The 57,671-nt window shown below is 65.4% G+C and carries 42 protein-coding genes and 1 pseudogene (2 of these 43 cut by a window edge); 22 read left to right on the forward strand and 21 right to left on the reverse strand.

Features of this window, described 5'->3' with window-relative positions; translation table 11 throughout:
* The 6 genes from G5C50_RS18850 to G5C50_RS18875 form a co-directional block, all read left to right on the forward strand.
* Positions 1-1,540: the 3' portion of a hypothetical protein gene (locus G5C50_RS18850; RefSeq protein ID WP_165071824.1), read on the forward strand. Its footprint begins 17 nt before the window's first position; only the last 1,540 of its 1,557 coding nucleotides appear in the window; its start codon lies off the left edge, out of view; the stop codon is at positions 1,538-1,540.
* Between the two features lie 9 nt (positions 1,541-1,549).
* A complete protein-coding gene (locus G5C50_RS18855; RefSeq protein WP_165071825.1) occupies positions 1,550-3,856 on the forward strand; it encodes a hypothetical protein in 2,307 nt (768 codons plus the stop codon).
* A gap of 70 nt (positions 3,857-3,926) precedes the next feature.
* Complete coding sequence (locus G5C50_RS18860; protein ID WP_165071827.1) at positions 3,927-4,328, forward strand: hypothetical protein; 402 nt, start codon at positions 3,927-3,929, stop codon at positions 4,326-4,328.
* Positions 4,328-4,657: a hypothetical protein gene (locus G5C50_RS18865; protein WP_165071829.1), complete on the forward strand. Its 330-nt coding sequence runs from the start codon at positions 4,328-4,330 to the stop codon at positions 4,655-4,657. Before G5C50_RS18860 ends, G5C50_RS18865 begins: the two co-directional genes overlap by 1 nt.
* Before the next feature lie 740 nt (positions 4,658-5,397).
* Positions 5,398-12,420, forward strand: a complete 7,023-nt coding sequence (locus tag G5C50_RS18870) for a fibronectin type III domain-containing protein (RefSeq protein WP_165071831.1) — start codon at positions 5,398-5,400, stop codon at positions 12,418-12,420.
* The gene (locus tag G5C50_RS18875; protein WP_165071833.1) at positions 12,417-12,827 is read left to right on the forward strand and encodes a hypothetical protein; all 411 of its coding nucleotides are present in this window, start codon (positions 12,417-12,419) and stop codon (positions 12,825-12,827) included. Before G5C50_RS18870 ends, G5C50_RS18875 begins: the two co-directional genes overlap by 4 nt.
* Before the next feature lie 122 nt (positions 12,828-12,949).
* Here G5C50_RS18875 and G5C50_RS33280 read toward each other — a convergent pair whose 3' ends face one another.
* The 11 genes and pseudogenes from G5C50_RS33280 to G5C50_RS18925 all read right to left on the reverse strand — a co-directional run bounded on the left by G5C50_RS33280 (position 12,950) and on the right by G5C50_RS18925 (position 24,146).
* Positions 12,950-13,339 carry an IS1 family transposase gene (locus G5C50_RS33280; RefSeq protein ID WP_407673565.1) on the reverse strand — a complete coding sequence of 130 codons (390 nt, stop codon included), beginning with the start codon at positions 13,337-13,339 and terminating at the stop codon, positions 12,950-12,952.
* A 256-nt stretch (positions 13,340-13,595) separates the two neighbouring features.
* Positions 13,596-13,688, reverse strand: a pseudogene (locus tag G5C50_RS33360) (hypothetical protein); the annotation flags it as partial.
* Positions 13,689-13,707: 19 nt separating this feature from the next.
* Positions 13,708-14,892: an ISL3 family transposase gene (locus tag G5C50_RS18885; RefSeq protein WP_165071835.1), complete on the reverse strand. Its 1,185-nt coding sequence runs from the start codon at positions 14,890-14,892 to the stop codon at positions 13,708-13,710.
* Between the two features lie 177 nt (positions 14,893-15,069).
* Entirely contained in the window at positions 15,070-16,623 is a 1,554-nt protein-coding gene (locus tag G5C50_RS18890) for an SAM-dependent DNA methyltransferase (RefSeq protein WP_165071836.1), read from the reverse strand.
* Positions 16,620-17,438: a hypothetical protein gene (locus G5C50_RS18895; RefSeq protein ID WP_165071838.1), complete on the reverse strand. Its 819-nt coding sequence runs from the start codon at positions 17,436-17,438 to the stop codon at positions 16,620-16,622. The genes G5C50_RS18890 and G5C50_RS18895 overlap by 4 nt, the downstream gene beginning before the upstream one ends.
* A 1-nt stretch (position 17,439) precedes the next feature.
* Positions 17,440-18,600 carry a hypothetical protein gene (locus G5C50_RS18900; RefSeq protein WP_165071840.1) on the reverse strand — a complete coding sequence of 387 codons (1,161 nt, stop codon included), beginning with the start codon at positions 18,598-18,600 and terminating at the stop codon, positions 17,440-17,442.
* A complete protein-coding gene (locus G5C50_RS18905) occupies positions 18,597-20,924 on the reverse strand; it encodes a sensor histidine kinase (RefSeq protein ID WP_165071841.1) in 2,328 nt (775 codons plus the stop codon). Before G5C50_RS18905 ends, G5C50_RS18900 begins: the two co-directional genes overlap by 4 nt.
* 601 nt (positions 20,925-21,525) lie before the next feature.
* Positions 21,526-21,699, reverse strand: coding sequence for a hypothetical protein (locus tag G5C50_RS18910; protein ID WP_165071843.1), 174 nt, complete (start codon positions 21,697-21,699; stop codon positions 21,526-21,528).
* Between the two features lie 177 nt (positions 21,700-21,876).
* Positions 21,877-22,959: a hypothetical protein gene (locus tag G5C50_RS18915; RefSeq protein WP_206107765.1), complete on the reverse strand. Its 1,083-nt coding sequence runs from the start codon at positions 22,957-22,959 to the stop codon at positions 21,877-21,879.
* A 588-nt stretch (positions 22,960-23,547) separates the two neighbouring features.
* On the reverse strand, positions 23,548-23,919 hold the full coding sequence (locus G5C50_RS18920) for a hypothetical protein (RefSeq protein WP_165071846.1): 372 nt from the start codon (positions 23,917-23,919) through the stop codon (positions 23,548-23,550).
* Positions 23,916-24,146 (reverse strand): hypothetical protein, encoded by a 231-nt coding sequence (locus G5C50_RS18925; RefSeq protein WP_165071848.1) that lies wholly within the window; start codon positions 24,144-24,146, stop codon positions 23,916-23,918. The genes G5C50_RS18920 and G5C50_RS18925 overlap by 4 nt, the downstream gene beginning before the upstream one ends.
* A gap of 238 nt (positions 24,147-24,384) precedes the next feature.
* Here G5C50_RS18925 and G5C50_RS18930 point away from each other — a divergent pair, with 238 nt between their 5' ends.
* The 7 genes from G5C50_RS18930 (at position 24,385) to G5C50_RS18960 (ending at position 32,908) form a co-directional block, all read left to right on the forward strand.
* Positions 24,385-24,897 carry a hypothetical protein gene (locus G5C50_RS18930; protein ID WP_165071849.1) on the forward strand — a complete coding sequence of 171 codons (513 nt, stop codon included), beginning with the start codon at positions 24,385-24,387 and terminating at the stop codon, positions 24,895-24,897.
* A 73-nt stretch (positions 24,898-24,970) separates the two neighbouring features.
* The gene (locus G5C50_RS18935) at positions 24,971-25,591 is read left to right on the forward strand and encodes a sigma-70 family RNA polymerase sigma factor (protein WP_165071851.1); all 621 of its coding nucleotides are present in this window, start codon (positions 24,971-24,973) and stop codon (positions 25,589-25,591) included.
* An 82-nt stretch (positions 25,592-25,673) separates the two neighbouring features.
* Positions 25,674-26,660, forward strand: coding sequence for a hypothetical protein (locus G5C50_RS18940; RefSeq protein ID WP_165071853.1), 987 nt, complete (start codon positions 25,674-25,676; stop codon positions 26,658-26,660).
* A gap of 1,113 nt (positions 26,661-27,773) precedes the next feature.
* Positions 27,774-27,977 (forward strand): helix-turn-helix transcriptional regulator, encoded by a 204-nt coding sequence (locus tag G5C50_RS18945; RefSeq protein ID WP_165071854.1) that lies wholly within the window; start codon positions 27,774-27,776, stop codon positions 27,975-27,977.
* Between the two features lie 332 nt (positions 27,978-28,309).
* Complete coding sequence (locus G5C50_RS18950; RefSeq protein ID WP_165071856.1) at positions 28,310-29,851, forward strand: DUF3987 domain-containing protein; 1,542 nt, start codon at positions 28,310-28,312, stop codon at positions 29,849-29,851.
* A 191-nt stretch (positions 29,852-30,042) separates the two neighbouring features.
* Positions 30,043-31,155 carry a CHC2 zinc finger domain-containing protein gene (locus G5C50_RS18955; RefSeq protein WP_165071858.1) on the forward strand — a complete coding sequence of 371 codons (1,113 nt, stop codon included), beginning with the start codon at positions 30,043-30,045 and terminating at the stop codon, positions 31,153-31,155.
* Between the two features lie 280 nt (positions 31,156-31,435).
* Complete coding sequence (locus G5C50_RS18960; RefSeq protein WP_165071860.1) at positions 31,436-32,908, forward strand: tyrosine-type recombinase/integrase; 1,473 nt, start codon at positions 31,436-31,438, stop codon at positions 32,906-32,908.
* A 350-nt stretch (positions 32,909-33,258) separates the two neighbouring features.
* Here G5C50_RS18960 and G5C50_RS18965 read toward each other — a convergent pair whose 3' ends face one another.
* The 3 genes from G5C50_RS18965 to G5C50_RS18975 all read right to left on the reverse strand — a co-directional run bounded on the left by G5C50_RS18965 (position 33,259) and on the right by G5C50_RS18975 (position 38,510).
* Entirely contained in the window at positions 33,259-34,704 is a 1,446-nt protein-coding gene (locus tag G5C50_RS18965; RefSeq protein WP_165071862.1) for an RsmB/NOP family class I SAM-dependent RNA methyltransferase, read from the reverse strand.
* Positions 34,705-35,048: 344 nt separating this feature from the next.
* Positions 35,049-36,140, reverse strand: coding sequence for a hypothetical protein (locus tag G5C50_RS18970; RefSeq protein ID WP_165071864.1), 1,092 nt, complete (start codon positions 36,138-36,140; stop codon positions 35,049-35,051).
* A gap of 285 nt (positions 36,141-36,425) precedes the next feature.
* Complete coding sequence (locus tag G5C50_RS18975; protein ID WP_407673570.1) at positions 36,426-38,510, reverse strand: YgiQ family radical SAM protein; 2,085 nt, start codon at positions 38,508-38,510, stop codon at positions 36,426-36,428.
* A gap of 758 nt (positions 38,511-39,268) precedes the next feature.
* Between G5C50_RS18975 and G5C50_RS18980 the strand changes: the two genes are divergently transcribed.
* Together G5C50_RS18980 and G5C50_RS18985 are read left to right on the forward strand one after the other, a co-directional pair.
* Positions 39,269-40,816 (forward strand): ABC transporter substrate-binding protein, encoded by a 1,548-nt coding sequence (locus tag G5C50_RS18980; protein ID WP_240907234.1) that lies wholly within the window; start codon positions 39,269-39,271, stop codon positions 40,814-40,816.
* Between the two features lie 43 nt (positions 40,817-40,859).
* A complete protein-coding gene (locus G5C50_RS18985) occupies positions 40,860-41,444 on the forward strand; it encodes a hypothetical protein (RefSeq protein ID WP_165071866.1) in 585 nt (194 codons plus the stop codon).
* A 34-nt stretch (positions 41,445-41,478) separates the two neighbouring features.
* On the opposite strand, the gene G5C50_RS18990 is transcribed toward G5C50_RS18985, so the two are convergent.
* Positions 41,479-41,904 (reverse strand): VanZ family protein, encoded by a 426-nt coding sequence (locus G5C50_RS18990; RefSeq protein WP_165071867.1) that lies wholly within the window; start codon positions 41,902-41,904, stop codon positions 41,479-41,481.
* A 144-nt stretch (positions 41,905-42,048) separates the two neighbouring features.
* Between G5C50_RS18990 and G5C50_RS18995 the strand changes: the two genes are divergently transcribed.
* Complete coding sequence (locus G5C50_RS18995) at positions 42,049-42,945, forward strand: hypothetical protein (protein ID WP_240907236.1); 897 nt, start codon at positions 42,049-42,051, stop codon at positions 42,943-42,945.
* 17 nt (positions 42,946-42,962) lie between these two features.
* Complete coding sequence (locus tag G5C50_RS19000; protein ID WP_165071869.1) at positions 42,963-44,189, forward strand: FG-GAP repeat domain-containing protein; 1,227 nt, start codon at positions 42,963-42,965, stop codon at positions 44,187-44,189.
* Positions 44,190-44,247: 58 nt separating this feature from the next.
* Here G5C50_RS19000 and G5C50_RS19005 read toward each other — a convergent pair whose 3' ends face one another.
* The 4 genes from G5C50_RS19005 to G5C50_RS19020 form a co-directional block, all read right to left on the reverse strand.
* Positions 44,248-44,703 carry a hypothetical protein gene (locus G5C50_RS19005; RefSeq protein ID WP_165071870.1) on the reverse strand — a complete coding sequence of 152 codons (456 nt, stop codon included), beginning with the start codon at positions 44,701-44,703 and terminating at the stop codon, positions 44,248-44,250.
* Between the two features lie 63 nt (positions 44,704-44,766).
* Positions 44,767-45,951: a hypothetical protein gene (locus G5C50_RS19010; protein ID WP_165071872.1), complete on the reverse strand. Its 1,185-nt coding sequence runs from the start codon at positions 45,949-45,951 to the stop codon at positions 44,767-44,769.
* A 5-nt stretch (positions 45,952-45,956) separates the two neighbouring features.
* A complete protein-coding gene (locus tag G5C50_RS19015) occupies positions 45,957-47,729 on the reverse strand; it encodes a c-type cytochrome domain-containing protein (protein ID WP_165071873.1) in 1,773 nt (590 codons plus the stop codon).
* Positions 47,730-47,763: 34 nt separating this feature from the next.
* Positions 47,764-49,845 (reverse strand): hypothetical protein, encoded by a 2,082-nt coding sequence (locus G5C50_RS19020; protein WP_165071874.1) that lies wholly within the window; start codon positions 49,843-49,845, stop codon positions 47,764-47,766.
* Between the two features lie 332 nt (positions 49,846-50,177).
* On the opposite strand from G5C50_RS19020, the gene G5C50_RS19025 reads away from it, so the two are divergent.
* Both G5C50_RS19025 and G5C50_RS19030 read left to right on the forward strand, forming a co-directional pair.
* On the forward strand, positions 50,178-51,533 hold the full coding sequence (locus G5C50_RS19025) for a tetratricopeptide repeat protein (RefSeq protein ID WP_165071876.1): 1,356 nt from the start codon (positions 50,178-50,180) through the stop codon (positions 51,531-51,533).
* 79 nt (positions 51,534-51,612) lie between these two features.
* Positions 51,613-53,106 carry an EF-hand domain-containing protein gene (locus tag G5C50_RS19030; protein ID WP_165071877.1) on the forward strand — a complete coding sequence of 498 codons (1,494 nt, stop codon included), beginning with the start codon at positions 51,613-51,615 and terminating at the stop codon, positions 53,104-53,106.
* Between the two features lie 9 nt (positions 53,107-53,115).
* Here G5C50_RS19030 and G5C50_RS19035 read toward each other — a convergent pair whose 3' ends face one another.
* Positions 53,116-54,171, reverse strand: coding sequence for a bile acid:sodium symporter family protein (locus G5C50_RS19035; protein ID WP_206107766.1), 1,056 nt, complete (start codon positions 54,169-54,171; stop codon positions 53,116-53,118).
* 242 nt (positions 54,172-54,413) lie between these two features.
* Here G5C50_RS19035 and G5C50_RS19040 point away from each other — a divergent pair, with 242 nt between their 5' ends.
* The 3 genes from G5C50_RS19040 (at position 54,414) to G5C50_RS19050 (ending at position 57,251) form a co-directional block, all read left to right on the forward strand.
* Complete coding sequence (locus G5C50_RS19040; RefSeq protein ID WP_165071879.1) at positions 54,414-54,983, forward strand: PepSY-like domain-containing protein; 570 nt, start codon at positions 54,414-54,416, stop codon at positions 54,981-54,983.
* An 85-nt stretch (positions 54,984-55,068) separates the two neighbouring features.
* Positions 55,069-55,764, forward strand: a complete 696-nt coding sequence (locus G5C50_RS19045; protein ID WP_165071880.1) for a response regulator transcription factor — start codon at positions 55,069-55,071, stop codon at positions 55,762-55,764.
* Positions 55,761-57,251, forward strand: coding sequence for a sensor histidine kinase (locus tag G5C50_RS19050; protein WP_165071882.1), 1,491 nt, complete (start codon positions 55,761-55,763; stop codon positions 57,249-57,251). The genes G5C50_RS19045 and G5C50_RS19050 overlap by 4 nt, the downstream gene beginning before the upstream one ends.
* Here the strand turns inward: G5C50_RS19050 and G5C50_RS19055 are convergent.
* On the reverse strand, positions 57,190-57,671 hold the end of the coding sequence (locus G5C50_RS19055; RefSeq protein WP_165071883.1) for a potassium-transporting ATPase subunit C. The gene runs 580 nt beyond the window's last position; the window shows 482 of its 1,062 coding nt (coding positions 581-1,062); its start codon lies beyond the right edge, outside the window — the gene reads right to left on this strand; its stop codon occupies positions 57,190-57,192. The two genes, G5C50_RS19050 and G5C50_RS19055, sit on opposite strands and share 62 nt — an antisense overlap.

Consider the following 57,671-nt stretch of genomic DNA (forward strand, 5'->3'; position numbering starts at 1 on the left):
CACGACCCAGGTCGACAAGCTGGTGATGCAAGTCGAGGGGCAATCCGCCCTGCGAGAAGCCAACGCCCTGCTGGAGAGGCAGAAGAAGGCCGTCCAGGACGTCATCGAATTCCACAAGATGGGATGGACGTCCTCCCAGCAGTACGCCCAGCAAATCCGCCAGGAGGTGGCGGCCCTCAAGGCGATGCAGGGCCAGGTCGACGCGCTGAATCGATCGTTCGGCGGAGGCACCTCCGCCGCGGCCAAGGCCCAGGGGGTCAATCAGCTCGCGTACGCGGTCCAGGACTTCACGTCCGTGTCCGGCGGCCTCGCCCAGAAGATGAACAGCGTCACGAACAATCTCCAGGTCTTCGCTGCATCGATGGGCGTCGGCGGGGTCTGGTTCCTGGCCATCTCGGCGGCCATGGGGGCCATCCAGGCGGTCGCCAACAACTGGAACGAAATCGAGTCGTGGCTGACCGGCATGCCCAGCATCGACCCCAAGAAGATCGCGGAGCAGGCGAAGGAGCTGGCGAAGAAACAGAAGGAGATGGCGGACGCCATCCAGGCGATCCGCGACGAAGAGGACCAGGCCGACGATTCGACGAAGGTCGCCGAGAGGGTCAAGCAGGCCTCGATCGCGGTCGGCGGCTTCGACCGCGTGCGAAACTCGGTCGCCGCCCAGATGGCCGGCCAGTCGCCGGAGATCCGGGCGGCCGACGAAGCGGTGAGGAGGGCCCAAGCCGAGCAGGCGGCGGCGCAAAAGGCGCTCGCCGGCTCAGCCCCGGGCGCCGAATCCCGGATCGACTTGGAAGCTCGCCTTGGCGGTGCGAATTCGGCGTTGAAGCGGGCCCAGGACGCCGCGACGGCGGCGCGGCAGGGAGTCGACGGTAGGGCCCTGGAGTTGATCCAGAAGGCCCGAGCCGGCGACCCGGCCGCGGCCAGGGAGCTGGCCAGCCGGTTTCCGAATTCGCCGTTCGCCTTCGCCACCCCCGAGCAGGTGGCGACCGACGAGGCGCGGGCGGCCAAGACGAAGGAAGTCAACAAACTCGTCGACGAATACGCCCGGGACAACGAGGGCGTCGACGCCTCGATTGAGCGGGGCCGCAATCGCAAGAACGCCGAGGTGAAACGGCTTGAGGAGGCATACGCGGCCGGAAACGACGCGATCGACGCGGCGGACGCCAGGCCCGCGGCGAGGGTGAGGGTCGGCCAGCCGGCGCGGGGAGCGGCGGTGGCCGCCGTCCAGGACATGAGGGCCGATCAGCAGGCGATGTTCGCCCAGGTCATCAATCAGGAGACCGGGGGCCAGTTCGGGGCCGACGCCGTCGCCCAGGCCGCTGAGCAGATGGCCGGAATGGTCAATCGCGGCGTCGCCCCGATGGAGGCGGCCGCGGCGGCGATGCAGAATCTGGTCCAGGTTCAGGCGGCGGCGAACCAGCGGATGTTCCAACTCCAGTCGATGTTCGCGGGCATGGGCCAGCAGGCGGCCATGATGCAGCAGCAGATGATGCAGCAGCCGGCCATGGGCGGATTCAGCGGCATGCCGCGACAGTGGTGAGGGCCGACGATGCCGGGCGTATTGACGATCGACGGGACCAATTACGACGTCGACGAGCGGAAAGCCAACAGCCTCATCGTCGACGCCTATTGCGCGTGGGAGTTGGAGCGGGGCGGAGACTCCTGGCTGGAGTTCCACGAGTATGCGGGAGGCCCCCAGCCCCGATTCCCGAGTCAGAAGCCGGTCGAATACCGCGACGGCGGGGGCGTTCTGCGGTTCAAGGGCGTCACGACGCTCGCACAGCCCGGCTACGACGAGGGCCGCACCTGGGGCTATCGCTGCGTCGGCCTCAAATACCTGATGAATCAGCGCCAGTTCACGTCGTCGGACTTCAGCGGCTCGATCGTGTTCAACGAGCCTTACGGCGACGGCGACGCCATCCCGTCGCGTCAGGGGAAGTCCATAGGGGAGATCGTCCAGGCCGTGATCGACATGAACGCCGCGTCCCTGGCGGCGATCGGCGTGTCCTCGGACTCGACGACCGAGGCCCAGCTCGCCCAGCTGACCCGCGTGCCGGTCGACGCCGTGGTGATCTCGGGCCAGCTCGCGGACGCGATGGAGCGGGTGCTCTTCACTTACTGCGGCAACGTCAGGATGGTGATCCTGCCGACCGGTCTGATCCGGTTCGTCGACGCGGCCGCCTTGGGCGAGGTCGGCGCGACCGCGGAGGCCCACACGCTGACGCTGGGGGATGACCCGATCGACGTCCCGCTGCTCCGACGCGACTGGTCGGGCTGCGCCCCGCGCGTCGTCGCCAGGGGCCAGGGCGACATCCGGCCGTTCAACGGCCGCCAGACGTCGGACGAGCTCCAGCCGGCTTGGACCGACCCTCAGCGGCTGTCCTGGAATGACGCAGCCTTCACGCACCCCGGGGACGCGTCCGACGTCGGGACCGTCACGACGACGGGCGGCCCCACGTCGGTCACGATCCAGTCGAGCGACGGCTCGCGGACGTGGCCGGCGAACTTCTGGAACAAGCGCCAGGCCTGGATCCACCTCAAGAAGGCCACCGGGATCGGATTGAACTATTCGGTCAGCGTCCCGGTGACGGCCTGCGACGCGATGACGGCCGGCGGGACGGCGACGGTGACGCTCGGCGTCGAGCTGGAGAACTCGGCGTCCGACGCCTGGGATTCCTACGAGCTGATCGGCACGGCGGCGCCCCTGGAGGACGACGACGGGGATACCGGCCTGAACAACGTCTGGCGGCTGTTCAACGTCGTCACCCCGGGCGGGTTCGTGGAACAGCACCTGGTGACGTCGTCCCCCACCCCGTTCCCGTTCTACGGGCTCAACAACGCCAGCGTGCAGCTCCTGAACGCTCCGGCCGCCCTGCTGGTGGGGAGCGACGGCGGAGCGATCCCCGCGACGTTCAAGATCATCCCCGAGAAGGGCCAGATCCTGTTCGACGAGCCGATCGTGCGCGGGTTCACCAGCCGGGAGGACCTCGCGATCGGCGGAGCGGCCGTGACGCCGCCGGCCGACGTCCTGGTCCTGCTGCTCTACTCTCGCGGGGCCCTGGAGACGGCCTACCCTCCCGACGTCTCCGGAGTGCCGCAGTATGAGGGGACATCCCACACCGTCGCCGGGATGACCAACACTCGCGTCGAGGAAGTGCCGTCGTGGGGTTACATCGGGAACAAGGCGCAGATGCAGGCCCTCGCCCGGATGGTCCACAGGTCCATCAAGGACGTGCAGATCGAGGGCGGAGTTGCCTACCTGGACCTGTACGACGACGTCCTGGATCCGGGCGACGGGCACACGCTGAGCTTCGCGGGGAGTTGCTACACGACCGGCGACGAGTCGATCGCGCTCTCCGTCCGCTCGGTCGTCGTGCGATTCGGCCACCAGGCCGGAGGCCCCCCGACGGTCACGGAGATGACGCTCAGCAACCGCGTCGATTGGATGACCGACCCGGGGATGTACACGCACTCCATGACCAGGCTGGGCGGCGGCCCGATGATGTTCTCCCAGCTCGACGGCGTCTTCGGCGTCGCGGCCCCCAACATCGACGCGGGCGGGTTCGGCGGCCCGTTCGGCTGGCAGGGCGACCCCATGGCGTTCACGGGCGGCGGTCCCGACGCCTCGGAGATCAACTGGCAAACCGGCAAGGACATGCGATCGTCCCAGCCCGAAAAGTATGTCCGGGAGAAGTATCAGCCGGATACGACCCCCTCCGGGGGGCGAGGGTTTGCGGCTCGCGAGGCGAGGAAGGCCACCGAACGCGAGGCCGCTCGGGCCCGCAGCAGGCTGTCGGAAGCCAGTCGGCGGAGTTCGCTCAGGGCCCTACGCAGGCACATTGACGATGAGGATTGAGCCGACGGACGCCGACTCGCGTATAGGCCGGTGCATAGTTCGTGCGCTATATGACAGGGGAGTTGCGTCGATGAAGGCCGTTCGGAGGTACGAACCTGAACTCGACCCCGTCGAGGAACCGGCCGTAGACATCAAGGCGGTTGTCTATGCCTTGCACATGCACGGGAAGACGAACCAGGAGATCGTCCAGGCCTTGGACCTCAAGCCGAGCACGGTGAGCCGGTGGATCAACACCGCGTACGCGAAGGGGTTGATGGACAAGCTGGAGCGGCCGCGCGAGTTCGGCACGCGGTTGGAATGCACCTGCCGCGAGGATCCGCTCGACCCGGACGGCCCGCCGATCGTCTGCGTCAACTGTTGCGCGTCCTCGAGAGACCACAATCCCAGGCTCCACGCCCCGCCCCTGCCGCGCGACAAGAAGCCGCCCGAGGACGACGGCCTGAAGGGCGGGACCGACAAGGGAGAAGCCTGATGGAGATCGAAGCGGAGATCGAGCGGCTGAAGCGGCTCGTCGAGGCCACGGCCGAGACTCTGGGCGGGGCGTCGCCCCGCACGCTGAAGGAGTCCCCGTTCCGGCGATTCGGCCGCCAGTACAACAAGCTCCGCGACGAGACGGCGCGGCTGCTGCCGAACCTGTTGGGCCTCATGCCGTCGCGGGTGCCGGTCGGCCGGAAGGCGGAGTCGGGCGACACTTACATCGACGCCCGATACCTCGAGATGCATTGCTACCTCGTGCAGCTCGGCGAGCTCCTGACGCCGGCCCCAGGCCTCTGTAGCCCAAAGGAAAGAGATTCAAGTTGAGGAAGCGCGCGACGAGAGGTGGGGCTTGGCGCATCGGTCAATCAGAGACAACTTGACGTCGGCTCTAAAAGTTTTCTGGCCTGAACTTTAGGGTCGCGAGCCGTCGCCGTCCGCCGCATTCAGATCGACGGGATCCAACCGTCATTCCGCGACCTGAGGAGGCTCGGGATGGATCACGGCCTCGATGAGCCGCGTTGGAATCGAGCCTACGGCCGACTCCGGATCGAATGCCAGCGTTCATCGAATCCAGGCATCGGCAGCCGACATCGTTGGGAAAAATTAATCATGACAAACGCCTAATAGCTGGCCACGACGAATTTCTAAAGGATTCATGGATTTGCGTCGCCCGTCGGCGAGCGCGTCAGGGAGTGGTTTAACGCATCCGCGCCTCGACGTAGGTACTGGGGGCTTGTACGTGAATATGGCTTGAGCGTATCAGTGGGTTCGGTCGTGACGATGGTATGGCCTTGCAACGCGATGTTCGCGAGCAAGGCGGTCGACGACCCAACCTCCCCCGCGTCCTCGGACGCCTGAGGATCGAGACGATCGCGATCGAACGGCCCGCGGGACGCTTGCGTCCCTGCCCCGTTCGACGTGCGCGCCGATCCGAATGCCCGCATTCGAGAAGCCCGCCATGAGCCGCAATCCCGCCGAACGTCGTCGTACCCTCCAGGCCCGTCGCGCTCGCACGATGAGGGGGTTCGTCCCGTCGTTCCAGCCTCTTGGAGATGCGGCAACTCATGGCCGGCCAGGTGTCCACGGGCTGGGCGCCGTCGGCCTCGGGTATCGGTTCGGTGCAGGTGTATTCGGCCAGCAGCTTGGAGGGGACGTCGGCGTCGTTCGTGAGAACGGACGCGACGACCCAGGGGGACTGGCTCGGGGTCTACGGCGGCGACGGCTACAAGTTGGCGGGCGACGACACGGACGATCCGGACTACGCGACGGTCTCCATCGACGATGGGGTTGAGCACACGTGGGACCCCAATCCGGGCTCGTCGACGACGCGGGCGTTGCAGCGGGCCGACGGCTCCGGACGGGTGGCGGCGACCTGGTTCAACACCTCGGAATTCGCGGTGGTCGTCGACGTGACGCCGACAGACGAGGCGACCCACCGGATCAGCCTCTACCTGCTGGACTGGGACGCCGGCGGGCGTACGGAGCGGATCGACGTGGTGAGCCTGGCGACCGGCGACGTGCTGGACAGCCGGAACGCGTCGGATTTCGCCGGCGGGGCGTACCTGACCTGGGACGTGCGCGGTGCGGTGCGGTTCCGGGTGGTCCACGACGGCGGGTCGAACGCGGTCGTCAGCGGCGTCTTCTTCGACCAGGTCCCCAACTCGGCGTCGGCGTCGTTCGTGAGGTCCGACGCGACGACGCAGGGCGACTGGATCGGTGCCTACGGCGACGACGGCTACGTGCTGGCCGGCGACGCGGAATCCGAGCCGAACTATGCGACCGTCAGCTTCGACAACAAGCTCGACCACGTGTGGGACGGGGACGTCGACGCAGGGGAGACGCGGGCGTTGCAGAAGCCCGACGGGTCGGGACGCGTCGCCTCGGCCTGGTTCAATTCATCGCCGTTCGAGGTGATCGTCGACGTGACGCCGACGGACGACGCGACCCACCGGATCAGTCTGTACATGGTGGATTGGGACGGCGACAGTCGGATTGTCCGGATCGAGGTCGTCGATCCCGTGACGAGCGTGGTGTTGGATTCCCGAGAGGCGTCGCAATTTCACGACGGCCTCTACCAGACGTGGGACGTCCGCGGCTCGGTGCAGTTCCGCATCACCCGGGTGGGCGGCTCCAACGCCGTGGTCAGCGGGATCTTCTTCGACCCGGTCCCCGGAACGTCGACGGCCCCCGCCACACCCACGGGCGTCGCCGCATCGGCAGTGTCGGATTCGGCGGTGCAGGTGACGTGGACCGCCTCGGCGGGCGCCGACGGCTACACGATCGAACGGAGCGTCAACGGCACGAACTGGCTCCCGCTCGACACGACGGTCGGGACGAACGCCACGAGTTACACGGACTCGAATTTGTCCGAAGGGACTCGCTTTTACTACCGCGTCGCGGCGACTAATGCATCGGGGACGTCCACGTTCAGTGATCCGGAGTCCGCGTGGACGCGCTTGAAGGCTCCGACCGGATTGGCGGCCGCCCTCATCTCGGCCTCGAGAGTCGGACTGGCCTGGGTCGACGTCTCGGGCCTGGAGACGGGCTACCTCGTGGAGCGGTCGTCGGACGGGACGAACTGGGGCGACCCGATCACGACGCCGGCGAATGCGACCAATGTGACGTTGACGGGCGCCTTCAGTTCGACGACCTACTTCCGAATTCAAGCCGTCGGGCCGGACGGCCGGATCTCCGAATGGTCTGCCCCCGTGACGTCGGCACCGGTTTTAGCCGCCCCGACGAATCTTTCGGCAACTCGGGCCTCCGCCACTCAGGTCAACCTGACCTGGATCGACAATTCCAGCGACGAGCAGAGCTTCGAGGTGGAGCGGTCGTCGAACAACGGATCGACGTGGGATGTCGCGACCGTAGGACCCGGTCAGACCACATACTCAACCACGGGATTGACCTCGGGAGTCACGTACTTGTTCCGGGTTCGCGCCCGTGCCGCGTCGGACTCCTCGGCCTATTCGAACATTGTTTCGCTTAGTGTGTATGTCCCCGTCGGTGGAGCGCCGGCCAATCTGGCGGCGACCCCTTTAGACAAGGATCGGATCGGTCTCTCCTGGACCGATTCGAGCGGTGAGCTCGGCTACGAGATCGAGCGGCTTGTGTCCGGCGTCTGGACCCCGATCGCGTCCCCCCCGGCGGATGCGACGACGTGGCTCGATGATAACCTGAACGAGCTATGGCAGTATAATTATCGGATCCGGTCGTACGACGCGGCTGGCTATTCGAGTTACAGTTATGCTCCGGGGACGTGGACGCTGCTGGCGGCGCCGTCCGACTTCGTCGTTACGTTCGTCTCGCCGACTCGAGTTGATGCGACGTGGACGGATCGATCCAGCATGGAGAACGTCGGATTCCTGGTCGAGCAATCGTTCGATGGCATCGGCGGCTGGAACATCGTAGCTGGTCCGCCGGTGGACGCTGTCAGCACGTCGATCCCCGGGTCGTATTCCTCCAACGGGACGTACTCGGGCGAGTTCACGTCCGGCGCGACTTACCACTTCCGCATTCGAGCGGTGCGATGGTCGTCAGGGGTTTACACCTACTCGGACTATGCGACGGCGGTGCTGACGATTCCCGCGTTTCCGGCGAAGCCGGCCGGAGTGACGGCGACGAACACCGGATCGTCGATCGATGTCGCATGGTCCGACGTATCGAACGAGACGGGGTATCGAGTCGAACGCCTCGCCGCGGGATCGAGCGTTTGGATGTACCTCGATTCCGTCGGAGCCGACGTAACATCCTACAAGGACTCTCGGAACCTGGCCGACAACACGCAGTACTCCTACCGCGTGACGGCCTATAACGCCGGCGGTTTTTCCATCACCAGCAACGACAGCGCATGGGAGTGGTCCTCGCCGACGGCTCCCGAAGGCCTGAGAGCTACGCTTGTCTCCGCCGACCGAATCGACATGGCTTGGATCGACCGATCCGCCGCCGAAACGGGTTATCGTCTGGATTGGTCGCGGGATGGATCGACTTGGACGTCGATCGATCTGGATCGGAACGTCGTCGCCTATTCGCTCAAGGGCTCGTTCGCGGCCGGCGAGAAGTACTACTTCCGTCTCATTGCCTCGACCGGATCAAGGGCGTCGACTCCCGTCGTATCCTCGATCACGATCCCCGCATTTCCAAGCCCTCCGACCGGATTGACCGTGACGTCGCAGTCGTCGTCCTCGATCAGCATCGCTTGGACGCCAAAGCCCGGGGCCGTCGCGTACCGCGTCAGTCGGCGGACGGCGGATGGGCCTTGGATCGAGATCGGCAGCGCGGCTAACGACTTCACTTCGTTCACCGATTCCACAGTCGTCGCCGGCGTCGTCTACACTTACGGCGTGGCGGCCGAGACCTTCACCCAGAACTTCACGGTCAGATCCGGCAGGGCCGTGAGCAACTTCGCGATCGCCGAGGAGGGCACAGCCGATCACGACGACGACGGCCTGTCCAACGTCGACGAGGCCAACCTTGGGACCGACCCCACCTACTTCGACACCGACGGCGACCTGCTGCCCGACGGTTGGGAGGCCCGCTACGAGGGCTTCGACCCGAAGAGCCCCACGCCGGCCCAGGGGGACGCGGACGGCGACGGCCTGACGAATATCGCCGAATACACCCACGACACCGACCCGACCAAAGAGGACACCGACGGCGACGGCGTCTCCGACTCCGCCGAGGTCGCCTCGGGCTCCGACCCCAAGGACCCGTCCGACGGCGGCGTCGCGCCCGCCGACGACATGAAGGGGAAATTCCAGTTGACCACTGGGGATCCGAGCGGCAGCAAATCCGAACGATGGGAATTGCAAGTCGGCAACGTCAAGTATCAATCGCCCGGCTACGGCCAGGTCGGCTCCGGCGACTACTTTTTCGATGCCGGCGAGAGTTACGAGATCCGGATGCGTCACATCGGAACTCGGCCGGATTTCCTCGCTATGAATGGAGGTGCTAACTACGATTGGACGGCCTCCATCGCCCAAGTCGGGGCCAACTCGGTGCCGTTTTGGATCGACGACCAAGGGGAATTGCTTCGAACGTACATTTCGAGCACGATCGGGCCGCCCAACCTGACCGAAGGTAAGGTGTCCTACCTCCACATTCCCCAACTCGACGTCGACGTCGACAGCGACAACAACGGCGCGGTGGACCATTCGAAGCAGGAAGATCGGCTGGAACGAGACGCGAACAAGGGCAAGGTCGTCTGGGCGAACCTCGGCGATCTGGACGATGACGGCGTGCCCGACTTCGCCGACTTCGACGGGATCGCTGGGGGGCATTTCGTCCCCGTGACGGTGACGCTCTCGGACAATATCCGGTTCGCCGATCCCACGTCGATCCGCCTCAGCTTCAACTACGACGCGTCGAATCCCGCCGATCCCAACCTTCGAAAGGGCGCCGGCACCCCCGAGGATCCCTACGTCTACACCGCCGCCCCAGGCAAGCTTCGGCTCTGGAAGCCGAACAAGGACGCCGGCGACACGCGGGACGTCAACGTCGATTACATCGGCTCCGGCGTTTCCATCTCGGCCGCGGATCTAGGCCTGCAGCCCGGAGGAACGATCACGCTCTTCGTGGAAGCCGTCGCGACGGCCGCCTCGCCGTTGGCGATCAGCGTGACAGCCAACGTCGCCGGAGGAAAGTGGAGCGGAAATCTGACGGACGTGATCCACGTAAGTACGGCCGCAATCGATCTGGTAAAGGCAAATGTGGGGACCGAGACGACGTACTCCGACGTCGAGACTGTTCCGCTCTATCGCGCGCAGCCAATCGTAACGATCGATTCACCGAGTGGATCTGTGGCGGTGATTCCTGGATCATCTCCATATCAAGGATATATCAACGTATCCGGTCAAGTTGAGGATTTAATCGCCCTCTCCGTCGACGACCCGTCCTCCTTCCGGCCTGTAGTGACCGTCAACGGGCAACTAGCCTCGCTTTCTTACCTCGGCCGAGGCCGCTATTCCTATCAAACGACCATTGAGGTACAGGCCGGCAAAAACTTCATTTCCGTCGAGGCTGAGAATGCTCTGGGGAATCTCGGAGCCAACGCGTTCTACTTCGATGCGGCGGCCGTCGAAGGCCAAGCTTCGCTCGTCGGTCAAGTGACCCAAGCACGCAGTTCGTCTGACGAAAGGACGTTCGTCGGAAAAGTCGAGATCACCGACACCGGTTTCGTCGGCGCGGTCATGCCGGCGACGGTTACGAGCTATGCGAGCGACGGCCAGGAGTTGAAGTCGGTCCAAGTCGATTTGACCAAGGACTCCGATGGGATCTGGCGATCCCCCACGCTGATCGTGGCGGAGAAATGGGACGACCTCGGCGACGATTCGTTGAACATTCCGCGGTTCTTCGAGATCCCGGTCGGAGGCCGATTGGAGGTCAAGCGCGGCGCAGACGTCGGCTCGCGTCATGCAAAGCCGATCTCAGGCCTGGCCTTCGGGGCCGGAGTGACCGAATCGCTCCAGACGACCGGAACGCCGAACCTGACCCTCGACTATTCTCACGCGAAAACAAGCTCGCTGTCGGTGAAGGTCCAGAAGCCCGACGGCGGCCTCGAGGACTGGAGCGGCGATTTCAACAAGGCCGACACCCAAGCGATTTACGTCGGCGGCGGCGGCATCGCCTATGGCTCCAACGACGTCCTGGTCGAGCTTTCCGATCGCGACGGCAACCTGTTCCGCAGGCAGACCTCGCTGTTCCGCTACGACCCTTCCCCCACGCTGGATCTGCTGCAAAGCCCGAGTCGGAAATTGAAGGCGACCCTTCCCGTCGTGATCGGCCAGGAGAACGGGTTCGCTCCCCACCTGCAAGACGCGACCGTACTCCAATTCCCCACAGGCTATTCGGACGCCCAGAAGAGCGCCTTCCTCACCGATGCCAGGCTCGAAGTCCTGGCCTTCAGCCCCGATCGGGACGTGGCGTACGTCCGCTCCCGGGAGGGGAGGTCGGCCATGAGCACGTCGCTCCGGATGGAACAGTCCTTCGGCGCGAAGGTCATGGGGAGCATCGGTTCGGGCCTGGAGTATGCGGGAGCCGTCTCCTGGGGCTTCGTGGAAGGCGGCCTCCAGGGCGCCAAGGGGCTGGCGACGGGGGTCTATCAGGGCGCGAAGACGATCGTCATGGAGCCCTTGTACGTCGCCGCGGACGACCTCGCCACGGGCTACATCCTGGCGTTCCAGCCCGAATGGGCCGACTACTACGAGCCGATGAGCGGGATCCGCAAGGCGGTCGAGGCCGGTTACGAACCGGGCGAGATCGTCCACGAGGCCGTCGTCGGCGTGGCGCAGACGCCCGGCCGGTTCGTCCAGGCGCTGGTCGACGGCGACTCGGACAAGATCGGCCAGGAGTACGTCAACCTCGCGGCCCTGGTGCTCCCGTTCAAGGGGTCCAACCTCAGCTTCCCCTCGGGGTCGATCGGCCTGATCCCCGTAGGACAGAGGATGACGGCCGGCGGCGCGCTCGCCATGGAGTACGCCCAGGTCACGATCCGGACTGTGACTATTGATGGCGTCGAGATCGCACAGGGCACGCTGTTGGCCATGTCCGAGGTCACAGGCAACGTCGGCGGGGGCGGCGGCGTCGGCGGCGGAGACCCGACGCAGCCGTCGCAGACGAACCCGAACGCCGCCGGGTCGACCAATCTGCCGCCGGATAGGGAGGCGAAGATCCTGGAGGGGGAATGGGTCGACGGTGCCCCCGGCTCGGCGGGCGATTTCATCGGCGGTCATGCCGCCAGGATGAAGACAAATCCCAACGTGGAAATTCTGGAGGTCTACGACAATAATGCCTTCGGGCAAGGGGTGGTATCCGCCAAGATCCGGGTCACGCGGCCGGGCATGGGGACGAAGGTCAAAGGGCAGCCCAGCAGACCGCACGCATTTTTCCCGGATAGCTGGACGGATGAAATGATCACCGCGGCTCTCAAGGAAGTGTGCGGCGACCCAGCCAATTTCGTCAAAGTGAACGCGTCGGACGGGTCGTGCCAGTTTCGGAAAATTGTTGATGGGATCCTGATCGAAGGATACGTTCGGGACGGCCAGATCATCGGAGGTTATCCCAAAATTCAGAAGGTGCCGAACTCATGACGCCCGACGAAGCAATTGCCGTTCTGCTGGATGCTGTTCAAGACGATTGCCAGGACCAATGGATTGATATCCATGGACAAGGATGTTTAAAATTACTGCGAGAAATGGGGCAGCGGGCTCCGAGAGCTATCACGGCCGTTGCCAATCTAATGGCAACACATTCAGAGAACTATGTAAAGCTCAATTGCGTGGAGTTGTTGACGCACGCCCACATGCCGGAGGCGGGTGAAGCGCTCGTTGAGGCTCTAGATCTACCGCTCGATGATGAGGTTCTCGAGCAAATTTTCGAGGACGCAAAAGATTCCCTCCAGATGCGTACCCATGCACAGTTCATCGCTAAGGCTCGGGCCCTCTACACTCGATGGCCGAACTCGTCGCTCCAAGACTTCTTGAAGTCTGTGAAATAAAAAAGGTTCATCGGGTTGAGGCGTGCGCGGGGCCGCATTGGCGACAATGCAATTATCCAATCAATTCGTATCGTGTTTCGTGGAGCGACAGGATTTTCAGCTTGAAGAACTCGGTGGTGGCCCTAAAGCAGTGACGCGTTGTAATGGCGGATGAAGTACCAGAGGGCCCCGGTGTGGTTCAGGTCGCACCGCGAGAACGAGAGCGTCTTGCGGACGAACCGCGAGCACCGCTGCCGCACCGTGCACCAGAACCGCTCGACGTGGCAAGTCAGCCCGTCGCCCTTGTCGCACGGGACGTGCTGGGATTCCGGGATCACGGCCGCGTAGGCCGCCCAGGAGTCGCTGTAGACCGTCGCCCCGGCCCGGTATTCGTCCGGCAGCGCGTCCCAGAGGCACCGGGCCGTGAACTCGGAGCGGTCGCCGGCGACCATTGCCACGACCTGCCGGGTCTCGGCGTCCAGCGCGGCCCAGATCCACCAGGCGTCGGCCTTGCTGCCGACGTAGCTCCACATCTCGTCGACCTCGACGATCAGCCGCCCCGACTTTTTTGAGCGGCCCCGGCTCCCAGGGCGTCTCCTCGCGGTACAGCGAGTTGACGAAGCCCTGCAGCCAGCTCCGCGAGACGCCCGTGGCCCGGGCGATTCCGCGGAGGCTCACGCGCTCCAGGAGCAGGCGGCGGATGAGGTCCTTGCGTTCCTCGCTCACCGGACCCCTCTTGGGGTCGGCCACGAAGCGGCGGCCGCATCCCCGGCAGAGGAGTTGTTGCGAACCAGACCGGAGCGTCCCGTTGCGGACGACGTGGGTCGCGCGACAGTCCGGGCACGGCGGGATCGGGTCAGGGGCGGGCGTCGTGGATTCCATCCCCGCAGTCTACGGAATATCACCGCGGCCGGGCCACTACCAAGAACTCCTTGTCGCGGAATCCGTAGGCCGTGCGTTTCAAGGTCTTGATCTTGTTGTTGGTCCCTTCCAGCTGGGCGCTGGTGATCCAGGCGTCGTAATAGGCCAGCAGGCCGCTGCGGTACAGGGCCAACGTCCTGGCCATCTCCTGAGGCATCTTGATCCCCGAGGCCCAGGCCCGCTTCAGCCAGCCGTCGAGGAAGAGGGTCGCGAACGTCTTGCCCGGCTGTTCCCAGAATCGTCGCAGGTCCTCCTTCATGTAGTAGGCCGCGGCCAGCGGCTTGTTCCACGCCAGCGCTTCTTCCAGGCGTCGCTTCTCGTCCTTCTCCTCGTCGAGGTTGGCGGGGTCCTTCAGGAGCAGCCATCGCACCCCCTTGAGGACTCGTTTTCGCAGGCCGTCGGTCAGCTCCCGGTGCAGCTCCCTCCTCAGGTCGGAGAGCTTGTCGTTGAAGAGCTTGGAGATATGGAAATGGTCGAAGACGATCGCGGCTCTGGGGAGGTTCTCGCGGACCGCCTTGCGGTAGGCCGCCGACATGTCCATGGCCACCGCCTTGATTTTCGCCCCGCTGGGCCGCAGCCGCTTCCAGAAGGGCTTCAAGGCGTCCCCGGCCTTGCCGTCGCCGACGAAGACGACCGCCCCGGAATCGAGGTCCAGGACCGTGGTCATGTAGCGATGGCCCTTGGAGACGGCGAACTCGTCGATCGCGATGTCCACCAGACGCTTGAGCTTGGGCCGGGCGAACCGCCGCGACAGATCGCGTTTGATGATCTCCTTGACCATGTCCCAACCGACCCCCAGGAGCTTGGCGACGTCGCGGATGGTCATGCGGCGGCCCAACTCCAGGACGTATCGCTCGAAGGCCCGAGTATAGCTGCGTCGCGGATCGGCGAAGCCGACCTCGGCCTGGCGGACGCCCCCGCAACGGCGACACTCAAGCCGCGGGATTCGCAAGGCGACGAAGGTCGACTTGCGACCGATCGGCAGCGAACGAAAGAGCCGCGAGACCACGCCGCGATGAATCACCTCCGCCGACCCGCAGGCCGAGCATCGACACGTCGAGTCGTCGCGGACGATGTGAAAGATGACGCGGCCGTCGCCGAAATCCGCCCGAGTATATTGGTAGCCGCGAACGCCGAACGCATGATACAACAAGCTCGTGGACATGCTGACCTCCCGCATTGGAGTCTTGTAACGCAACTCCAAGTGGAATCAGCATGTCCACCCCTTTCAAGCCCCCGCGCACGCTTCAGCCGGATGAACCCCAATTACTTCAAGATGGCGAGGAAGCAAGGGGAGCACAGCGGCTGACCCGGGCATTCGTACTGCGGGCGCTCGTGAGGATCATGAAGGCGAAGAAGAAGCGGCAGGTTCGCAAGGCAGGCACTGATTTGATTTCCGCCGGGTGGACGGCATGGCCCCGCTGGTTACGAATTCCTCGGCCAGTCTTCGAGCCGTCGCCGCATCCCCCAAGAGCAACTCCGGAACGATGATATCGTACGCCCTCAGGGCGGAATTGGAAGTATCAACCGGAATGGGGACCCTCAGGTCCATGACGTCTTGCGGTTCAAACTTCAGCAAACCTTTAGAGTAGAAACGTCCGTTGGCGGCATGTTGCGACGCAGTGGTCGAGCTTATCAACGCCAACGCCCATGCTGCCTTCTCCCGCAATTTCAGCCGCTTGCGGAAGTGGATCGTGTAGAGCGTATTGGTCGCGGTCAGATCCCTAGCCCGATTGAGGCAAAGCCACGGGCCGATCGACGACATGCCGCTCATAAATCCATCAGCGGGAGGGTTAATCTCCGTCCTGAACCAGTACTCCCTTTCCCTCGCCTTCTGGCCTTTGTCAACCCCCCGCTCCAGCCCGATGGCGAGATACTCCGTGATGACTTCCGGGAAGCTTTCGCAACGGGCCGGCGGTAGGAAGAGCCAGACTCTTTCCCCGCGCTCCCGCAGATCTCGCCAAGCAGCCGAGTTGATGGCCGCGCCTTCGAGGTGTCGCGCCTTCGTGATGACTCGCGTTAGGTATTGGAGATCTATTCGAAGCTCGATCCGTTTGGCCTCACTCATGAGGAAGTAGTCGGCGGCACCGGTCACCGCCCCGATGCGTACCCTGGCGACATCGCCGAATCGCCTAGTCTCCGGGCCGCAGGGATGCGGCGACGGGGACGTCACGGCTCCCGTCGTCGGTCCAATTCCATCCCGGCCGCCTATGAGGTGTTGGATGACTTCCGGCAGGGTGCGGAACTGCGAACGATTGCAAATCACGCTGGGCTCGCCATAGCCCTCCGCGATCAGGACGACGCAGCCGTCCAGGATACCCTGGAAGAACGACCTGGCCCCGCGGACGACCTCGACGCGCGCGAAGCATCTCGGCAAGTGTTGCCGCAAATCCCTGGCATAGTCGGCATATTCCCACCCGGCCGGAAGTATCAGGCAGAGGCCACCCCCGGGCTTCAACAGCCTGAGACAGGCGCATAAAAACGCGTACCAGCAATTCGCGCGAAGGGGCACGGTGCCGCCGCCCGGGCGCTCGATTCGCAGCGCGGCCTGCACCACGTTCGAGTGGGCCTTGTGGAGTTTGAGGAACGGGGGGTTGCCAATAATCCGATCGAATCGGGCCCCCGTATTGAGTGACCAGTCCAGGAACTCCGTTCCGGGGTGATACTCGCCGCAATGCCGGTGGAGATCGTGCCGATCCAACTCGATGGCCGTAATCCTCGACCTGTCGACCCCCGCTTCCGCCAACGCGTCCAGGAAGACGCCTTTGCCCACGCACGGTTCGAGCCATAGAAACCCCGGATCGTCGCGCAGCACCCGCGCCATGGCCCTCGCCAGTTCGGGCGGTGTGAAAACCTTGCATTCGTCGGGAGCTGTGATGTTGGGGGCGGCGTTCATTCGCAAAACAACCCGACATGGGGACGGGCCGACTTGAGGGCGGTCCACGGGGGGGCGCTGTTGTCGCGGATCATCTGCTGCTGCCACCCGAGCAGCCGCTCCAGCCTGCTGCGCTGGATCCCGCGCCAGGTCTCGACGCTCGAAGTGTTCGCACGCGTGTGGCCTTCCCACAAATCCTGGAAGAGTTCCCCGAGCACGAACTCGAGCACCGCCATCGGCGTGAAGGCGATGCAAGGGAGCCTAGGGACCGGCACCGAATGCGGGAAGGGTCGTTCCTTCCGCCCATCCTCGCCCTGGATCTGTGCGTGGAAATAGCAGCCCGGCGACGCCCCGTCCGCCAACTCCATTCGCCACATGCCGAGCGGTTCGATGAGCTGTTGCTCGAGGGTTTCGTGCCACTCGACCTTCACGCTTGCCTTGCCGGCGACATGGAACGATTCGGATTCCTTGGATTTCTTCGCCCTCGGTGCCGGGCGTATCTGCCAGATCGCCGTGACCTTCGCACTGATTTCGACTCCCCCGGAACGCCTTCCTCGCTCGTAATTTGTGCTAGGTCGGGTGATGATCGCGTCTTCATCGAATATCGCCCATTTATATATGGACCCGGGCCGACCGCCGAGGCTCCCCTGCAATGGGGCCGACCGCCGGATTTGTTCGAGGTGCCCGTAGAATTGATCCAGGACTCGCTCGGCCCCCGGCGCGAGGAAGTCCCCGGACAGCGCGATGTGAGAAAACTCCTTGATCTCCCTGAGCATTTCGGCGAAGGAGAATTGCAGTTCGTTTGGGGGCTCATCGCGACCGCTATGCATCGCCATCTCACCCTTCCGGCGTCGTCATCAAACGATCCGAATCGGCCTCGGCCACGATCGCCGCCATTCGGGGAAATCGGCGGGCGAGGGCCACGGTGGTCCATGCCTGGCCGGCATACGACGGCCAATCGTCGGGCACGATCCTGACGACATCGCCGCCCCCGCACGGCTCGTCCATTGTGGCATAGTCCTGGTCGATACAGACGACCGGATCGACGAGGTCCAGCGGCCGCAGGGGCAAGCCCGCGTTCGCTGGGAGCTGAGCGAGGAGCCTCTTCGCCGTCGTACTTCCCCCGAGTTCCCAGAGCAGGGATTCGATTCCGGCCCGCCACCATCTCTTGCCGAGGAAACCGCGAAGAACGCCCTGATAAGCGGCCGGCTCGAAAAACTGGCCGAGGTCGCCCTTCATGGCCGCCACCAGGGAGGCGTGGGTCACCCTGAGCCGGACCGCCAGGTGGTGTGTATCAAACAGGAAGCAGGGATAGGGCAATATGCGATGCAAAACCCAGCGGACGAAGAGAAGCCCGTGGTTGCGGTGCGCCACTTCGGAGACAGGCGGGCGGCACTGTGCGACGTCGCGAATCGCGGCATTGATCCAGCCGGGCGTATCATCGCTTTCCGGGTCGGGCAATGCCAGCAGCTTCCTGACTTCTATCTCGATGGCCCCTCGGTCTTCGTACGGCCAGGACTCGGGAAGCGACCGGATGGCGTTCGCCAAAGACGCTACTTGGGGGCCGACGGCTGAGGGATTTCCCTTGATGAAGACCCACTCAAGGTTGTGGGTACGGGCCAGCAGGTGGGCGCGAGGCTCGGCGGGGGTGAGCGAGAACATGCGTGCCTCGCCGGTATGAATCGCGAACCCCGTGGGCCGATTCAAGCGATTCGCGTGTTCCCGTAGCACCGCTGCAAGCGCCATGCCATTGATGGGCTGTAGAGATATCTCCGTCACCTTACTGCGACCCGGCCAGTCGCTGATATCGTAGTCGACCAGGACCAGGTCGACGTCCTCGAGCATCTCCAGGTCGACGCTATCAGGGTGTTCGACCCGAGCGTCCACGCCCTCGGCGAATCGAATCGCCCCGTTTTGTTCATCCGGCCGGTCATCTACTACCAGCACCCTGGCCGGCGTGGCGGGGCCCGGCGAACATTCGATTGGGTGGCTACTCACTGATTATCCTTCACGTCGTGGAACTGGACTTCGACGGCAGTGGCGAAGCCAACGGAAGGCGGGACGAACCGGACTGTGGCTCCATATTGCTCAAGGATGTCCCTGGTAATCGTCAGCCCTAGTCCCATGCCTTGCCCCAGGGCGCTGTCGACCTCGGCCGTCGTCGACTCGAACGGCCGAAACCATCGCTCTGATTCGCCGAGGTCGACCGCCGCGCCGGAATTCTCGATAACGACCGTTTGCCTGCCGCCATCGGACGAGCCACGCGCGAGGATCTCGCCGTCCTCAGCGGCGGCCTTCACCGCGTTCGTCAGCAAATTCGAGAATACGACGGTGAGCTCGGCCGGGAACATCGGGGGCGACTTGAGCCCCTTCGGTATCTCATTTCGCAGGCGAATACCCCTGCGATCTATGGCCGGCGCTACGAGCCTCGTCGCGGCGTCGAAGCGGTCGCCGAGAGGCTGCCTGCTGCGTCGCCTCCTCGCGTCCGTGGAGGTAATCTCGACCATGTAGGCGGCCTGACGTTCAATCTGTCTCCTCAGATCGCCCGCATCCTTGTAGATGGGAGTCAGCTTTGAACGGACGGATGTCGGGAGGCTGCGGTCCTCGCGGAGCCGTCCGAGCGATTGATAGACGGCCGTGGCGCTCCCGAGCATCCCGTTGATCTCATGTACGAAGCTGGCCATCTGGGTGCCAAGGGAGGAGAGCACGCGAGACATGGCGGCGGAGTCCTCGCTGCTTTCGGCCGCGCGGATCACTTCGGCGGCGGCCTTCTGCGTCACCACGAGCCTGTCAGCGATCTTCGTCGTCTCCAGGTCATTCCTCTTGGTCAGCGCGTCTCTGGCCTCTCGCAGCCCCTCCATGAGCGACGATTTGGCCGTCTCAATCGCCTCTGAGCGCGGCGGTAGGGTGGCCGGAGAGAGAGGGGTGTCGGCCCCCGTAGGCGAGAGCCTTGCGGAGGGGCCGTCGCCACCCTTTTTCTGAGATGGATTCTCCCGGCGGGCGGCCGCCCGCGTCCGGGTCGCCAGGTCGAGGGCACGCTTCACAATGTCGACGAGGACGTCATAACCCTTCTCGGCGACGAACCCTTCTCTGTTGACCAGCATTCGAAGTGTCGGAGCGTCGTCCTGGGTCAGGAATACCGCGCCGGTATAGGAGTTGTTCGGCAGCACGAAAAGCTGCCAGTCTCCCGCGGTGCCGCTCTCACCGGCGACCATACTCTCGGTGATGGGATTTTTATCCCAACTTCGGCGTGCCGTGTTGGCGTCCAGGCTCAGCCAGTCATCGCCCCGATCCCCATATGGAAGGACTCGAAACCCTTCGAGATAGACGCGAATACCGCTCGTTTGGTGTGCCCATCCGCGGACCAGTTTGTCCACGATCAGGCGCGAGCGAATGAGTATCCGCGCCTGGAAAAACGGTCCCGATTCGGGATCCGGGTGTGGGTGCGAGAACTCACGCCGAGTTGCAGCAGGGTTTTCCTTTTTTGTGGATAATGTCGGAGAAATTGCGTACTTGACCGTCCGTTTATCCGACTTGCAGTCAATCTCTACCACCCATCGGGCATGGGTCAGGAGCACTTCCCAATAATTGTCGCCTTCGCTGAAATCGCCTTCGAGGTCGACCGAGCATCCCGGGTCCTCGCTCGACGCATCCCTGAGCTGAGGCCTGCCGAATAGGAGTTGATCCCCGAACAGCTTGCTCGGCAACGCCTCCGTCAGGATCGATGGAGGCTGGAAAGAACGGCATTCGGCGATGAATCTGGCCCTCTCCCTCTCGTCCCACGGTCGCCTAAGTTTGCTGAGCGAGATCGTCGTCCCGGATGGAGCGGGCCGAGTTCGCTTTACGCTTTCGAGCGTAATTTCATCCACGAGTTCATTCAGGGTCGTTCGGGATTCGATCTTCTCCCAATCGATCGATGCCTTGATCGCCTCCTTAGCCGTTTGTCCGGGATTTCCTCGCACAGAATCGACTTCCATGAGCATGGCGAGCTTATGTGCCGCCAGCCGCCCAATACCCTTGGAGCCCGTCACCCGACGTCGATAGAAGTCAGACCGGCGGTCGATCTCCTTGAATCGTGAAGCAATTCGAAGGAAACCAAGGCGGAACCGCTCTTCATCCATGCCACAGCCATTGTCGCGGATCACGACCCTCCCTCGGGCCCTATCGGCCAAATCGGCCGCAGTAACCACGACATGTGTAGCATCTGCATCGTAGCAGTTCTTAATCAACTCCAGAAGGGCCGTGGAATCCCGGCCGACGAGCAGTTCGCCGAGCTCTCGGAATACATGCGTATCTACAGTAAAGGACAAGCTTTGGGGCATTACTTGCGTCCAGAATCCGGCTACTGCTCATCCCGCGTTGATTCACAACGAAGGATACCTTATAGAACTCGGTCGTGATACGCGCGACCAACTCTGGCGGCAGAATGGGACTACCTACACGAATGACTGGACGCCTAGCCCGGTGGCCCGACTACTACGACCTCGTTGCTACCCGAGTCGAAGCGACGGTAGGAGGTTCGGGGAACGAGCGCCATATGCTACTCAAGGCTGAATCAGGGTGGGTTCGATGTGGCGTTTGGTATGGCTTCCTGGCGGATCCCGATGGGGCTGTGATCAGAACTCTGATCGTCGAGATCGTCCTCGTTCGCAAGCCTAGGCGGGCCACTAGGGGTTTCGAAGCATCTGGCTTGATCATCGTAGACGAACTCAGTTTTCCGGAGCTGGGGTTCGACGCACCCCATGGATAGGTATGGACACCTGCGAATAGCGGTGCCGAGTGTCACTCGCTTGTGGCAAGGCCAGCCTCTGCTTCGACACACCGCCGCCTCGGCGGTCGGCCTGGGCGAGCGGGGATTTTAAGTCCACTGTTTCTCAAACAGCTGCCTCGGTGATAGTCCGAGACGAGGTGTAGGGGCTTAGCTCAAGCTTTCACATCCAGCCGAGGGCTTGGAGTCCTGCTGCGGCCGTCTTCGTTCGACAGGGCAGGCGGAGGGGCGTCAAGGTAGGCGTTCGTGTAGGCGTCGCGGAACCGCTCGACGGCCGCGGCCGTCGCATACGACTCCATGGTCGGATCGCGGGTCCCAAGGCTGTCCAACCTTCGCTCGATCCGGTCGAGCCACGTCTAGCCAGCTTCAGGGATTGAAGCAGGTACAGGGGACAGCTGGGGAAAGGATCCTCGGCAGAGGCCCGTTCAACATTATCAAGTCCATGAGCTGGTTCTGGCTCTAACCTTATTCTGGCCCGAGGCTCTGGAATAAGGCCCGTCGGCACCTCAAATCCGGAACTCGATGGGGATGTTGTCAAGGAGTGCGGCGGGATGGATCGCGCCCCATTCCGCGCGGGCGAGGGCCTTTCGAGTCGAAGGGCTCAGCGGAAGCCGCCAGCGATCGACGAAGTAGCGGCCCAGGTCGCGGCCCGCGGCCGTCGAGGCCGCCACGTACCATATGAGGCCTTGTCGCAGGGCACCCTCGGGTGAGTCCGGAGTAACCTCGGGGCACTCGCCGAGGACGCGATAGAAGCGCCGGAGCCAGCGGTCGCCTCCGACCTCGCGACGCAGCCGCATCATGGCCGAGGCGTATATGTCGGTCTGGTTGGCCGTCAGGTTCGGATGCCGGCGGTCCTTCTCGCCGAGGCCCCCCTGCATGGTGAACGCCTTGAGGAAGGTGAGGTCGGTCTTTTCGATCTGGCCCTCCAGGGTCTCGATCCATTCCAGCGCCCCCTGGTCACCGGGCGCGACCTCAAGCTTCAGGACTTCCATGCAGACGTGCCGCATGAACACGGCGAAGCCGGTGCCGAACTGGGAGTGTCGGTCGCCGAAGACGAAGTAGTTCCGCCCCATCTCATAGAAGTAATAATTTTTGAATGCTTTGGGGCTCTGGACGGCCAGCGGATAGTCGTCGGCGTAGAAGTGGATGACCTCGATGCCGGTCTGGCCCAGGTAGCCGCAGCCCCCGCCGCAGGTCAGCTCTCCCGGGACCGCCGCGATCGTCCCCCGGCCGTCGATGTGGTGGAACAGCCTCGGAACCTCGCCGACGAAGTCGGCATAGACCGCCCATCCGGCGTCGAGTCGCGACACGAACTCGGCGATAATGCTGCGGTCGAACTTCAGCGAGTCGGTCAGCAGCGCGATCCGGCGACCGATCCAGGGGAACATCCAAGTGCTGACCCGCTTGGCGTCCCACTTCGCCGCATCCATCGCCATGGGCCGGTAGTCGAACGGTTCCCCCGGCCGGATCAGCTCCTTCGCCGTGGCTGCTCGCCGCGACTTCTTCTTCGCCGATTTCTGCACGCCCGGATCCTGAGCAAGCAACAAGCCGGACACTGTCAAGAAGTCGCGGCGCGTGGGATATCCCATTGAAGTACTCCGATTCGTTATTCCACGAGAGATCGGGCCTTCTGATGCGAGCAGTCAGCACTAAACGCGATGAAACCACCGCTCGGCGTCTTTCAGATCTACTCGCTATGATCCTCGTGGCTCCCCCGTCGCCTGACAAGGTCCCAGCCCCTCCACACGCGTGTGCGACACGTATTGCCTGTAGAATCCCATACATTGAACAATGGTGCCGACGGAAGAAGCAAGAAGTTGACAATAAAAAGAAACAACTGGAATCAAACGGGATCCGAAGGTTGCATTCCAGTGGTGCTCGACCTGCCGTTTGTCTTTTGCGAAGCTGGGTCACCGAGGGCACTCGCTAGGTCGTCGGGAAGCTCGCTCGCCTTGATCCTCCACAGGTCGTCCGTGGAGATCCGCAGGATTTCGGCGTCCCCCTTCAGCGTCAAGAGCGGGGTCACCAGAAGAGCCTTCGTCTGGTCACCCCCGGCGTAGAGGTCGGGATGCCTCGCAAGCATGTCCCTGGACGATGACGTGACGAAGTGCGGAGCGGGCGGATGCTCGCCGGCTTCAAGGACCTCCCTGGACTGCGACAACGCGGAGGAACATCGATCAGCCCTCCGAGGCGTCCAAGTCCACCGTGAACTGACCCACGTCGGCCGGGTCGAAGCAGACGATGTGATCGTCGCCGTAGCCGCCGGTGCCGGCCTCGGGACAGGTCCACAGGCATCCCTGGTAACGCACGAACCGCTTGACCGGCTCACGCCAGTCGAGGAACGAACAGAGGGCGTCGGCGAGCGTTTGGGAGGCCGCATCGTAATCAGCCCGCGCGAGGTCGTGGCCTTCGCCTTCCAGGTGCAGCCCCCACGATTCGGCCGCCTGCTTGTAAACCTCGATGGCCGCGATGACGTCGGCCGACTCGGTTCGCTTCGTGGGAGTGGAAAGTAGGCGTGGGCCGGGGGCGCTTGCGGGGGGAGTGCTCATTCCGGATTGCCTTTCGTCTTGCGGGTGGCCTTCATCCTCTTGGCCATCTCCTCTTGCTCCATCTGCGCCAGCACGGGCCGGAGGATGGCGCTGAGTAGTTCAGTCATGCTCTCGTCGCGGTAGGCGGTCACGATGCGCGCCGACTCCACGACGTCCATTTCGAGTTTAACGCTCAGCGTCCGGGGCTTGTCACCAGCCATCGGCGTTTGTTCCAGCAGTGCCGCCATCGTGCGAAGTCTCCACAGTGGCCATCGTAGCAAACTACACCGCCCGACACTGGAATGATACGCAAGTCCACCATCGGTAGCAATCGAATAAATAACACTTTGCTACTTGACTACGGTAGCAAAGTAGCTAGGATATGGTTGTCGGGTCGAGAAGGCCCGGAAACGAAAGCGGGCCGGGGTGGTGCTGGTAACACCGTCCCCGGCCCTTGGAAAGCGCCTACGCGAATAGGAGCCTACCATGTCTCAACATACCACTCTGGACAAGATCGCCGCTTCCCTGACCGTCTCCCTGGACAGCACGAAGACTCTGGCCGCCGCCGAGAGCCGTTGCGGCTCGATCGCCGCTCTCGGACTCATCACGGCCGTCGAGAAGGCCCTGGACGACCTGACGGCCCTCCGCATGACCTCCCTGCGTGACGAACTGCTCGCGCCCCCCCCGATCGCCGGGAACTGCGACGACCACGAGGAGATCAGCGCCGATTTCCTCCGGGATCCGCTGAGCTGGCCCGACGATTCGGATCTCGTATACTTCAGCCCGCCGCACGTCTTCGACTACGCCGACGCCTCCCAATGGGACGCCTGGACCGACGCCGACCGCTGGGCTCCGACGCCCCTCGAGGTCTTAGCCCGCGGCTTCTCCGACGCCGAGGCCGCCCGTTCTGACGCCGACTGGGACGATCTCTACAACGCCGCCTATCCTGACCTGATGACCGACGCCGACCTGATGGCTGCAGGGCTGGCCGTCGGCTGACCTCCGACGTCGCCGCGGCCGGGGATGGTCCCCGGCCGCTCGTCTCACTGCCTACGAGTCGGAGGGTTCTGTGATGGCGACGCAAGTACGCGCCCTGAGCGGCCGCTGGTGGCAACCGCTGACCGAAGATCAAAAGCAGATGGCCGAGCGATACGCCTGGTTGCCGCGGAATGTGGCTTCCTGGTTCATGACCCGGTGGTCGTCCCCTGAAGACCGCGAGGCGCACGGGACTATGGGACTAATCTACGCGGCTTCGAGCTTCAAGCCGGAGAAGGGATTCGGCTTCTACGGATACGCGACGTTCTGCATCAAGGCTGAGATCACCTACGCCCGCGCCCGCGGGCTGGAAGGCCTGGTCCGAGTCCCTCGGAAGGCCGAAGAGGCGGGGCTCGGGGTGCAGGTCGTCTGGGGGTCGACGTCGATCGGCGTCGACGGTTCCGACCTGCTCTCTGCGATCGAGGATCGGAGGGAAGGTCCGAGGATCGACTCCGAATCGCGGATCCGGTTCCAGCGCGCCGTCCAGTCGCTCCCGGCCCGCCAGCGTCGCGCGGTGCGGCTCCGCTACATCAAAGGCATGCGACGAAAAGACGTGGCTCGCGAACTCGGCGTCTCGACTCGCTATACGAATCGCCTGATACAGGAAGCGCTCCAACGACTGTCCACGTCTCACAGCCTGGCCGAACTGGCTTCCTGACAAACACCCGCCGTCGCCCGGCCTCACGCCGGGCGGCATAACCCGCACATTAAGGCTGAGAGCATCGGAGGGGATCAATCAGATGGGAAGCGTCATCGAGAGCTGGCGGACGCCGAAGACGTCGCGCGACCTGGGCCGGGCGGTCGAACTGTTCATCCGGGACGGGCTGGGGATCATGCCGGACGAACTTGAACGGAGCCGGTGGGGGATCGAAGCGATGGTGGACCTGGAGGACGGTCCGGGGGCCATGGTGATCGTCCAGGACCGCGAGGCGACCGGCATGAAGTGGGTATACCTCGACGAGGATCAGCAAGCCTTGCTGGACGCCTGGGAGGCCGCAGGCGAACCTCCGGTCGAACAGGTCAACTTCCGCCTCGACCTGGGCGGGCCGCTCTCCCCCGAAGCGGAGGCCGCCGCCCGCGCCGTCATGGCCGGGAAGGTTTGCGAGGAGATCGGCTGGACCCCGGACGAAGTCGCCGCGATGCGGAAGCGGAATTTCCCCGACATCCTGGAGCGGGTGGATTCGAAGCGGCACACCGGCAGGACCGGGCCGCCAACCAACTCCGCCGAGCTGGCCGAGGCGGTCAAGGCCTGCCTGAAGGCGGCATACGGCCTGGTGGCGACCGGCGACGATTACTGCCTCGAGGTCGACATCGCTCCCTACGGCGTCCTGCGGATGGTCGTGGGCAAGCCGGAAGACTTCGAAGCGAAGCCGGTTCAGCAGGCCGAGGCCGCGTCCACGGATGAGGTGCAGGCGAAGACGCCGATGGGCCGGCTGCTGGCAGCCGCGTTGGAGATCTATCACGACCCGGGCACCATCGGGGATCGCCAGGGCTGCATCGACAAGATCCTGAACACGATCGTCCGGTTGGCCCACGGCTACGCGGCCGACGCGGTCCCCGCGGAGAGCAGAGCCGTGAGATTCGGCGGCACGACCGTCCTCGTCGAACCAGAGGACTTCGACGGGGACGTCGAGCGGGTACACGTCATCGACGACGCCGACACGAGCAACCTCGGCGATGAGGATGAGGCCGAGGACGCAGACCGGTTCGTCCCGGCCCACAACTGACCCCGATGCTGCCAGCAGGCACGGTCCCGGCTCCAGCCAGGGCGATAGGGAGCCGGTTGACCGACGGTGGAAGTGATCGTCCGGCCACGTATAATCCAGTTCACCGGGTGGCGTCGACGGGTTCGAAACCGTCAACGCCCGACGCGACCTCCGGCCGGCGCTCTCCCTGGGGCGTCGGTCGGAGTCGGCCCGTGCCAGGGAGATAGATGCCGATGTCTGACGCGCACGCGCCTCGTCTAGTTGCTCTGCCTGATGGTAGGCCGCTCGATATCCTGCCTCCTTCGTGGGAGTTGAGCGAGGCTCTGTGCGACCTCACGGAGACATCCCTTCCAGGTGAGCCATGGGAGAAGGCCCTGACGGTTATGAACACCGTGGTAACTCACTGCGTTGACATATCGGACATTTCCACCGCCGGCATCGTCAACACGAGGGCGGACGACCTGCGCCCCTACGTGGGCGGCCCATGTCGCTGGCCTGAGATCGTTCGTGCCATCGTCGCGACATGGCCTAACTCCGGCCCTTGGAGTCACTGGCGAGCGTTTGTTCGTGTATGCGTTGCGGTCTACGTCGAAAACACGCAGCCTCCACTTTGGACGCTGGATCCCGAGAAGCTCAGGCAGAGCGAGGAAGCGGACGGCACCCACGAAGCTGACACCTGGCTGAATTCCGCCAATCCCTCCGCGCTCTCGGCCTCCGCGCTCGCCACGCCGACTTCGACGCCGACGAAGCCCCCTCGCAGACGCGGAAGGCCTAAAACCGCCGCCAGCCAGAAGGACTGTCGGATAGAGCAGGCTTGGGAGAGCGGCCAATATGAAAATCTTGTGGATCTAGCCAACGCGTTTGGGATGACTGTGAAAGCCGTCAATGCGGCGCGTGGACGAGTGAGATGGCATCGGAGGAAGCCGGAGTAAATTCCCCGTCAAGGCCCGTTGATTTACTCCGGCGCTTTTTTTCATGCGAGTCACACGCGGTCAAGTACTGGAACACGCAGTCTCGGTCCCGGAGCAATTCGCCGCCGATCGCCGGAGTAAATCAGGAACTCCGAAGCGGCCCTTACACTTCACCCGACGAAGGAAACAGCACCACAAACGACACCCGACGAGACCCACCACCATGAACGCCGTCTCTGAATTCCCATCCGCTCTGCTCACCGTCGAGCAGGTCGCCGAACGCTTGAGCGTCAGCACGCGGACAGTGTTTCGGATGGCCGCGTCCGGCGAGTTTCCGTCGGGCTTCCGCGTCCGCAATCTGCGTCGTTGGCGGTCGAAGGACGTCGACGAGGCCATCGCCCGCATGGCGAGCCGGCCGGCCCGCTGAGCGCACGGAAAAGCGGCGAAGGCGATCCACCGCCCTCGCCGCCTTGTGAGTCTCCCAACTCAAGCAGGATCCCAGCCACGGGATAGGAAGAAGTATACGATGGAATTTCTGCGCCGTCAAGAATCAAATATTGAACACAATATAATACCAAAACTGCAAATCGACGTCTGCCCGACGTGCGGCCGGTTCCATCCCCGCCGCCGCGCCCGCCGCTGCCCCATCTGCTCGAGGCCCTCGAAGCTCGAGGGCGCGTCCAGGGGCTGCGAACGCTGGTACTGCGCCGACTGCGACGTGATCTTCGAGAGCGACGTCGCTTCGAGGAGGGGCCGTCGATGAGCACGGCCGAAAAACTCGCCGCCACGGAATGGGCGGCCGGCGTGCCCCCGGATCAACAAGGGCCGGCGGTCCTGGCGATGATGCGGGGCGAGGGCGACCCGACGTCGGCCGACTCGTGGGGGCCGCTGCGGCTGGCCGATCGGCCGGCCGCGGAGCCGTTCCCTCTGGAGGTTTTGCCGCCCGCCGCCTGTCGCCTCGCGGTGGAAGGCGCGAAGTCGATCGGCTGCCCGGTCGACTTCGTCGCGGGGGCGGTCCTGGGCGTGGCCGGCGGCGCGATCGGCCGTTCCGCCTCGCTCCTCGTCAAGCCCGGCCACTTCGCCTCGGCGTCCCTGTTCGTCGCGATCATCGGGCCGCCCACGTCGGGCAAGTCCCCGGCGCTGGACCTGGCCGCGGGCCCGATCCACGCCATCGACGCCGACCTCGCCCGCGCCTACGAGGCCGACGACCTCCGGTGGAAGGCGGAGTGCAAGGCGATGGGGCCCAAGGCGAAGGAGTCGGAGCTGCCGCCCCGCCCCCGGCCGCGGCGGATCGACGTCGACAACTTCAAGCTCGAGAAGCTGCCGATCCTGCTGCGAGACAACCCCCGCGGCCTGCTCGGGATCAAGGACGAGTTGTCGTCCCTCATGGGCTCGTTCGGCGAGCACAAGGGCGGGCGCGGGACGGACAAGGAGGGCCTCCTCACGGCCTGGTCGGGCAAGAAGATCATCAAGGACCGCGTGGGCGACGACAACGGCGTGCCCGTCCGCTCGCCCCATCCCTGCCTGTCGATCGTCGGGGGGACGACCCCCGGCAACCTGCCCAAGTTCGTCGACCCCAACTCGCCGGACGACGGGTTCATCGAGCGGTTCCTCTTCGTCTACCCCGAGCCGATGGGGATCCCCGAGGTCGAGGACGAGGACGGCGTCTCCGACGCCGCGGCCGACGACTGGAGGGCCCTCGTCGGCCGCCTCTGGGCCCGCCCGATGAACGGCGAAGTCTCGTTCGTCGCCCGCATGACGCCGGAGGCGAAGGCCGCGCGTAAGCGGCTGCGGCGGGGCCACGCCCGCGAGATGAACGACCCCGGCTTCAACCCGTCCCTCGCATCCACGTGGGGGAAGCTGTCCGCCTACGCGGACCGCCTGGCCCTGGTCCTCGGCCTCATGGATCACGCCGGCGATCCCACGGCCGACCCCTTCGACGTCCCCGACGTCGCGGAGCGTCACGTCCTCGACGCGTGGCGGCTCGCGGCCTACTTCAAGAGCCACGCGCGGCGGGCGCACGGCGACGTGTCCCTGGACCTGCCGGGGGCCGAAGGCAAGGCCGTCGACGCGATCGTCCGCTGGGTGAAGTCCAAGGGGATCCGCACGTTCAGCGAACGCGACGTCAAGCAGGCCCGGGACTGGATCAAGCAGGACGCCCTCGACGCCGCGTTGCTCCACCTCGCCAAGATGAACGCGATCCGCCCCGCGAAGGCACCGTCGGACGGCTCCAAGGGAGGCCGCCCCAAGGGCCCCGTCTTCGACGTGAACCCCGTCCTGCTGCCCGCCCCGACGCCGTGAATAGGCCCTCTCGGTCGAAGTGGGAGGGGTTTTGAAGGTGTCGAGGGGAGTTTTGAAGGGGTTTTGAAGGAAATCGACTTTCGACGATCGGTTTCCTAACTCGCTTTGCAGAAATACCTTGTGTCGCAGCAATCGCGTTTTGAAGGTTTTGAGGGTTTTGAAGGCCCATAGGTATGTTGGGAGCCAGCCTCATGCCCTCGACGTCGGTCCCGAAGGTCCCTCGCGAGCGTCTCGATTGGGACGCCATGAAAGGCGGCGTCGATGAAGAGGCTGTGGCGGCCGCATTGCTGGGCGAACCGGCTCGGCAAGACGCTTCGGGCCTCTGGTGGGTGTGCCCGTTCCACCCCGACCGCAACCCGAGCTTCGTCGTCCGCCACGGCGGGTGGAAATGCTTCGGATGTGGGGCGCGTGGGGACGCGGTGGACCTGGTCATGCAGCTGGAGGGCCGTCTCTTCCCCGACGCAGCCAGGCGGGCCGTCGAACTCTCGGGGGGCTTCGGGACGTTCGAGCCGTCGTCCTACCGCCCCAAGGTCGTGCAAGCCGCCGCGCGGCCCCCGGCGAGTCCGTCCGGGCTCCCCGCGGGCGAGGCCGCCAGGGTCGTGGAAGCGGCCGTCGCACGGCTCTGGACGCCGGCCGGGGCCGAGGCTCTCGCCTACCTGCAACGCCGCGGCCTGGAGGACGAGACGATCCGCTCGGCCCGGCTGGGGTTCGCAGATCCGGTGATGGTCCCGACGAGGGACGGCGACCGGACGTTCCGGGCGTCGGGGGTCGTCGTCCCATGGTTCGACGGGGGCCGGCTGGCGTTGGTCAAGGTCCGCCGCCTGGACGACGGCCGGCCGAAGTACGTCGAGGCCTACCGGGCCGCCCCCGGGACCTTCCCCTCCCCGGAGGCGATCCGGCCGGGCCGCCCCCTGGTGATCGTCGAGGGCGAGTTCGACGCGATGCTGCTGGACCAACTGATCGGCGACTTCGCGAGCGTCGTCACGCTCGGCTCGGCGTCGTCGAAGGTCGACCCGGGCGTCCTGGCTCGGCTGCTCCGGAACCCTCGCTGGTACGTCGCCCACGACGCGGACCCGGCCGGGGAGGCGGCGGCCGCGCCCTGGCTGAATCTCGCGTGGGCCGCCCGCGTCCGGCCGCCTACCCCGGCGAAGGACTGGACCGACGCCCACGGGCTGGGATGCAACGTGGTCCGCAACCACTGGCTGCGAGCGATCCGGGAAGCCCCCCGGCCCACCTGGGGCGAACTGGAGTCCTGGAGCTGGGGCGAATCGAGCGAGGTCGAAGACCTGGAAGGTTGGAATTGACTCAGATCCGCGAAGCGGTGAGAACCCACGAACTAGAGCGACGAACGATCGGGTTGCACCAGGAGCGGAGGAGTCAACGGGGACTGGCTCCGCAGCGCAGCGAAGGTGGCTGTCCCCCTTGGCTCCGAAGCGGCCTCGGGGATGCCCGGAGAAAGGGGACAGGCACCCGGCCGCCAGGTTGATACCAAGAGCCGAGGCTCTCGCGCCGGGAGCCAGTCCCCTTTCTCCTCCGCCGTGGGCAATTCAAGCGGTCGCCGCTCTAGACACAGGAGGCCGAACGATGGCCAGTTTTCGAAAGAAGGGCAGGAACTGGTACTTCACGTACACGAACGCCGCCGGGAAGCGTTCCGAGGTCAAGGGCTGTCCAGACAAGCGAGTCACGGAGCAGATGGCCGCAGCCGCTGAGGCGGAGGCCTCCAAGGTCAGAGCGGGCCTCGTCGACCCCCGAGACCTGGCTTTGAGGGAGCACGGCCGAAGGCCTCTGGGAGAGCACATCGAGGCGTGGGGGAAGTCGCTCGTCGACTCCGGCGGGACCGACCGCCACGTCTCGATGTCCCTGTCTCGCGTCCGGCGGCTTTCCGCCATCGTCATGGGGGCCGGCGCCGCCGAGACGGAGTATCCACGGCGAGCGACCGCCGCCGACCGAGAATCCAGGGACCTGGCTGTATCCGAGCGGTTGGAGGCCGGGCGGCTCTCGGATCTGACCGCCGAGCGCGTGCGGTCGGCCCTGGGGGCTCTCAAGTCCCGCGGGATGTCCCTCCAAAGCCTCAATCATCATAGGGCCGCCGTCCGATCGTTCGACATCTGGTGCCTCGACACGCGACGGACGCGGGAGGCTTCCCTTCGTTCGGTCAAGGGCTTCAACGCCGAGGAGGACCGTCGCCACGATCGGCGGACCCTCGGGGTCGAGGAGCTGCGTCGGCTCATCGAGGCCGCCAGGCTCGGTCCCGTCGCGTTGGGCGTGGCCGGCTTGGCCCGCTCGTTGGCCTACCGGCTCGCGGTCGCCACGGGCCTCCGCTACTCGGAAATCCGGAGCATCCGGCCGGCGTCCTTCGACTGGTCGTCGACCCCCGCCACGGTCGACGTGACGGCCGCCTACGCCAAGAACGGCCGATCGGCCACCCAGACTCTCCCTCACGACCTGGCGAGCGACCTGCGGCCCTTCGTGGAGCAGGGGCCCCAGGGGGAACCCGTATTTCCGCTGCCGGCCGACAGAGGGGCGGAGATGCTCCGGGTCGACCTGGAGGCCGCAGGCATCCCTTACGTCGACGAGGCTGGACGCTACTTCGACTTCCACAGCCTGAGATGTCAGACCGCGACCATGCTGGACGCCGCAGGGGTGACTCCCCGGGTCGCTCAACGGATCATGCGGCACAGCACGCCCGGCCTGACCGACCGCTACACCCGGCCCAGGGCCGAGGACGTCGAACGGGCCGCCCTCTCGATGCCGAGTTTGAGGCCCGGAAAGGGTGGTGACGGAGAACCCATCAATGATCCCCTTTCCGCGTATTTGCCGTGCGCAGGGGACGCTGCCGGTCTCACCCCGTCCCATGCTGACAAGAGGACGATTTCGGATGAGCAACCGAGCATGAAGCTCGGACCCAGTAAAACAAGGGCTTCTGACGCTCCTTGTCCTACGGGGTCGGCTTCTGTCGCGAGTGACCGGGCTGGGACTCGAACCCAGGACCAACGGATTAACTTACCTCATCGGCTCTCGCCGACCGCCGCCCTTCCGAAGGGAGGAGCGGGTTGAAGGTCTGGACTATATCTTCGCCGTCGCAGGCGTGCCGCGTTTAGTCTCTGAGGCTGATGCCGAGGATCCCCCGGCGCCTTGCCTGCTGATGGCCCAATCCCCTCGCTTTTCGAACCGTCACGTTCGCCGTCGCCGGCCGCGTTGTGGTGCGAGTGGCTCTCAGGGCGTTCCAGCAAATAGCGGCATTCACTCGTCGCGGTTCGGTTTCTTCCCGCGCGAGGCTCCTATTGTGCGGCAGAAATCCGGCCGCCTTTGAAGTCCGTTGCTCTACCGACTGAGCTACCCGGTCGTGAGTTGTCAAAGACCCCACCAGAGTACGTTCTGAGCCCTGGTTCGTCCAGCCCTGCGATTCAGGAACCGGCCGGCTTCGTCGTTCGGACGAGACGCGCGATGAAACGGGTCTCGCAATCGTGGAGCTGCGGCCAGAGCTGGAGCGTGCCCGGCGTGTCGTCCTCGTCCAGGGGGTGCGGGAACGGGTCGAGGCGGAAATCCGAATGCTCCTGGAGGAATTCCTCAATGAGCTTGGACGTCTCGCGGAGGGTGGCTGTGCCCACGGTATAGACGATGACGCCGCCGGGCTTGACCGCCGCCGCGGCCAGGTTCAGAAGCTGCTTCTGACGCTCCGCCAGCTCGGCGAGTTGATCCTTCTTGACGATCCAGCGCACCTCCGGGTGCCGCCGCCACGAGCCCACGCCCGAGCTGGGTGGGGAGACGAGAACGCCGTCAAACGTGCCGGGCTTGCCGGGGGCGTGGCGGCCGTCCCAGGCCTTGGCGGCGACGTTCCGGTACGGGGTCTTCCGGAGCTTCAGGGCCGCCGAGCGTCGGGCCGGCTCGTGCTCGAAGGTCGAGATGATCGTCCCCTTGCCGCGCATCTCGTCGGCGAGGCCGAGGGCGAGAAGGCTGGAGCCCTCGCCCAGATCCCACCAGCGCTCGCCGGGATCGGGGTCGCAGACCTTCGCGACGGCTTGAGAGCCCAGGTCCTCGACGATCAGCGAGCCTTCCAGGAACGATTCGATCGGCCGGAGGTCGGCGTCGCGATCCAGTCGGGCGGCGGATTCGAGCTTACGCTGGATCCAGGGCTTGTGGCCCGCTTCGCGCAGTTCGTTCCAGACGTCTTTCGCTGGCTTGCCGCGCACTGCCGTCCACAGACTGGGTGGAGCCTGAACGGCGTGCAGGAACGCCAGACGCCGGAGCTTGGGCGATTCGTCGCCGGGAGGCAGGGGGAGTTCGTCGCGAAGCCAGGCGGGGAAGAGCATCCAGGGGTCGGCGGCCACGGCGCGGCCGGCGACGAACCGCTTGAGCGTCTCAGCGCGAGCCGTCCAGTTAGGGGCGTCGCCGCCGACGAACAGGCTGGAGTGGAGGCGGGCCGATTTGCTGGCCCAGATCCGCGGGACGGCCGGCAGTTCGGCCGAATCCAGCAGCCAGGCGAGGAGCAATTGCTCCTCGACGTGCACCAGTCGGAGGGGCTCGATCCAGCCCCACCAGCGGACGAGCGACGCCAGCGACTGGTTGATCAGCTTTCGGTCCGACCGCGTGGCCCGCTTGCCGGCGTCTTCCCCCTGCGCCTCGACGATCGCCGATTCGAGACGCTTGCCGTTGTCGAGGACGTCGCGGAGAACCTTAGGCGCGATCGCGGCGATGAGAGCCGCCAGCGCCGGCATCGTCTTGCCGCGAGAAGAGGTCTGGTGTCGAGGTTCAGGGCGAGCCTCAGCCCGTTCCGCCGGCGGGCGAGACTTCGGCTTCGGGCCGGTCGAGGAGGGACCGCGACGAGGGGGACGTGAGTTGCTGCGGGACATGTTCGGAGCGGTCTCGGGAGGGTGGTGCGGAGATTTTGAACGTTGCGACCGCGGCAGATAGGCTCGCCGCGATCGGTTGCGGCCGCTACCGTTTGAGTTCGCGCAGGCATCGGGCGGCGTTGATTTCTTCGTCCTATGTCAGGGGCAAACCAGATGGCGGCGTAACGTGGTTGCTTTGGCCCGGACGCGCGATTGGAAGACCCAGCCAGCATAGCTGGCGCTCTCGCGTGGCTCAAGACGTCCCAACACCGTTCATAACGGCCTGCCTTGGAAATGAAGCTCCCCGCCTCGGTCGAGTGGACCGTGGCGGGGTTCAGATGACGTCGGTTCGCGGCGGGCGATTCTCAAAGGTGCCCGAGGCGACGCCGGATGTTCAGGTCGCCGCCGTCGTTCGACGTGTAGGTCACAACGTACTGGCCGACGCTGTTGATGCTGACCGAGGCGTCCGAGCGGATCCCGGCATCGTATCTCGTGATGTTGTTCGAGGACGAGACCTCGGCGACGCGGACGTGTTCGCTCGTCTGGTCGAAGCCGTTGTAGACGACCACGAACGCACCGCCGCTGCGCTTCAGCGCGACCTTCGGGCTCTCCTCGCTGAAGGAGGTCGCGGCGATCGAGAGCGTGCTGCTCATCACGCCCGTGGAGCTCACGCGGCGGGCGAGGATGTCGTTGTTGCCGAAGGTCTGTCGCTGCCAGGCGACGACCGAATTGCCCGCGTCGTCCATGGAGACGCTCGGCCGTGACTCGAACGCGGTGCTGGTGTCGATGAAGTTGGTCCCCAGCAGTCCGCCCGAGGCATTGTAGCGGTTCATGTAGATGTCGTGATCGTTCGTGCTGTAGGTATGCTCCCACGCGACGTTGAACCGGCCGTCGGGGGTCATCGCAACGCTCGCGCGGTCGTCGGCCGAGGCGGTCACGGCGACGTTGATCACGTTGAGGAGTTGGTTGCTGGAGTTGTACAGCTTGGCGAAGACGTCCGGCGTGTTGTCTCCAACGTAGTTGGTGTCTCGGGTGTAGGCCACCACGAAGTCGCCGCGGGCGTCCATGGCGATCGAGGGGTTGTGCTCCCTGAACGTCCCGGCGCCGACCTGGACGATCCCGCCGACCGGCGTGCCGGCGGCACTGAACCGCTGGGCGACGACGTTGGTATCGCTGCCCACGGTTTGCATCCACGTCACGACGAAGTTCCCACCGGCGTCCATCGCCACGGCGGGCGACCCTTCGTCGAGGCTGCTGAAGCTGACGACGATCTCCGAGCCGACCTTCTGTCCGGCGGCGTTGAATCGCTGGGCGCGGATGTCGTGGTCGGTGGAGCTGAATGTGTCGGTCCAGACCACGACCGACGAGCCGTTGCTCGAACTGGCGTTGGCGGAGCTGAACTGGGCGTTGCGGGTCGTCGTGTTCACGGGGGCCGAGAACTCACTGGCCAGAGACATCAATTGGCGGCCCTCGAGCGATTCAAGCCGGGGACGGTTTTTCGTGCGGGAAAGACGCCGGTCGGATCGGGAAGCGAAGAGGCTCATGGTGAACTCCGGGTGCGAGGTTGGTGAGTCTGAACGCGGCTCGTTGCTCGCGTTAAGGAAAAATCACCAACCAGACGCCGACCGGACACAAACCGAACGAATTCCTGGAGGAAGGTGGGGTGGGACGATGAGCCCTATTCAAATCGCGTGATCACGAGGCTAGACGGAGCTGGGGATGATGAGGGATCGGACCGACCGTTACGACGACTTCGACCCGGGCCGGCCGCCGCCGCGTCCAGGCTTCTTGTCCTGACGACGGGCCGTGCTCCGACCGGGTCGGTAGCCCTGTTTCTGCATTTCGCGTTCGCCGGCCGGCTTGCCCTTCGCCGGGTTGGCGATGGAGTGATAGTGGTCGCCCTGGCCGGCCTCGTTCGCGTGCCGCCGTCGGGCCTCGAGGGCCGCTTTGGGCGCTTGGGCTGGGATCAGGCAGTCGCAACCGCCGCCGATGAGGTCGGCTCGGTCCGCCTTGAGCAGGGCCTCACGAACGAGGAAGTAGTTCTCGGGCTTGAAGAACTGCATCAAGGCGCGCTGGAGCTTGCGGTCGCGGAGGTGCTGGGCGACGTAGACCTCTTCGCCGGTGAAGGGGTCTCGGCCGGTGTAGTACATGCAGGTGGCGATGTCGAAGGGGGCCGGGATGAAGTCCTGGACCTGGTCGGGCTTGTAGCCGTTTTGCTTGAGGAAGACGGCCAGCTCGATCATCGCGTTCAGGTCGCTGCCGGGGTGCGAGGCGATGTAATACGGCACCAGAAACTGCTTCTTGCCGGCCTTGCGGCTGGCCTCGGCGAAGGCGTCGGCGAAGCCGGCGTAGTCTTCCTGGTTGGGCTTCTTCATCAGTTTGAGCACGTTGGAGTCGGTGTGCTCGGGGGCGACCTTCAAGGTGCCGCCGACGTGGTGCCGCGCCAGGTCTTCCAGGTACTTCGGCGAAAGCTGGGCGAGGTCCATCCGGATGCCCGACGCCACGTGGACCTTCTCGATCCCCGGCGTCTCCCGGCTCTTCTTCATCAGGTCGATCAGCGGGCCGTGATCCGTCCCCAGCAGCTTGCAGACCTTGGGATGGACGCACGACAGTCGCTTGCACTTCGCCTCGACTTCGGGCCGCGTGCAGCGCATCTCGTACATGTTCGCCGTGGGGCCGCCGATGTCCGAGACGACGCCCGAGAACTTCGGGTCCTCGGTCATCTTCTTCAGCTCGGTCAGGATCGAATCCTGCGACCGCGACTGGATGATCCGCCCCTGGTGGGTCGTGATCGAGCAAAAGGTGCAGCCGCCGAAGCAGCCGCGCATGATCGTCACCGAATCCTTGACGACCTCGAACGCCGGGATCCGCTGCCCCTTGTACATGGGGTGCGGCCGTCGGGTATACGGCAGGCCGTAGACGCGGTCCATGTCCTCCTGGCTGATCGGCAGGGCGGGCGGGTTGCAGACGACGGCCTGGCGGTCGTGGTACTGGACCAGCCGCTTCGCGTTCAGTGGGTTCGTCTCCATGTGGATCCGCTTGGTCGCTTCGGCGAACTTGAGCTTGTCGGTCTTCACCTCGTCGTAGGTCGGCAGGACGAGGGAGTCGGCCGGCGGGGTCTCGCTGGCGCCCATCGCATAGGCGGTTCCGCGCATGTCGCGGAGATCCTTGACCGTCTCGCCGGCCCTGAGGCGGCGGGCGATCTCGACGATCTGCTGCTCGCCCATGCCGAAGACGACGAGGTCGGCCTTGGAGTCGAGGAGGATCGACCGCTTGACCGTGTCACTCCAGTAGTCGTAATGGGCCAGGCGACGGAGCGAGGCCTCCACGCCGCCGGCGATCACGGGTACGCCGGGGAAGGCTTCGCGAGACCGGTGGGAGTAGGGGATCGTGGCCCGGTCGGGTCGCAGGCCGATCTTGCCGCCGGGGCTGTAGGCGTCGTCGTTGCGGACCTTCTTGTTGGCCGTGTAGTGGTTGATCATGCTGTCCATGTTCCCGGCGCTGACGCCGAAGAACAGGCGCGGACGGCCGAACTGCCGCCAGGGCTCGGCGCTCCGCCAGTCGGGCTGGCTCAGGATCGCGACCCGGAATCCGGCCGCCTCCAGCACGCGGCCGAGGATCCCCATCGCGAAGGCCGGATGATCGACGTAGGCGTCGCCCGTGACGAAGACCACGTCGACGGCGTCCCATCCCCGGGCCTCCATCTCCGCCCGGCTGGTCGGCAAGGGAGGAAGGGCGATCGACACCATCGGCAGCTCGGGAAGCTGCGTCGGGGCCTCGTTGCGTGCGGAACAGGGGGGTGGGGCGATCGCCTGGGGCGTCATGATGTTGCGTCGATGGCTCGGAGATGCGATCAGGGGAATCCTTACATTATGGCTGCCGCGTCAATCCAGGGACAAGCCGAGCCGCCGTCGAAGGGCGACCACGGGATTGGCTTCGGATCGGGTTCGATCGCCTCGGGGATGCAGGCGTTTTGTGGATGGAAGTCATTGTCAGGCATGATTTTGTGGGTTGTTCGAGTTTGGCTTCGTATGGCGAAGACCCGAGCGATTCAGTCCTCGGATCGGGGTGAGGTCTCGGAGTTGGGCGCGGTTGCAAGGTGGGCGGAATCGACCGATCGGTTCTGGCCCCGCGTCTTTGAGCGTTGGGTTCGTTTGGGTCGTGGCCGGGTTGACGGCGGTCGCTGTAAGTTCCATTCGGATATCTGATTAAAGTGAATCATGGGGTCTTTCGCGTTGGCTTCGTTCGACCATTTCGTCGATGATTTCCGTCGCCAGTCCGCTCTGACGAGCTTCCTATCGGATTGAATTCCAAACACGAGCGTCCGCTTTGTCATCGCCGCACCTCCCGGGGACGGCTGTTGTTGGATCTCGTCGCCGCACCCGAGAATGACTTCCTGAGTAGAGGTTACGACCAAGCGGGGATTACTCGACGTAGAAGCAGGGGTCGGGAGTCGAACGAGACCCTACGACCGTCACTCTCCGGCGGGCCTCTCGATTTGACCGGTCTCGCGGAAGCCCGTTACGATGGCGATTCGAGACGGCGGCCGAGACTCGGGCGTCGGCGGGGATGAAGGAGAATGCGGATGAGTCGGTCGCCGGCGCTGGGATTGATCGTATCGATGGCCGTCGCGGCGGTCGGCTGTTCCGAGTCCGAGCCCGAGGGGCCCAAACCGCCTCCCACATTCCCAGGCGTCACGCTCAAGCTGGGCGCGATGGGCGACCCGGCGATTCTGACCGGGATCGCCGCCCAGCGGGGCGAATGGACGGCCTCGCGCAAGGGGGAGATCGAGGTCGCCACCGACGCCGCCCGGACGGCCGATAACGCCGGCGAGCTCGACGTCATCGTCTTTCCCGGCCAGGAGTTGGGGAATCTGATCGATCGCTCCCTGCTCGACGAGATCGCGAACGACGTCGTTCTGCCGCCTGCCCCCTCGGAGGACGTGGAACGGAACGACCGGACGCGTCGATCCGAGGATGAGGAGGCGGTCGGCCTCCGCTATTCGGACATCGCCCCGGCCTACCGCGAGCAGGTGAGCAAGTTCGGCACTCACCGTTACGCCCTGCCGATCGGCGGCTCGACGCTGGTGCTGGCCTATCGCGCTGACGTTTTCAAGGCGGAGGCGAACCTCAAGGCGGCGAAGGAGCAGGGGATCACCCTGGAGCCCCCCGCGACGTGGGACGACCTCGACGCCCTTGCCCGGTTCTTCCAGGGGAGAGACTGGGACGGCGACGGCTCCCCCAATTACGGCCTCGCCGCTGCGCTCGGCAAGGACGCGGAGGGAGTGGCCGACGCGACGTTTCTGGCCCGGGCGGCAAGCCTGGGACAGCATCGCGACCACTACGCGCTCCTGTTCGATTCCGACACCCTGGCGCCCCGGCTGGAGTCGCCGCCGTTCGTCGAGGCCCTCAAGGCTCTGGCCGGCTGGAAGGCTGTCGGACCGCCGGGCGTGGAGTCGTTCGGCGCCGCGGAGGCTCGCGCGGCTTTCCGCGAAGGGAAGGCGGCCATGCTGATCGATCGCGCGGAGAAGCTCGCGGAATGGTCGTCGGCCAGGCCGGTGGCGGTCGCCCCGCTGCCGGGTTCGGATCGAGTTTACGAGCCCATGCGCAAGGCCTGGGAGAAGAGCGGGTCGATCAACCGGCCGACCTATTTGCCGTTCGGCGGCGGCTGGCTGGTGGGCGTCCGCAAGGGGCTCGACCCGGCCAAGAAGGGCGCGGCGCTCGATCTGGCTCTCTACCTCGCCGAGGCCGAGGTCGCCAATCGGATCCTTGCGGAACGGGCTTTCCCCATGCTCTCCGTGCGGGCCAGTCAGATGGGCCGGGGCATCCCCGATCCGACCTCGGCGCCCCACGTCGAGCCGCGAACCTGGTCGGGAGCCGTCTCGCGAAGTCTGATGGCCGAGCGGGTGTTGCCGGGCCTCCGCATCCCTGACGCCGACGGCTACCTCGCCGACCTCTCCGCCGGTCGAGCCGCCGCGACGGCGGGCAAACCGGCCGAGGAAGCTCTGAAGGAGACGGCCGCCGCATGGTCGGCTCGCAGCAAGTCGCTGGGGATCGCCCGACAGGTCTGGCACTATCGCCAGAGCCTCAATGCCCTGGCGACGCTTCCCGAACCGCCTTCGCGCGACAAGTGAGCGTTCGCATCCGCCCCAGCCTCCGGACTCGGGAGACGTCGTCATGAGCGAGCCCGACGCCGACGCGCCCGATTCGATGCTGGGCGGAGTACGCTCCAGATCGGATGAGCCTCTGCTGGCGCTGGAGATCCCCGCCTTCGTCCGTCGCGGGCAGGAACTCGAGGCGATCCTCCAGGGGGTCGACGACCGTTGCCGAAGCAACCGCCGGAAGTTGCTCGACATGGTTCACATGCGGCTCCGCCAGTGGGCGAAGCTGGCGACCGGCCCCGACGACTGGCGCGACGCCTTTCGCGCGTCGATCGCCGATCTCTGGGCGCTGACCAACGCGGACGCTCCCGCCTGGGCTCCATTCCCCGGAACAACGCGTCGGCGAAGGGCCGCGGCCCGCGACCTGATCGCCAGCGTCGAGCGATTCAACGGCCGCTGGGTCGAGTTCGTCGACCGCATGGACCTCCGTCTCACGAACGAGATCATCGAGGACTACAACCGGTTCTACCTCGTTGAGAAGGAATGCGCGGTGGGTTCCTCTCGGCTGGCGGCGATGCACTTCAAGATCGTGCCGAAGGTCACCGTCGCGAAAATCATGGTCGACTTCCCGCCGCTGCCGGTCCCCGAGCCGGCCGGCTGACAATCCGACCGCGAACGAGCTTCGTTCGCCCGGTTCAGGTCTGTCGCCTGCGCGTCAGACGGCGACGGAGGACGTCGGCGGCGTAGAAGCCGAGCACCGCGCCGAGGGTGTTCAAGATCAGGTCGTCGACGTCCAGGACGCCTCGGCCGGAGGCGTACTGAAGGCATTCGATCAGAGCGCTCAGGGCGAAGCCCGCCAGCGCCGCCTGCCGGATTGTGCCTCGCTTGGGGGCCAGGGCGAGGACCGCCGCGCCGATCGGCATGAATACGGCGACGTTGCCGACGTCGTTGAGCCAGAATTCTCGGCCGCCGTGCCAGGCGCTTCGCGCCATGCCCTTGAACGGCGTGAGCGAGGTGCCGGTCCTCCCCTCGGAGCCGCGGCCGAGGACGTTTCCCAACGTCAGGTACAGCAGGAAGGAGACGTAGAGGATCAGGGCGGCGATGATCGGCGTTCGAATCACGGCGTCGGTCCTCGAGCGCGGGATGTCCTGGGCTTCCTTCGCGTCGTACGATGAAGGAGGTCCATCGTGTCGACCATCGCCGCCGCATGCAACCCGAGGTGCGGTTTCGCAACGCCCGGAATGGAGAGAGGGAGGCCGTCGCCCATGCCCATGCCCGTGCTCGAACACGAGGAGTTCATCGAGCAGGCGTACTTCTTCCACGCCTTCCGCGAGCGACTGGCCGACGGCGTCCCCTCGCAGGAGATCCTCCAGCGGATCGGCGAGGAACTCCTTTCCACCACGCGGCTGCCGATGGCCGTGGGCTTCCTCGCCACGGAGAGCAAGGTCTCCGGCCTGATGGCGCCGGCCATGCGGCATCTGTCGCACTACTTCACCGCCTTCCAGGCCCACGTCATCGCCCAGGCCGAGGCCGACCTCAGCCGGTTCCCCATGGAGCAGGCGCTTCTGGTTCTGGAGCGTGAAGTCGAATACAAGGCGAAGGGGGCGTCGCTCCCCGGACTGTTCATCTACCAGTTCGAATCGCTCTCGCGGAACCGGCTGGGCTATACCACGGGCCTCTCCGCGATGGCCGAGGACCCGATGTACGACGAGGACTGGCGCGACTACATCCTGACGCTTCAAACGCGCCTCGGCGACGTCGACTTCGCCGACCTGATCTTCGTCCGCTCCTCGTACTTTGTGAACGAGCGGCGGCGGATCAACCCGGACTTCATTCCCAAGTATCCGCCCCTCTTTGGCGAGAAGGAGGGGAAGATCGCCCGGGCGAACCGGGGTCGTGATCCGCTCTACCTCTTCTCCGCCCTTCAGCGCCAGCTTGGCTATCCCGAAGTGCCGCGGCCGAAGCGCCCGGACGGCGTGGAAGACCGCATCGCCCTGCTGGAACAGCGGGTCGCACAGCTTGAGAGCCGCCTCAAGTTCGTCGAGAGCGAAGGGGGCGGCGGCGGGGGAGCGCCCGTCGACGTCATGAAACAGGTTATGGTCAATCCCGAGGACACCGCCGGCATCCCCGCGGGCTGGACGGCCCGGCGGCTCGGCTCGTGAGGAAAGGCGCACCGTCGATGATTCGCAGGCTCCTGTCGTCCTTGCCGTTGCTGTTCGCTGCGACCGCGATGGCCGCTCCTCCACCAGAGGCTCCCTCGGGGCGGTTCGCCTTCGAGCGGGTCGTGATCGATCCGGACTTCCCAGGCGCTTACCAGGTGGAGGTGGTCGACGTCGACGGCGACCGAAAGCCGGATGTCGTCGCCCTGGGCGGGAACGACTGCGCCTGGTATCAGAACCCATCGTGGAAGAAGCGGCTCGTCACGACGAAGAAGGACGCTCCCGGCGTCATCAGCAGCGCGACGATGGACATCGACGGCGACGGCCGAGCGGAGATCGCCATCGCCTATGACTTCGAGATGAACCAGCCCAAACGGGGCAAGCTCTTGCTGGCGAAGCAGGGAGCGAGCCTCGACGATCCCTGGAAGCTCCTGCCGATCGAGGACGTCGGCAGCATCCATCGTCTGCGATGGGGCGACATCGACCAGAACGGAACGCCCGACCTGATCGTGGCCCCGATCTTCGGAGCGAGCGCCACGCCTCCGGATTACGACGACGCGGCCGGGATCTTCGCCTATACCGGCCACGACGTGAACGACGCCTCGAAGTGGCAGCGTCGGGCGCTGGCGAAGCGTCGGGTCGTCCACGCGATCGAGTATCAGCCGGCGTTCGCCGATTCCACCAGGCCGATGCTGCTGGCGGCCGACAACGAAGGCGTCACGATGATCGGCCCGTTCCTGAACGGCCCGGACCCCGGCGTGGTCGACATCGTCCCCGGCGCTGAGGGGAAGGCCCCGAAGAAGGGGGCCAGCGAGATCCACAAGGGCCGGTTCCGCGACGGCCGAATCTTCCTGGCGACGCTTGAGCCCTGGCATGGAACGACGGTCGTCGTCTGGCCCCAGAAGGCGGCGGACACGACCGAGTTCGGCGAGCGCGTCGTGCTCGACGACACCCTCGCCGACGGCCACGCCCTCTGGGTCGCCGACGTCGACGGCGACGGTCAGGACGAGGTCTTCGCCGGCCATCGCGGCAAGGATCACCGCGTGAGCGTCTACGACTTCGACTCCCCGTCCTCCACCTGGCGCCGCACCGTCCTCGACCGCGACGTCGCCGCCCAGGACCTCCGCGGCGGTGACGTCGACTCCGACGGCCGCCCCGACGTCGTCGCCTCCGGCGGCTCCGCCAAGAACGTCGTGCTCTATCTCAACCGGACACCGTCGAAGTCGGCCCAGGCTGGGAATCGGTGACTAGCGAAAGGGGCGTACACCCGCCGCGGCTGAAGTCGGGGACGCGGCGGGCGTTTGGTCACTTTGCCGCCTTGACGTCCTTGGGGACGTTTTCGGGCGGGGGCTCGATGGCGACCTTGTCGTCGGAGCCGGGGATTTCGGGCATGGCGGCGGGGGCGGGGAAGGCCTTTTCGGGGATGTCCTTCAGCTCCTTCTTGCGGTCCTTCTCGGCCAGGAGCGAATACCGCTTGTCCCCCTTGGAGCCCAGCTCATAGCGGCCCCAGTAGACCTGCGAGGCGGGGTTGTAGTAATAGACGTACTGCGGGTACGACGGGTAGTAGACGCAGTAGTGGTAGTCGTAGTTGGCGTACGACACCGTCGGCTTGTAGTAGTACCGGACGTAGTAATAGTTGTACGTCGGGCTGTAGCTATAGCTGTTGTCGTAGTATTGCCGGAGGCCGAACGCCGCCCAGGCGGCCGCGGGGGCGACGGCGAGGACCGAGAGGGCCAGGACGAGCGAGCGAGCGGACTTCATCGCGAGGTTCCTCAAAGGGGTGCGGTCGGGTTCGGAATCATCTACGCAGCCGCCGTGAGGCGCTTACGGTTTGGCCGGAGGCGCGTCCGCGGGAAGGTCGGTCGGTTCGGCCGTCTTGTCGTATCGGACGGCGACGGCCTCGCGGAGCCGGCCGACGTCGCGAAGAACCTCCTCATACTTCGCCGCCACGGCCGGTCCCCGGCCGGTGGCCAGACCCGAGCGGGCGGATGCGCCGGCGGCCGACTCCCCTTCGTCGGCCGGCGGAGTTCCCCCCTTGGGCCAGGCGGCCTTGAACGATACGTGGATCGTGCCGATCGACGACGAATTCGGCAGCTTCTCGGCCGCGGCGCTCCTGGCGTAGTCGTCGACCTGGAAGGCGTCCGAGGTCTGATTGGTTCGATGCCAGCCGGGGATCACCCCCTCGGCGCCGGCCCCAAGAATAAAGAACTCGTACGACGGCGTGTCGCTGAACGCGAACATGTTCAGGCCGTCGACCGTCAGCGTCACCGCTGCGTCGTGCTTCGACTGATTGAGGACTCGGACGGCGTAGACCTCGCCCTTCGCGATCGAGAGGAACGCCAGCCCGTCGCCGTCGAAACTCGGGGCCCTGGGACGGTACTTCGAGAGATCGGGCGGGCCGGCGCCGGGGTCGGGACCGACGAGGATCTCGATCGAATAGGGCGAGGTCCGCGAGGCTGAGATCCGAGTCCCCTTGGCGGTGGGCTTCTGAATGCTCTCCAGGGCCTGGTCGACGGCTTTCTCACGTTCCTTCGGCGAAGCGTCGGGTGGGACGACCATGGTCGCGCCCGTCACGGAGGCGATCGACGTCAGGTCGAACACGCCTCGGGAGCGGAGTTCCAGCAGCTCCTTCCCGTTGCGGTCGACGATCCGAGCGAGGACGGCCATCACGGTCAGCTTGGAGGCCGCGTCCGTGACGATCTTGTACTCCCCCTTCACGGCGATCCGAGCCGATCGCTTCACCTGAACGCCGAGCTTCTCCAACTCGACCTTGAGCGTCTGGGAGATGCCGGGCCCGCCGCTGGAGGCCAGTTCGGGAGGGCCGGTGAACTCCCCCATGATGACGGCGTCGCCGTACTTGGCCGCCTCCGGTTGGATCTGCTTCGCGAGCGCAGCCAGTTCCTTCTTGAGGCCGGATTGCTCCGACCGGGGCTTCTGGGCCTCGGAATCGCCGGTCTGGCCGACCCAGACGGCGAGCGCGAGGGCCGCCGCGATGATGGCTTGGCTCATGGTCGTCAGTCCGTCTGGAAAATGATGAGAGGCGTTCCGCGGTCGATCTCGGAACTGGCCTGCTGGAACGCCGAGGTCCCCTTGCCAGTGGTCGACCACTCGGCGCGGTTCAGAGTCCCTCCCGGCCTGAGCAGGTCGTTCATCCCGAGACGTTGAAGCTGTGGGTTGGAACGGATTCGCGTCTGGAGGTCCGCCCCATCCTTCAGGCCAAGCTCCGCGGCGGCGGCAGCCAGGTCGAGGTCGGCCTGGTAGAGCTTGGCGATCGGAATCACCGGCTCGGGGAGGTCGGCGATCGGGGCTCTGGAGGAATTCTCCAGCAGGAACGACCCCACAGCCTGCTCCAACGCGGAGAGGAATCGACTCTGGTCAGCCTCCACGAGGGCGGACATCTCAGCGTCGGGGGCGAAGAGCCGATCCACCTTCTCCCGAGGCGCGCCCTGGAGCGCCGAGCCCTCGCGGACGCGGTCTTTCGGGAGCGGCCTCATGCCGTTCTTGTGGCATCCCATGCATGAGAGCCCGTTGATGATCGTCGAACTTCCCGCGGAGTCGTTGGCGTCGAACACGATCTCGGGCGGTCCCTCGTCGATCCGCTTCCCGTCTCGGTCGACCAGCATGTAGGCCTGGAGGCGGTTCGGCAGACTGAAGATGATCTCGCCGCCGGCGTGGGTGAAAGCCTGGTCTGGGAACGGGTTGGTGGAGAACTCCGGGCCCAAGGGGAACTGGAACAGGTTGATCGCCCGCCCGGTCTTCTTGAAATCGTAGCTCTTCCAGTAGTAGCCGAGCTGAGAATCATGGCGGTCGACCAGCCGGTTCTGTCGCGAAACGCCGCTCTGATTGAACGCGGCGCGGCGGAGCGAACCGGCGAGGAAGTCGGCCTCCACGTCGACTCGTAGCTCTTTCTCCAACTCCTGGGCCGTGGAGGGGATCCCGACGATGGCATGGTAGAGAGCAGGTCGGGCGGCGGCGTCGAGAAACCAATCAGCGCGAATCTCGGCCAGGACGACGTCCGAGCCAAGGAGCGTTTCAATCTCCGCGGCGATCTCGCGCAGCTCGGCTTCGGCGTTTCCTTTGAAACGCAGGCCGTACGGGTAGGCGCGCAGCATTCGCATCCATTCGCGGTCGTTGTCCCAGCCGAGCCGTCGGATGTCCACGACCATCAGCGTCCGGGCTTCGCCGATCAGCGACGGCACGACGATGGTCGGCTTGCGGCTCAGACTGTTGAGCATCTTCGACACGCCCGCGCGGGCGAGACGGAGTTCTCGGTCGGTCCGGGACGGGTTGTTGTGAAGGGGGACCAGGTTGAAATAGCGCTGGAACGGCCGGTCGACCGAAGGGAGCCCCCGAAGATGATCGCGGATCGCAACCTGGGTCTGCATGTCCGAGATGAAGCCCCGGGCCGGCGGCGCTGCCGGAAACGGAGCCCCGGCAAGGATCCAGGCTTCGATCGCCGATCGCTCGTCGTTGGTGAGCTTCCGGCCCTTGGGGGGCATGTCGTCCAGGCGATTCCACAGCTCCGAGGCGTCAGGTTTGCCCGGCGTCACGTAGGGGGAGCCGTCTTTCCTGGCAGCCGTGAGCGAGTCGCGATTGAGGACGTCGTATCCTGGCACCTTGAAGGTCAGGCCGTGGCAGCCGTAGCAGGATTCTCGGAGGATCCCCACGGCGCGGGACGACAGGGACGCGGCATCCTCGCCCCGAACCGGCGCCGTCGTGGCGAGCTGGCATGCGAGGAAGACTGCCGACGCGCCGATCGCGTGCGAGAGTTGCGACTTCGGGCGCATCGACGACCCCTCCATCGTGCCTGAGAGCGGCGGGTTACTCGTCGATCGAGCCGACGGGGAACCGCGCCTGGATGACTTCATCGCGTTTCGGCGTCGACCGGGCGGCGCCCCGAGGTCGGGCGTCTGGCTCGGCGGCAGAGGTCAGGGCGGGCGTGGAAGCGTCGGGCGTGAATAGATCGAGCCCGGTTTTGGCGCCTCCCAGACGGACGTCGACGCGGGTCTGTCCGCCATTCAAAACTTTGGTCATGACCTGGTCGCCGACGCCGCGATGGAACTGGATGACCGACGTCGCCGTGGAGTAGTTCATCGCGGCGGCCTGTCGCGCCGGGACGATGCTTTCGATTCCGTCCATCTGATAATGGAACGGAAAGCCATTCGCCGAGTTGTCGAAGACGACCTGGGAGAGGGTTTGCGCTTTCTGCTTCGACCAGAGCCCCCCCTTGAGCTGGAAAATATAGGTCCCGAACGTCAACTCCTCCCAGGCGGTCACGCCGCCGCGACCATCGAGGTGGGCGATCTGGACCTTGTCAGCGGCAGGCATCTGGAATTTCGCGCCGGGTTTGATGGCGTGGGGCACGGCCTGCCCTCCTTCGTTGATCCAGGCGGTCAGCTCGGCCCCGGCGTCGGCCGCGACCTGGAGGGTCAGGACGGACGGCGGGGGGGCTGGATTCGGGCCGGAGTCGGGCAACGGCAGGCTGTTGGCGCCGCAGATCGGCAGCCCAACTTCCCAGGCGGTCGCCGTGGCGATCGAGATGCGCCGATTTCCCGTCGAACCGGTCGCCGGCGCGAGCAGAGTTTCCGAAGAGAGCAGCCGAGGCTCGCTCACGGGGAGCCCCCTGAGGCGAACGACGGTGAAGACGGTCTCCGGGGTGACGGCCGCGAGGTCGAAGTCCTGTGCGAGGAAGCCCACGTCGAGCTCGTCGTAGATGCGGGCGATCCCCTGAATCTGCTCCGCGGCCGCCCGGATGACGTCGCGGGGGACGCCGGCTCTCGCCGCGGCCTTGTCGAGCCGCTGGACGATCGAGCGGATCCGAGCAGGCTGTGGGACGCCCGACTCAACCAACTCGTTGTACACCCTCGTGAACGCGATCTGTTCGACGAACGCATTGTACTGGTCGCGGGCGAATTCCATCGAATCGAGCTTCGTCCGCACCATCGGGGCGTCGAGGTCGTCGACGGCTCTGGTGAGGAGCTCAAGTTGTTCGGGCGTGACGCTCGGTTTGCGGCCGACCATGTCGAGCAACTCGTCCTTGCGGGCGTCGGTGAAGAGCGCGTCTTGCAGTCGAGCTTCGACCTCCGGCGACAGGAAGGCGAGGAGCCCTCCCTTCTGGATCTCCGAGCGGACGATCCTGCGCTGGGCGTCGTCGGCGGCGAGCAGGGTGACGCGGACCTCGTTGCGGGGCGGGCCAGGGGGCTTCTGAGGAGGCTTGGGGGCTTCGGCAGGCTTTGCCGCCGTTGCTGCTGCGGCCGCAGCCATGGAAGCGACTTCCGCGGCCGAGAGCAGCCGCTGGCTCGCTGGATCCCACATTTCCCCGGTGTACTGGCCGGTCTCCTGGATAAAGACCCGGTTCGAGGCGTCGTACACGCGAGTCTGCGTCTGCACCGGCTGGGCCGCCGGCGCCATGCCTTCGCCAACCTGCATCCGGCGGCCGTCGGGAGCCACCAGAATGTACTGGCCGGTGGCGGGGTCGATCATGTAGGTCCCCGCGCCGGCCGGGTTAGGCGTCATCCCAGGCTGGTTGGCGAACCCCGTCGTCGGGTCCCCCTGGTTGCCTGGCTGCCGATTGTTGCGGTTGCCGCCGCCGATGCGGAACATCCCGTTGCCGTCGACTTGCCCCCCACCCTGGGGAACCATTCCGCCGGGGAAGCCGCCCCCTTGTTGATTGATCCTGGGCTGGTTCGGCATCGTGGGCTGCTGCTGGGTCTGGCCGCCAAGGCCGAACAGACCGCCGAAGAGACCACCGCCGTTCTGAGGCTGGCCTCCCCCCACGAAACCGCCGGGGACCCCCTGTCCCTGGCCGCCGCCGCGCTGCCTCTGCTGCTGCGCCCAGGCGGGTTGGGCCATGACGACTGTAGCCAGAAGAATCAACGCTGGCCGAAGTCCATTGACTCGCATGGCGGCGACTCCCGGGATCCAGGGCTTCTACGTAAACCCTACGGTCGTCCAGATCAAATCTTACAGATCTGTCGGCGGCTACGTAGATTACAGCAGTCCTGACCGAATGTTCGCAAGGGGTTGATTGAGGTCATGGCGGATTGTGAATCGTCGGCAACCTTGCGACGCTCCCCGTTGAACTCGGCATCCTTGCGGCGCTATGATGGTCGCATGGGCGGCTGGTTCGGTCGCGGATCGTCGAGTTTCGGCGGCGACGAACTCAAACGGGGGCTTCTGCGATGATCATTTTCAGAATGCAGCGCCTCGCTCTTCGTCCCTGCCGAATCGCATCGATGACGCTGGCTGTCCTTCTGTCGCTTGCGAGCTCCTCGGCATGGGCAGAGGACTTCGCGTTGCTCGTGGCCGCCAGGGATTACGCGACCGCCGGCAAGTCGGGACTGCGAAGTCTCAAGTATTCTCGGAACGACATCGTCGATTTGGGGGCGACGCTGATCGATTGCGGCTATAAGAAACGCAGCGTGGTGATGATGTACGACGGTCACCCCGATTCATCCAAGCTGCCGGAATATGAGAAAATCAAGGAACAGCTCGACCTGATGCTGACCGACCTGAGCCCTGGTGATTCCGTCCTGGTGGCTCTGGCTGGGCACGGGGTTCAGTTCGCCAAGGATAAGGTCAACTACTTCTGCCCGCTCGACGCCGACATCGAGGCCAAGCGCAACCTCCTTTCCCTGACTGAAGTCTACGAACTGCTTCGCAGGTGCTCGGCGGGGCGGAAGATGCTGCTCGTCGACGCTTGCCGCGACGACCCGGTCAACATCGCCTCGCGTGGAGCGTTCGAGAAGATGGACCTGGAAAGTGAGACTCGACCGCAGCTTGAGGACGTCCCCGAGCAGACGATCGCCATCTTCAGTTGCAACACGGGCCAGCGGAGTTGGGAGGACGACCGGCTGAAGCACGGCGTCTTCTTCGCCCACGTCCTCAAGGGCCTGAAAGGCGAGGCCGATCGACCATCCCCCGACGGTCGCGTGACGGTCCGGGAGCTGGCCGATTACGTCAAGGAAGAGACCCAGTCGTACGCCAAACTCGCCCTCAAGCAGGTTCAACGGCCGATCGTCAAGAACGAGGGTGAGGTCGAGTGGGTCCTCCGCGCGCTGAAAGCCGACGCCGCGGCCGGCGCTCCCGGCCTGGCCGAAGCCCATCGCCTTCTCGCGTCCGGCGAATACGCTCGGGCCCGGGACGCCTACGTCAAGGCGCTGCGAACCGCGAGCCGGGACCCGAAGGCCTACCTGGGTCGAGGCCTCGCCGCCCTCTCGCTCAACGACCTGCCCGCCGCCGAGGCCGACTTTCTGAAGGCGACGCAGCTCGACGCCTCGTCGGTCGCCGCCTGGAAAAGCCTGGGGGGCGCCCGTGGTCGCGCGGGCAAGTTCGCGGAGTCGGTTCAGGCCTATTCGGAGGCTCTCAAGCTCGATCCCGACGCCGTCGACGCGCTGGCCGGCCGGGCTGCCGCCCAGATCCAGCTTGGCCGCCTCGACCCGGCGCTCGACGACCTCAACCGAGCGCTCCGGGCTCAACCGGACCACGTCGACGCTCTCTACAATCGGGCCCTCGTCCACCAGAAGCGCGGCGACTCCGAGGCCTCTCGCCGCGACCTGGAGCGTGCGAAATCGCTGGAAGGGGTTCGATGAAACTTGCGAGGCGGAGTCTGGGTAGTCTTGTTGGCGAAATACCCGGCCCCATCCCTTCCGTCGCAAGCGAATCCAAACGATGATCCGACCTCGCAAGGCTTTGCTGTCGTCCGCCCTCGTCGTCGTTGTCGGCGGAGTTAGTCCGCTCCTCGCCGGCGAACCGGACCGGGTCACGTTCAACAAGGACGTCGCGCCGATCCTCTTCAACCGCTGCGCCGGCTGTCACCGGCCGGGAGAGGTCGCTCCGTTCTCCCTGCTGAGCTATGGCGACGCCGCCAAGCGTTCGGATTTCATCGCGGAGTTGACCGAGAGCCGCAAGATGCCTCCCTGGAAGGCCGATGCGGGAGTCGGCCATTTCACCGACGCCCGCCGGTTGACCGACGAGGAGATCGCCACGATTCGCAAGTGGGCGGACGCCGGCGCGGTCGAGGGGAACGCAGCCGACCTGCCGAAGCCTCCCCAGTTCACCGAAGGTTGGCAACTCGGCGAGCCGGACCTGATCGTCAAGATGCCGGAGCCCTACACGCTGACGGCCTCCGGACCCGACGAATACCGCTGCTTCGTCCTGCCGGTGAGCATCCCAGCGGGCAAGTACATCGAGTCGATCGAGTTCCGCCCGGGGAACCGAAAGATCGTGCATCACGCGGTCATCACGTCGCTCTCGCACAAGGAGGCGGAATCGAAGCTGGCCGCCGGGGATGGCAAGAGCTTCCTTTCGGGCCTGGCGCCTCCGGGTAAGCTCCTCTCCGGTCCGCTCTCGATCTGGACGCCCGGGATGGAGCCGCACAAGCTCCCCGCGGAGGTCGCCGCCGCCTGGCCGGAGAACACCGACCTCGTTCTTCAGCTCCACCTGCACCCGAGCGGCAAGGAAGAGGCTGAGCAGAGCACGCTCGGCTTCTATCTGACGGACAAGAAGCCCACGGCCCGGTTGCAGATGAACGCCTTCTCCAACAACCGGATCGACATCCCTCCCCGAGATTCGAACTTTCAGGTCCAGGCGTCCAAGACGTTGAACGCCGACGCGACGCTGTTCGGCGTCTTCCCGCACCAGCACCTGATCGGCCGCTCGATGAAGGCTGAGGCCACGCTGCCGGATTCGACCAAGGTCCCGCTGATCTCGATCTCGGATTGGGACTTCAACTGGCAGTATTACTACCGTTATCAGGAGCCCGTCAAACTCCCTGCCGGCACTCGGATCGACGTGAGCTGGAGCTACGACAACTCGGCCGAGAACCCAGCCAACCCCAGCAAACCGCCGCGTCGCGTGACCTTCGGCGAGCAGACGACGGATGAGATGGCCTTCCTGATCTTCGACGTGATCGCCAGTGGGCCGGCTCCCGCCGATCGACCGCCGAGCCCCGAGATGATCGCTCGCCGCGTCGACGGGGCCAAGAAGCTCCTCGACAAGGACGGCGACGGCCGTCTCGATGAGGCGGAGCTGCTGGCCGCTCCCGGCGGCATGGTGAGCGCCGGGGAACTCAAGCGATGGCTCAAGGAGTATGACAAGGACGGCGACGCCAAGCTCAGCGCCGCCGAGTTGCTGGAGGTCGTGAAGTCCATGAGCCGTCGCTGAGGATGATCGTCAGGCGCACTCGGTCCGCCGGAGCAGGGCGTCCACCCCTCCGGCGACCAGGTGCTGGACCAGGTTGTACACGATGATCGGCAGCATCACGAGCGGCTGAGAACCCATCGTCAGCGAGGCCAGCACCAGTCCCGTACCGTTGTTGTTCATCCCCAGCCCGAACATCAACGCCACTCGCTGGCCTCGGTCCGCGCCAGCCAGGCGGCCGATCACATGTCCGGCCGCGAAGGTCAGCGTGCAGAGCCCCGCGACGAACGCCATGATGATCCCGAGGAAATCCCAGTCGGGCTTGGCCAACGCCTGCGGCAGGCACGAAGAGGCATTGGCGTAGCAGAGGATCAACAGGGTCACCGGTGCGACGATTTTGAGCCGGCGCTCGACCCTTTGCGTGCGGTCTTCCCCCATGGCCGCTCGCGCGGCGATTCCCAGGACCGAGGGGATCAACACCCACGCGAACAGGAACGCTCCGGTATCGCTGGCCGCGAGCTGGTGAAGTTCCTCGCCGTAGTGGCTGGGGGCGATCGCCCCCAGGGTGTGCAGCAGCGCGGGGGTCGTCAAAGGGCTGAGGAGCGTCGAGCCAAGGACCAGGCCCAGGCTCAAGGCCATGTCGCCGTCGGCGGCCTGGGCCCAGCCCGTCGACGAACCCGCGATCGGCATCGACGACACGAGGGCCAGGCCGACCAGGACGACGGCCGCCTCGTTGGGGTTGTGCCAGACGCCCAGCGCGGGGACCATGAGGGCGAGGAACGCCAGCGGCACGATCATGTTGGCCGCCAGACCGGCCAGGATCATCCCCGGCCGACGTCCAAGCCGGCCGATCCGATCGGTTCGCGCTCGCATTCCGGCGTTGAAGAGGAGCAGCCACAGCAGGAGCTTCGGCGGCGTCGCGGCGATCGGTCCGCGCAGGTGGGCCAACTCCACTAGATCCACCTCCTTGAGCCAGAGCCCCGGCCCCGGAAGCACGGCGGCGAGCCCGTAGCTGAGAATGATGAGTTTGAGCAGGTGCCTGTGCAGAAAGTGCGATACGGCGGACGTCTTGTCCATGACAGCGTTCATCGGCTCATCCCTCGACCTTGCGTGGTTGCCCGTCGTCACGAGGAGCCGATCGGCTCCGTTGGACGAAGCATAGGAGGAGCCGCTGAGAAGACCGTGAGGGCTGCGTAAGATGTTTCTTATCGTCGGCTCATGGTCCTCTCATCCCGTCGTCCTAGGATGTCACCCGCGTCGAGGGACGGGCCGCCGCAGTGGACGGAGGTCGGGTCGCCTCACGGTCTCAAGGTGCGAAAAGGAGAGTCGACGTGAGATTCGCCGTACTGTCGCTGGGCCTGGTGATCGCCGCGGGGTCGGCCTTCGCCGATGAGGAGTCGATCAAGGTCGAGGATCTGCCGAAGGCCGTTCGCTCCGCCGTCAAGAAGAAGTTCCCTGAAGGGAAGCTGGTCTCCGCCGCCAAGGAGGAGGAAGACGGCAAGACGATCTTTGAAGTCGTCGTCGAGGACGATGATGCGAAGATGGACGTCGCCGTCTCGGCGAAGGGAAAGCTGCTCGAAGTCGAGAAGACCATCGACGCCGCCAAGCTCCCCAGCGAGGTGACCGCGGCCGTCGAGAAGAAGTTCCCCAAGGCCAAGATCAAGAAGGCCGAGAAGGTCGTCAAATACGAGGACGAAGACGACGATGAAGACGAGGATGAAGATGAAGACGATGACGTGGACAAGTTCTTCGAGGTCGTCCTCTCCGTCGAAGGCAAGAAGGACTTCGAGGTGAAGATTTCGCCCAAGGGGAAGATCCTCAAGGACGACGAAGACGACGACCACGAGGAGAAGGAAGAGAAGGGCGACAAGGGCAAGAAGAAGGAGAAGGGCGACGACTGAGCTTCGTCGATGACGAGCGAGGCGACGGCGGCCGTTGGTTTTCAAGCCGGCCGCCGTCGATCGCTGCGCGAGAGCGGGAGGCGCCATGGGGATTCGGGTCCTGGTGGTCGAGGACGATGCGGAGATCGCCGACTTCATCGTCCGCGGGCTTCGCGAGGAGGGATACACGGTGGAGTCGGCCTCCAATGGAGTCGACGGCGGCCACGCGCTGGCGCACGGGCCCTGGGATCTCGTCGTACTCGACTGGTGGCTCCCCGGCGCGGACGGTCTCACCCTGCTCAAACGCTTCCGCCAGGCCGGAAACGTCACGCCCGTCCTCTTCCTGACGGCTCGCGACGCCGTCTCGGACCGGGTCCGCGGCCTCGACGGCGGCGCGGACGACTATCTCTGCAAACCTTTCGATTTCGAGGAGCTGCTGGCCCGCGTCCGAGCCCTCTCGCGACGGCAGGTCGGCGCGGTTTCCAACGTCCTCACGTATGGCGACGTCCACGTCGATTTGACGACCCATCGGGTCGACCGGGCGGGACGACGCCTGGAATTGACGGCCAAGGAATACGCGCTGTTGATCTTCTTCCTCCGACATCCGGACGAAGTTCTCTCCCGCACTCGAATCTACGAGCACGTCTGGGAGGAACGCTACGACGGCGTGTCGAACACGCTCGAATTCCACGTCATGCAGCTTCGCAAGGTGCTGGAAGCTCAGGGAGGGCGGCTGATTCACACTCTCCGAGGGCGGGGTTACACCTTTGGTGCGAACCCCGACGAGGGCGCGGACCGATGAACCTGAAACTCGGAACGCGGCTGACCATCTACTACGTCACGGCCATCGCCGTGGTCCTCGTCGGCTTCTCGATCGCCCTGTACCTGCTGGCCTCCAAGCATCTCAACCGCCAGGCGTACGAACGTCTGGAGGCCGCGCTCAACACACTGTCCGCCGCCGCCGAGATCGAGCCCGACGGCGTGACCTGGGAACCCGAGGAACGCAGCCTGACCTTCGGCCGGCGCACCCTCGAAGGTCCACTCGTCTGGCGAGTCGCCGACGAACGGGGGACGCGGATCGACGGCTCCTCAACGGATGAGCCTGACCGCAAGCTGAGTCGTCTGGGAGTCGACGAGGGAGCCGATCGACGCTTCGCCACCTTTGCCGACGACTCAGGCGCGACGTGGCTGGCGATGAGTCGACGCCTGGGGCGGCCTCCGACCGCCGCCGCGGAGGCGCCGCTGGCTAGTCCGGAGGAGGGTCGCCACGAGGCGCTGATTCTGTCGGTCGCCTCCTCGATGGAAGGCGTGCGATCAAACCTCCGCAATCTGGCGTTGACGCTCGCGGGGCTTTCGCTCGCGGTCTGGACCGTCTGCCTGACGACGGGCCGCCGGCTCTGCCGCGCCGCTCTGCAGCCGTTGACCGACATGGCCGCCGCGGCCGGCGCGATCGAGGGAGACGAGCCGGGACGTCGGTTGCCGATTCCCGCCGCCGACGATGAGCTGGCGGAGCTGGGCCGCACGTTCAACGCGCTCCTCGACCGGCTGGGCGAGTCGCTGGAGCGGCAGCAGCGTTTCACCGGAGACGCCTCACACCAACTCCGGACGCCCCTGACCTCGGTCCAGGGCCAGGTCGATCTGGCCTTGCGCCAGGACCGCTCGCCGGAGGAGTACCGTCGCGTCCTGACGCTCGTCCAGTCGAGAACCCGGCACCTTCGGCAGATCGTCGAGGGCCTGATGTTCCTCAGCCGGGCCGACGCCGAGGCGCGCCGGCCGGCGCTTGAGGAAGTGGCGATCGACGACTGGCTCAAGGCTCACCTCGACGCCTGGCCGGGACGAGGGCGGGTGGAGGTCGTTCATGACGAGGAGCCGTCGTCGACGCCCTGCCTGGTGCATGTTCACGGTCCCCTTCTGGGAGAACTCCTGAACAACCTTCTCGACAACGCCGCGAAGTACGGCCCTCCCGGTTCTCCTATCCAGGTTCGGCTTTCGCGTCGCGACGCGACGGTGGCGATCTCGGTTTCGGACGAAGGGCCGGGGATCGAGCCGGCCGAGATCGCCCGCCTGTTTGAGCCTTTCTACCGAACCGAGTCGGCTCGCCTGAAGGGGGCGCCGGGGGTCGGCCTGGGGTTGTCGGTGGCCGCGAGGATCGCCGCAGTCTTCGGTGGGCGGATCACCGTCGAGAACGCGGCTGGACGCGGGGCGACGTTCACCGTTCATCTACCGATCAGCGAACGGCCGACGTCGGAAATCGTTCGTCCAGAGCCAGATTCAGTTCCAGCACGTTGACGAGCGGCTCGCCGACGAGCCCTGCCAGGGGCGTGAAAGCGTGGGCGCGGACGAGCTTTTCAATCTCAGCGCGAGTCGAGTCGGCCTCACTATCGCTCGGGGCTCGCTTCGCCGCAACGCGGTCGAGCTGGTAGACGGACAGCGCGTTCCTCAGGGTGATGTGCGGGTCGAGGCCCGAGCCGGACGTCGTCACCATGTCGGCGATCACGGGTTCCAGGTCGGCCGCCTTGTCGCGGTTCGCCGGGTCGCTCACCCACAGGTCAAAGAAGTTGGCGTGGACGGCCGGGTCGGAGGCGACAGGCTCGATCCGCTTCACCTTTGTTCCGTCGGTCTGGGCGACCTCCACCACGCCGGGCCACCTGCCGGGATGAACGCGGGCAAAGCTCGCGAAGAACGGGGTGACCAGGTCCTCGGGCTTCG

This window comes from Paludisphaera rhizosphaerae, assembly GCF_011065895.1.
Lineage (GTDB): Bacteria > Planctomycetota > Planctomycetia > Isosphaerales > Isosphaeraceae > Paludisphaera > Paludisphaera rhizosphaerae.

Bases quoted from the DNA above. Each gene is read 5' to 3' on its own strand.
- G5C50_RS18950 (WP_165071856.1), top strand. From the start codon at position 28,310: ATGAGCACGGCCGAAAAACTCGCCGCCACGGAATGGGCGGCCGGCGTG.
- G5C50_RS18860 (WP_165071827.1), top strand. From the start codon at position 3,927: ATGAAGGCCGTTCGGAGGTACGAACCTGAACTCGACCCCGTCGAGGAA.
- G5C50_RS18995 (WP_240907236.1), top strand. From the start codon at position 42,049: ATGCCCATGCCCGTGCTCGAACACGAGGAGTTCATCGAGCAGGCGTAC.
- G5C50_RS19030 (WP_165071877.1), top strand. From the start codon at position 51,613: ATGATCCGACCTCGCAAGGCTTTGCTGTCGTCCGCCCTCGTCGTCGTT.
- G5C50_RS19045 (WP_165071880.1), top strand. From the start codon at position 55,069: ATGGGGATTCGGGTCCTGGTGGTCGAGGACGATGCGGAGATCGCCGAC.
- G5C50_RS18870 (WP_165071831.1), top strand. From the start codon at position 5,398: ATGGCCGGCCAGGTGTCCACGGGCTGGGCGCCGTCGGCCTCGGGTATC.
- G5C50_RS18945 (WP_165071854.1), top strand. From the start codon at position 27,774: ATGAACGCCGTCTCTGAATTCCCATCCGCTCTGCTCACCGTCGAGCAG.
- G5C50_RS18885 (WP_165071835.1), bottom strand. From the start codon at position 14,892: ATGTCCACGAGCTTGTTGTATCATGCGTTCGGCGTTCGCGGCTACCAA.
- G5C50_RS19050 (WP_165071882.1), top strand. From the start codon at position 55,761: ATGAACCTGAAACTCGGAACGCGGCTGACCATCTACTACGTCACGGCC.
- G5C50_RS18955 (WP_165071858.1), top strand. From the start codon at position 30,043: ATGCCCTCGACGTCGGTCCCGAAGGTCCCTCGCGAGCGTCTCGATTGG.
- G5C50_RS18905 (WP_165071841.1), bottom strand. From the start codon at position 20,924: ATGCCCCAAAGCTTGTCCTTTACTGTAGATACGCATGTATTCCGAGAG.
- G5C50_RS18930 (WP_165071849.1), top strand. From the start codon at position 24,385: ATGTCTCAACATACCACTCTGGACAAGATCGCCGCTTCCCTGACCGTC.
- G5C50_RS19015 (WP_165071873.1), bottom strand. From the start codon at position 47,729: ATGCGCCCGAAGTCGCAACTCTCGCACGCGATCGGCGCGTCGGCAGTC.
- G5C50_RS18940 (WP_165071853.1), top strand. From the start codon at position 25,674: ATGGGAAGCGTCATCGAGAGCTGGCGGACGCCGAAGACGTCGCGCGAC.
- G5C50_RS18925 (WP_165071848.1), bottom strand. From the start codon at position 24,146: ATGGCGGCACTGCTGGAACAAACGCCGATGGCTGGTGACAAGCCCCGG.
- G5C50_RS18985 (WP_165071866.1), top strand. From the start codon at position 40,860: ATGAGCGAGCCCGACGCCGACGCGCCCGATTCGATGCTGGGCGGAGTA.
- G5C50_RS18875 (WP_165071833.1), top strand. From the start codon at position 12,417: ATGACGCCCGACGAAGCAATTGCCGTTCTGCTGGATGCTGTTCAAGAC.
- G5C50_RS18960 (WP_165071860.1), top strand. From the start codon at position 31,436: ATGGCCAGTTTTCGAAAGAAGGGCAGGAACTGGTACTTCACGTACACG.
- G5C50_RS18915 (WP_206107765.1), bottom strand. From the start codon at position 22,959: ATGGGATATCCCACGCGCCGCGACTTCTTGACAGTGTCCGGCTTGTTG.
- G5C50_RS19025 (WP_165071876.1), top strand. From the start codon at position 50,178: ATGACGCTGGCTGTCCTTCTGTCGCTTGCGAGCTCCTCGGCATGGGCA.
- G5C50_RS18935 (WP_165071851.1), top strand. From the start codon at position 24,971: ATGGCGACGCAAGTACGCGCCCTGAGCGGCCGCTGGTGGCAACCGCTG.
- G5C50_RS19005 (WP_165071870.1), bottom strand. From the start codon at position 44,703: ATGAAGTCCGCTCGCTCGCTCGTCCTGGCCCTCTCGGTCCTCGCCGTC.
- G5C50_RS18920 (WP_165071846.1), bottom strand. From the start codon at position 23,919: ATGAGCACTCCCCCCGCAAGCGCCCCCGGCCCACGCCTACTTTCCACT.
- G5C50_RS18970 (WP_165071864.1), bottom strand. From the start codon at position 36,140: ATGTCTCTGGCCAGTGAGTTCTCGGCCCCCGTGAACACGACGACCCGC.
- G5C50_RS19020 (WP_165071874.1), bottom strand. From the start codon at position 49,845: ATGCGAGTCAATGGACTTCGGCCAGCGTTGATTCTTCTGGCTACAGTC.
- G5C50_RS19000 (WP_165071869.1), top strand. From the start codon at position 42,963: ATGATTCGCAGGCTCCTGTCGTCCTTGCCGTTGCTGTTCGCTGCGACC.
- G5C50_RS19010 (WP_165071872.1), bottom strand. From the start codon at position 45,951: ATGAGCCAAGCCATCATCGCGGCGGCCCTCGCGCTCGCCGTCTGGGTC.
- G5C50_RS18865 (WP_165071829.1), top strand. From the start codon at position 4,328: ATGGAGATCGAAGCGGAGATCGAGCGGCTGAAGCGGCTCGTCGAGGCC.
- G5C50_RS18855 (WP_165071825.1), top strand. From the start codon at position 1,550: ATGCCGGGCGTATTGACGATCGACGGGACCAATTACGACGTCGACGAG.
- G5C50_RS18965 (WP_165071862.1), bottom strand. From the start codon at position 34,704: ATGTCCCGCAGCAACTCACGTCCCCCTCGTCGCGGTCCCTCCTCGACC.
- G5C50_RS18895 (WP_165071838.1), bottom strand. From the start codon at position 17,438: ATGGCGATGCATAGCGGTCGCGATGAGCCCCCAAACGAACTGCAATTC.
- G5C50_RS33280 (WP_407673565.1), bottom strand. From the start codon at position 13,339: ATGTGGAGCTACGTCGGCAGCAAGGCCGACGCCTGGTGGATCTGGGCC.
- G5C50_RS18980 (WP_240907234.1), top strand. From the start codon at position 39,269: ATGAGTCGGTCGCCGGCGCTGGGATTGATCGTATCGATGGCCGTCGCG.
- G5C50_RS19035 (WP_206107766.1), bottom strand. From the start codon at position 54,171: ATGAACGCTGTCATGGACAAGACGTCCGCCGTATCGCACTTTCTGCAC.
- G5C50_RS18890 (WP_165071836.1), bottom strand. From the start codon at position 16,623: ATGAACGCCGCCCCCAACATCACAGCTCCCGACGAATGCAAGGTTTTC.